The 54,129-nt window shown below is 65.8% G+C and carries 47 protein-coding genes and 1 tRNA gene; 25 read left to right on the forward strand and 23 right to left on the reverse strand.

Going from position 1 to position 54,129, the window contains the following annotated elements; genetic code table 11:
- The first annotated feature begins 566 nt into the window (after positions 1-566).
- The 8 genes from FQK05_RS24770 to FQK05_RS24805 all read left to right on the forward strand — a co-directional run bounded on the left by FQK05_RS24770 (position 567) and on the right by FQK05_RS24805 (position 9,746).
- Positions 567-1,355 carry a cyclase family protein gene (locus tag FQK05_RS24770; RefSeq protein ID WP_158972082.1) on the forward strand — a complete coding sequence of 263 codons (789 nt, stop codon included), beginning with the start codon at positions 567-569 and terminating at the stop codon, positions 1,353-1,355.
- Positions 1,356-1,368: 13 nt separating this feature from the next.
- Positions 1,369-2,937, forward strand: a complete 1,569-nt coding sequence (locus FQK05_RS24775) for a phytoene desaturase family protein (RefSeq protein ID WP_158972084.1) — start codon at positions 1,369-1,371, stop codon at positions 2,935-2,937.
- 34 nt (positions 2,938-2,971) lie between these two features.
- Positions 2,972-4,513, forward strand: coding sequence for a phytoene desaturase family protein (locus FQK05_RS24780; RefSeq protein ID WP_158972086.1), 1,542 nt, complete (start codon positions 2,972-2,974; stop codon positions 4,511-4,513).
- Between the two features lie 91 nt (positions 4,514-4,604).
- Complete coding sequence (locus FQK05_RS24785; RefSeq protein ID WP_158972088.1) at positions 4,605-6,134, forward strand: ABC transporter substrate-binding protein; 1,530 nt, start codon at positions 4,605-4,607, stop codon at positions 6,132-6,134.
- 64 nt (positions 6,135-6,198) lie between these two features.
- Positions 6,199-7,206, forward strand: coding sequence for an ABC transporter permease (locus FQK05_RS24790; RefSeq protein WP_158972090.1), 1,008 nt, complete (start codon positions 6,199-6,201; stop codon positions 7,204-7,206).
- A complete protein-coding gene (locus FQK05_RS24795; RefSeq protein WP_158972092.1) occupies positions 7,199-8,062 on the forward strand; it encodes an ABC transporter permease in 864 nt (287 codons plus the stop codon). Before FQK05_RS24790 ends, FQK05_RS24795 begins: the two co-directional genes overlap by 8 nt.
- Positions 8,059-8,928 carry an ABC transporter ATP-binding protein gene (locus FQK05_RS24800; RefSeq protein ID WP_158972094.1) on the forward strand — a complete coding sequence of 290 codons (870 nt, stop codon included), beginning with the start codon at positions 8,059-8,061 and terminating at the stop codon, positions 8,926-8,928. Before FQK05_RS24795 ends, FQK05_RS24800 begins: the two co-directional genes overlap by 4 nt.
- Positions 8,925-9,746, forward strand: coding sequence for an ABC transporter ATP-binding protein (locus FQK05_RS24805; RefSeq protein WP_199252768.1), 822 nt, complete (start codon positions 8,925-8,927; stop codon positions 9,744-9,746). The genes FQK05_RS24800 and FQK05_RS24805 overlap by 4 nt, the downstream gene beginning before the upstream one ends.
- 10 nt (positions 9,747-9,756) lie before the next feature.
- On the opposite strand, the gene FQK05_RS24810 is transcribed toward FQK05_RS24805, so the two are convergent.
- From FQK05_RS24810 to FQK05_RS24840, 7 genes are all read right to left on the reverse strand, one after another.
- Positions 9,757-10,704 (reverse strand): alpha/beta hydrolase, encoded by a 948-nt coding sequence (locus FQK05_RS24810; protein ID WP_158972096.1) that lies wholly within the window; start codon positions 10,702-10,704, stop codon positions 9,757-9,759.
- Between the two features lie 110 nt (positions 10,705-10,814).
- The gene (locus tag FQK05_RS24815) at positions 10,815-11,672 is read right to left on the reverse strand and encodes an alpha/beta fold hydrolase (RefSeq protein ID WP_158972098.1); all 858 of its coding nucleotides are present in this window, start codon (positions 11,670-11,672) and stop codon (positions 10,815-10,817) included.
- Positions 11,669-12,736, reverse strand: a complete 1,068-nt coding sequence (locus tag FQK05_RS24820) for a branched-chain amino acid ABC transporter permease (RefSeq protein ID WP_158972100.1) — start codon at positions 12,734-12,736, stop codon at positions 11,669-11,671. The genes FQK05_RS24815 and FQK05_RS24820 overlap by 4 nt, the downstream gene beginning before the upstream one ends.
- 12 nt (positions 12,737-12,748) lie before the next feature.
- Positions 12,749-13,741, reverse strand: coding sequence for a branched-chain amino acid ABC transporter permease (locus FQK05_RS24825; RefSeq protein ID WP_158972102.1), 993 nt, complete (start codon positions 13,739-13,741; stop codon positions 12,749-12,751).
- Between the two features lie 10 nt (positions 13,742-13,751).
- Positions 13,752-14,456, reverse strand: coding sequence for an ABC transporter ATP-binding protein (locus FQK05_RS24830; protein ID WP_158972104.1), 705 nt, complete (start codon positions 14,454-14,456; stop codon positions 13,752-13,754).
- Positions 14,453-15,217 carry an ABC transporter ATP-binding protein gene (locus tag FQK05_RS24835; protein ID WP_158972106.1) on the reverse strand — a complete coding sequence of 255 codons (765 nt, stop codon included), beginning with the start codon at positions 15,215-15,217 and terminating at the stop codon, positions 14,453-14,455. Before FQK05_RS24835 ends, FQK05_RS24830 begins: the two co-directional genes overlap by 4 nt.
- Before the next feature lie 128 nt (positions 15,218-15,345).
- Complete coding sequence (locus FQK05_RS24840; protein ID WP_158972108.1) at positions 15,346-16,557, reverse strand: substrate-binding domain-containing protein; 1,212 nt, start codon at positions 16,555-16,557, stop codon at positions 15,346-15,348.
- A 103-nt stretch (positions 16,558-16,660) separates the two neighbouring features.
- Between FQK05_RS24840 and FQK05_RS24845 the strand changes: the two genes are divergently transcribed.
- On the forward strand, positions 16,661-17,263 hold the full coding sequence (locus FQK05_RS24845) for a helix-turn-helix transcriptional regulator (RefSeq protein WP_158972110.1): 603 nt from the start codon (positions 16,661-16,663) through the stop codon (positions 17,261-17,263).
- A gap of 18 nt (positions 17,264-17,281) precedes the next feature.
- On the opposite strand, the gene FQK05_RS24850 is transcribed toward FQK05_RS24845, so the two are convergent.
- Positions 17,282-17,743 (reverse strand): Lrp/AsnC family transcriptional regulator, encoded by a 462-nt coding sequence (locus FQK05_RS24850; protein WP_158972112.1) that lies wholly within the window; start codon positions 17,741-17,743, stop codon positions 17,282-17,284.
- A 155-nt stretch (positions 17,744-17,898) separates the two neighbouring features.
- Here FQK05_RS24850 and FQK05_RS24855 point away from each other — a divergent pair, with 155 nt between their 5' ends.
- Entirely contained in the window at positions 17,899-18,918 is a 1,020-nt protein-coding gene (locus FQK05_RS24855) for a 1-aminocyclopropane-1-carboxylate deaminase (protein WP_158972114.1), read from the forward strand.
- Positions 18,919-18,990: 72 nt separating this feature from the next.
- On the opposite strand, the gene FQK05_RS24860 is transcribed toward FQK05_RS24855, so the two are convergent.
- Together FQK05_RS24860 and FQK05_RS24865 are read right to left on the reverse strand one after the other, a co-directional pair.
- Positions 18,991-19,065 (reverse strand) — tRNA-Gln (locus FQK05_RS24860).
- A gap of 127 nt (positions 19,066-19,192) precedes the next feature.
- Positions 19,193-19,708, reverse strand: a complete 516-nt coding sequence (locus tag FQK05_RS24865; protein ID WP_407644520.1) for an SH3 domain-containing protein — start codon at positions 19,706-19,708, stop codon at positions 19,193-19,195.
- A gap of 190 nt (positions 19,709-19,898) precedes the next feature.
- Here FQK05_RS24865 and FQK05_RS24870 point away from each other — a divergent pair, with 190 nt between their 5' ends.
- From FQK05_RS24870 to FQK05_RS24895, 6 genes are all read left to right on the forward strand, one after another.
- Positions 19,899-20,885, forward strand: a complete 987-nt coding sequence (locus FQK05_RS24870; protein ID WP_158972118.1) for a 2-hydroxyacid dehydrogenase — start codon at positions 19,899-19,901, stop codon at positions 20,883-20,885.
- A 9-nt stretch (positions 20,886-20,894) separates the two neighbouring features.
- A complete protein-coding gene (thpR, locus tag FQK05_RS24875; RefSeq protein ID WP_158972120.1) occupies positions 20,895-21,437 on the forward strand; it encodes an RNA 2',3'-cyclic phosphodiesterase in 543 nt (180 codons plus the stop codon).
- A gap of 96 nt (positions 21,438-21,533) precedes the next feature.
- The gene (gene ggt, locus FQK05_RS24880; RefSeq protein WP_158972122.1) at positions 21,534-23,333 is read left to right on the forward strand and encodes a gamma-glutamyltransferase; all 1,800 of its coding nucleotides are present in this window, start codon (positions 21,534-21,536) and stop codon (positions 23,331-23,333) included.
- 53 nt (positions 23,334-23,386) lie between these two features.
- On the forward strand, positions 23,387-24,799 hold the full coding sequence (locus tag FQK05_RS24885) for an FAD-binding oxidoreductase (RefSeq protein WP_158972124.1): 1,413 nt from the start codon (positions 23,387-23,389) through the stop codon (positions 24,797-24,799).
- Positions 24,800-25,101: 302 nt separating this feature from the next.
- Positions 25,102-27,603, forward strand: coding sequence for a GcvT family protein (locus tag FQK05_RS24890; protein WP_158972126.1), 2,502 nt, complete (start codon positions 25,102-25,104; stop codon positions 27,601-27,603).
- Positions 27,604-27,773: 170 nt separating this feature from the next.
- Positions 27,774-28,586, forward strand: a complete 813-nt coding sequence (locus FQK05_RS24895; protein ID WP_158972127.1) for a hypothetical protein — start codon at positions 27,774-27,776, stop codon at positions 28,584-28,586.
- Here the strand turns inward: FQK05_RS24895 and FQK05_RS24900 are convergent.
- Both FQK05_RS24900 and FQK05_RS24905 read right to left on the reverse strand, forming a co-directional pair.
- On the reverse strand, positions 28,583-29,257 hold the full coding sequence (locus FQK05_RS24900; protein WP_158972129.1) for a DUF938 domain-containing protein: 675 nt from the start codon (positions 29,255-29,257) through the stop codon (positions 28,583-28,585). The two genes, FQK05_RS24895 and FQK05_RS24900, sit on opposite strands and share 4 nt — an antisense overlap.
- Before the next feature lie 96 nt (positions 29,258-29,353).
- Positions 29,354-29,665, reverse strand: coding sequence for an ArsR/SmtB family transcription factor (locus tag FQK05_RS24905; RefSeq protein WP_233270675.1), 312 nt, complete (start codon positions 29,663-29,665; stop codon positions 29,354-29,356).
- Between the two features lie 48 nt (positions 29,666-29,713).
- Between FQK05_RS24905 and FQK05_RS24910 the strand changes: the two genes are divergently transcribed.
- The gene (locus FQK05_RS24910) at positions 29,714-30,532 is read left to right on the forward strand and encodes an alpha/beta fold hydrolase (protein WP_158972133.1); all 819 of its coding nucleotides are present in this window, start codon (positions 29,714-29,716) and stop codon (positions 30,530-30,532) included.
- Positions 30,533-30,592: 60 nt separating this feature from the next.
- Here FQK05_RS24910 and FQK05_RS24915 read toward each other — a convergent pair whose 3' ends face one another.
- The 7 genes from FQK05_RS24915 to xdhA form a co-directional block, all read right to left on the reverse strand.
- Positions 30,593-31,672 carry a BMP family ABC transporter substrate-binding protein gene (locus FQK05_RS24915; RefSeq protein WP_158972135.1) on the reverse strand — a complete coding sequence of 360 codons (1,080 nt, stop codon included), beginning with the start codon at positions 31,670-31,672 and terminating at the stop codon, positions 30,593-30,595.
- A gap of 72 nt (positions 31,673-31,744) precedes the next feature.
- Complete coding sequence (locus FQK05_RS24920; RefSeq protein WP_158972137.1) at positions 31,745-32,674, reverse strand: ABC transporter permease; 930 nt, start codon at positions 32,672-32,674, stop codon at positions 31,745-31,747.
- Between the two features lie 2 nt (positions 32,675-32,676).
- Positions 32,677-33,756, reverse strand: a complete 1,080-nt coding sequence (locus FQK05_RS24925; RefSeq protein WP_158972138.1) for an ABC transporter permease — start codon at positions 33,754-33,756, stop codon at positions 32,677-32,679.
- On the reverse strand, positions 33,753-35,291 hold the full coding sequence (locus FQK05_RS24930) for an ABC transporter ATP-binding protein (protein WP_158972139.1): 1,539 nt from the start codon (positions 35,289-35,291) through the stop codon (positions 33,753-33,755). Before FQK05_RS24930 ends, FQK05_RS24925 begins: the two co-directional genes overlap by 4 nt.
- Entirely contained in the window at positions 35,288-36,238 is a 951-nt protein-coding gene (xdhC, locus tag FQK05_RS24935; RefSeq protein WP_158972140.1) for a xanthine dehydrogenase accessory protein XdhC, read from the reverse strand. The genes FQK05_RS24930 and xdhC overlap by 4 nt, the downstream gene beginning before the upstream one ends.
- Positions 36,231-38,522 (reverse strand): xanthine dehydrogenase molybdopterin binding subunit, encoded by a 2,292-nt coding sequence (gene xdhB / locus FQK05_RS24940; protein ID WP_158972142.1) that lies wholly within the window; start codon positions 38,520-38,522, stop codon positions 36,231-36,233. Before xdhB ends, xdhC begins: the two co-directional genes overlap by 8 nt.
- Positions 38,519-39,880 (reverse strand): xanthine dehydrogenase small subunit, encoded by a 1,362-nt coding sequence (gene xdhA, locus FQK05_RS24945; RefSeq protein ID WP_158972143.1) that lies wholly within the window; start codon positions 39,878-39,880, stop codon positions 38,519-38,521. The genes xdhB and xdhA overlap by 4 nt, the downstream gene beginning before the upstream one ends.
- A 103-nt stretch (positions 39,881-39,983) precedes the next feature.
- Between xdhA and FQK05_RS24950 the strand changes: the two genes are divergently transcribed.
- Positions 39,984-40,145: a hypothetical protein gene (locus FQK05_RS24950; protein ID WP_158972145.1), complete on the forward strand. Its 162-nt coding sequence runs from the start codon at positions 39,984-39,986 to the stop codon at positions 40,143-40,145.
- A 54-nt stretch (positions 40,146-40,199) separates the two neighbouring features.
- On the opposite strand, the gene FQK05_RS24955 is transcribed toward FQK05_RS24950, so the two are convergent.
- Genes FQK05_RS24955 through FQK05_RS24965 form a run of 3 tightly spaced genes read right to left on the reverse strand, consistent with a single transcriptional unit; the run spans position 40,200 to position 41,462 of the window.
- Entirely contained in the window at positions 40,200-40,652 is a 453-nt protein-coding gene (locus FQK05_RS24955; RefSeq protein ID WP_158972147.1) for an SRPBCC family protein, read from the reverse strand.
- Positions 40,652-41,122 carry an SRPBCC family protein gene (locus tag FQK05_RS24960; RefSeq protein WP_158972149.1) on the reverse strand — a complete coding sequence of 157 codons (471 nt, stop codon included), beginning with the start codon at positions 41,120-41,122 and terminating at the stop codon, positions 40,652-40,654. The genes FQK05_RS24955 and FQK05_RS24960 overlap by 1 nt, the downstream gene beginning before the upstream one ends.
- On the reverse strand, positions 41,109-41,462 hold the full coding sequence (locus FQK05_RS24965; protein WP_158972151.1) for an ArsR/SmtB family transcription factor: 354 nt from the start codon (positions 41,460-41,462) through the stop codon (positions 41,109-41,111). Before FQK05_RS24965 ends, FQK05_RS24960 begins: the two co-directional genes overlap by 14 nt.
- 329 nt (positions 41,463-41,791) lie before the next feature.
- Here FQK05_RS24965 and dnaE point away from each other — a divergent pair, with 329 nt between their 5' ends.
- From dnaE to hisG, 4 genes are all read left to right on the forward strand, one after another.
- Positions 41,792-45,304, forward strand: a complete 3,513-nt coding sequence (gene dnaE / locus FQK05_RS24970; RefSeq protein WP_158972153.1) for a DNA polymerase III subunit alpha — start codon at positions 41,792-41,794, stop codon at positions 45,302-45,304.
- A 312-nt stretch (positions 45,305-45,616) separates the two neighbouring features.
- Complete coding sequence (hisS, locus tag FQK05_RS24975) at positions 45,617-47,125, forward strand: histidine--tRNA ligase (protein ID WP_158972155.1); 1,509 nt, start codon at positions 45,617-45,619, stop codon at positions 47,123-47,125.
- On the forward strand, positions 47,125-48,213 hold the full coding sequence (locus tag FQK05_RS24980) for an ATP phosphoribosyltransferase regulatory subunit (protein ID WP_158972157.1): 1,089 nt from the start codon (positions 47,125-47,127) through the stop codon (positions 48,211-48,213). The genes hisS and FQK05_RS24980 overlap by 1 nt, the downstream gene beginning before the upstream one ends.
- Positions 48,204-48,902 carry an ATP phosphoribosyltransferase gene (hisG, locus tag FQK05_RS24985; protein WP_158972159.1) on the forward strand — a complete coding sequence of 233 codons (699 nt, stop codon included), beginning with the start codon at positions 48,204-48,206 and terminating at the stop codon, positions 48,900-48,902. Before FQK05_RS24980 ends, hisG begins: the two co-directional genes overlap by 10 nt.
- A 347-nt stretch (positions 48,903-49,249) precedes the next feature.
- Here the strand turns inward: hisG and FQK05_RS24990 are convergent, their stop codons facing one another.
- Positions 49,250-49,687 carry a DUF1489 family protein gene (locus tag FQK05_RS24990; protein ID WP_158972161.1) on the reverse strand — a complete coding sequence of 146 codons (438 nt, stop codon included), beginning with the start codon at positions 49,685-49,687 and terminating at the stop codon, positions 49,250-49,252.
- Between the two features lie 151 nt (positions 49,688-49,838).
- Between FQK05_RS24990 and FQK05_RS24995 the strand changes: the two genes are divergently transcribed.
- The 3 genes from FQK05_RS24995 to FQK05_RS25005 form a co-directional block, all read left to right on the forward strand.
- Positions 49,839-52,127, forward strand: coding sequence for an adenosylcobalamin-dependent ribonucleoside-diphosphate reductase (locus tag FQK05_RS24995; protein WP_158972163.1), 2,289 nt, complete (start codon positions 49,839-49,841; stop codon positions 52,125-52,127).
- A 319-nt stretch (positions 52,128-52,446) separates the two neighbouring features.
- Complete coding sequence (locus FQK05_RS25000) at positions 52,447-53,544, forward strand: AAA family ATPase (protein ID WP_158972165.1); 1,098 nt, start codon at positions 52,447-52,449, stop codon at positions 53,542-53,544.
- 213 nt (positions 53,545-53,757) lie between these two features.
- On the forward strand, positions 53,758-54,129 hold a 372-nt coding region (locus FQK05_RS25005), incomplete at its 3' end, for a transposase (RefSeq protein ID WP_199252769.1).

Consider the following 54,129-nt stretch of genomic DNA (forward strand, 5'->3'; position numbering starts at 1 on the left):
AGGTCACCGCCAAACCTAACAAATACTCAAAACATCTCTCTGAACAAACACTCCAAGTCATACACCACAACAAGCGCCCCGCAAGGGGCGCTGAACTGCGTTCCAGAACGACAAAAAAGACCACGAAGCCGACCCGGCGCAAGGGTTGAAAACCACCACACCAGGCGTTCGAAACCCGCCCCCCAGAAGCTCTGTGTGACCCGCATCCCAAGACGTCGGCCAACACGCTGTGGGTCAACGATTTCACTTATGTCGCCACCTGGAAGGGCTTCGTGTACGTCGCTTTCGTCATCGACGCCTACTGCGGCTCAATTTTCCTTCACTTGAGCTGAGTCTCCGGCCTGACGCGACAGGCCGGACAACGCGGTTGCAAACTGCCTAATCCCGAGGCGTTGCCGTCGCGGCCACCTGCCCAAAAAGCGGTCATTTTGGCCGAAAACGCTTGCTCGGCCCCGCGGCCGAATGAAATCTTGGCGCAGAAAGCTTTAAGCTTGAAATTTTCGTATCTATGCATTTGCATGTGATCCGAGACGGCAAAAATGTCCTGTTGGCAGGGAGAGAAGATAATGACACCCACCGAAACGCTTGCAACGCTGGCCACCGGGCTTCTGGATGGCACGGTCAAGATTGTCGACTGTACGGCGCCGCTGGGCCCGGACACGCCGCTGCTGAAACTTCCGCCGGAACTTGCCGACGACACGCCCAAGATCGAGATCCACAAGATCTCGGAATATGGCGACCGCGGGCCGTTCTGGGCCTGGAACTGGCTGAAGCTGGGCGAACATTCCGGCACGCATTATGACGCGCCGCATCACTGGATCACGGGCAAGGATTACCCGGACGGGTCCACCGACACGATCGATCCGCAGAACTTTGTCGCGCCCGCCAACGTGATCGACTGTTCCGCCGAAGCCGCCGAGAACCCGGATTTCCTGCTGACCGCCGATGGCGTGAAGGCCTGGGAAGCCGAACATGGCGAGATCAAGGAAGGCGAATGGGTGCTGATGCGCACCGACTGGGACCAGTACAACGGCAGCGAGGAGGCCTTCCTGAACGCCGACGAGACCGGCCCGCACACCCCCGGACCCTCGGTCGATTGCATCGAATACCTGATGTCCAAGAAGGCACTGGGCTGGGGCACGCAGTGTATCGGCACCGATGCAGGCGCGGCTGGCGGGTTCGAACCGCCTTTCCCGGCGCATAACCTGCTGCACCTGAACAACCGGTACGGCCTGGCGTCGCTGACGAACCTGGACAAGCTGCCGCCGAAGGGCGCGATCCTGATCACGGCACCCCTGAAGATCGTCAAGGGCACCGGCTCGCCCATCCGGGCGCTGGCGCTGGTCGCAGGCTGACGGGCGCGCGACCATGACTTCCTCTGCATATGATGTCGCCATTGTCGGTTCGGGTATCAACGCGCTGACGGCCGGGGCCATGCTGGCCAAGGCCGGCAAGAAAGTTGCCGTGTTCGAACGCGAAGCGGCGGCGGGCGGCTGCATGCGGACGGAAGACCTGGGCGAGGGGGTCGTGATCGATCCCCTGGCCACCACCTTCGTGCTCTGGGTGACCGGGGCCGGACATGGCGCGCTGGCAGGGGATCTGGCGCGCCATGGGGTGGAATTCTGTGCCACCGACACGCCGACGGGTGTGCTGCTGCCCGACGGGCGGGCGCTGGTCTACAAGATGGACCGCGCGGCCAATGTCGCGGCCTTCGATGCCGAAGCGGCGGGTGACGGTGCGCAACTGGCCGCGGACCTGGACGGTTTCGGCGCCAAGGCGAACCTGATGTTCGGCCTGATGGGCGGCGATCCATGGTCCCGCGGCACGGCGAAACTTCTGGCCAAGGAAGGCTGGTCCCGCGGCACCCGCGGCCTGGCGCAGGCCATGGGCGAGGCGCTGACATCGATGCGCGCCTGGCTGGAGACGTCCTTCAACGGCGAATTGCCCCGCGCGCTCTGGGCGCCGTGGTGCCTGCATGCCGGGCTGGGACCGGAGGCTGCATTTTCCGGCCAGATGGGGCAGGTGATCGGCTTCGCGCTGGAAGTGGCAGGGGCGCCGATCGTCAAGGGCGGCGCGGCAAACATGGTCCGCGGTCTGACCGCAATCATCGAGGACGCGGGGGGCACCGTCCGCGTCAATGCCGAGGTCGCGAAGGTTTCCACCAACGGCAAGAGGGCCACCGGGCTGGTGCTGGCCGATGGCGAAACCGTGACGGCGCCGACCGTCCTGGCCTCGGTCACGCCGAACCAGCTTTACGGCTCGCTGGTGCCGGACCACGGCAAGAAGGACGACCTGCGCAAGTACCGCTATGGCAAGGGCGATTTCCAGATGCACTATGTGCTGGACGGCTCCGTCAACTGGAAAACGCCGGGGCTGGAAAAGGTCCAGCTGCTGCATCTGACCCCGGGTCTGGACGGTGTGTCGAAAGCCGGGAACGAGGCCGAGCGCGGCCTGCTGCCCGAGGTGCCGACGATCTGTGTGGGCCAGCCGCTGGCCGCCGATCCGTCCCGCGCGCCCCAAGGCAAGTCGATCCTGTGGCTGCAACTTCCCGAGGCGCCGCGCCACGTGAAGGGCGACGCCGCCGGTCTGATCGACGTGCCCGCGGACGGGCAGTGGACCGAAGCCCTGCGCGAAGCCTATGCCGACCGGATCGAGGCGATCCTGGCCAACCATATCGAGGACTTCCGGTCCCGCGTGGCGGTGCGCAAGGCGATTTCGCCTGCGGATCTGGAAACGATGAACGTGAACCTTGTGGGGGGCGATCCTTATGGCGGGGCCTGCACAATCGACCAGTTTTTCCTGTGGCGGCCCTTCGCCGGCAGCACGCGGCACGAAACGGGGATCAAGGGGCTCTATCACATTGGCGCGTCGACCCATCCGGGGCCGGGGCTGTCGGGCGGGTCGGGCTTTCTGACCGCAAAGGAACTGGGCGCGTAACGGCCGAAAACCCGATCCGCAGCGGAGAGAGATCATGAGCGACACGGTCACCATCATCGGAGCGGGGATCAACGGCCTGGTGGCCGCGGCCGATCTGGCCGCGCGCGGCCGCAAGGTGCAGGTCTTCGAACGCGGTCCCGCACCGGGCGGGGCCGTCCGGACCGAGGAACTGACCCTGCCGGGCTTTCGCCACGACGTGGCGGCGATGAACCTGTCGATGTTCGCCGGTTCCGGTTTTATGGCCAAACACGGGGCCGAGATGGCGCAGCACGGGCTGGAGTTCGTGCCCATCGACCGCCCCTTCGCCCAGGCGCTGGAACCGGGTGACTATCTTGGCGTGACCAAGGACCTGGACGAGACGCTGGCGACCTTCCATTCCGAGGCCGACAAGGAAGCCTGGAAGGCGCTGATGGCAGGCTTCCCGTCACGTGTCGGTGCCGTGGGTGGCCTGCTGGGCACGCCGATGAAGCGCGGTCCCTTGCTGAAATTCCTGTGGAAACAGTGGCGGGCCCTGGGCGCGGCCGGGCTGGTGGACACGGCGCAGTTTTTGCTGACCTCGCCCCGCACCTGGCTGACGGAAACCTTCGAGGATCCCCGGATCCATGCGGCCCTGTCGAGTTGGGGCATGCACCTGGACTTTGCCCCCGACATCGCGGGCGGCGCGATCTTTCCCTACCTGGAAGCCATGGGCGGCCATTTCATGGGGATGGTCATCGGTAAGGGCGGCGCGGCCACGGTGACCGACGCGCTGGTCAGGATGATCGAGGCGCATGGCGGTACCGTCACCTGCGATGCCGAAGTGACGGCGATCCGGCATTCCGCGGGCAAGGTCACCGGGGTGACCCTGAACGGGGAGACCGTGCCTTCGGGAACCGTGCTGGCGGGTCTTGCGCCGGTCCACATGGCGCGGCTGACGGGGGCCACGGGGAATGCGGGCTTTGACGTCGGCCTGAAGGATTACCAATATGCGCCCGGCACGATGATGATCCACCTGGCGCTGGACGCGCCGGTGCCGTGGATCGCGAAGCAGATGAACGATTTCGCCTATGTCCACGTCGGCAGGTCCATCGACGGCGCCGCCAAGGTCTATGCCGAAGCCATGGCCGGTCTTCTGCCGGAAGCCCCGCTGCTGGTTGTGGGCCAGCCCACGCGCTTTGACCCGTCCCGGGCGCCCGAGGGCAAGCATACGCTGTGGGTCCAGGTCCGCATGGTGCCGGGCCGGATTCGTGGGGACGCCGCGCGCCAGATCACGGCGACAGACTGGGATGGCGCCAGGACGGCGATGGCCGACCGTGCGCTGGACCTGATCGAAGAACAGGCGCCGGGCTTCAGGGCCACCATCCTTGGCCGGCACGATGTCTCTCCGCTGGACCTGGAGGCCGGGAACCCGAACCTTGTCGGCGGCGACCAGGTCTGCGGATCGCACCACATGCGGCAGAACTTCCTTTATCGCCCCGTGCGCGGCTTTGCCGACGGAACGACGCCCATCTCCGGGCTCCACATGATCGGCGCTGCCGTGTGGCCTGGGGCCGGCACCGGCGCCGGTTCCGGCTTCTTCAAGGCGCAGGAGCTTTGATGCGCCGCCCGCGCGCCCGGGGCCCGCGGAACGCCCAAGACCTCGACCCCGCAAACGGGGCGACCCCAACCAGACCAACAGGAGACAGCAGATGACACCCCTATTTTCCAGACGCGGATTTCTAGGTGCGGCTGCCGCGCTGACCGCCGTCCTGTACGGCGCGGGCGATGTGGCGGCCCAAAGCGGCGACCTGACCATCGCCTACAACATCCCCGTGCAAAGCTGGGACCCGACCACCGGCCCCGCCGCCGTGAACCCGGTGCTTCAGTCGGTCTATCTGGCGGTCTTCGACCGCTTCATCGGCCAGGCGCCGGATCTCAGCTTCATTCCCGGCATCCTGACGGAGTGGAGCTTCTCGGACGACAAGTCGACCGTGTCGATGACCGTCCGCGACGATGCGGTCTGGCACAACGGTACGCCCGTGACGCCCGAAGACGTCGTCTGGTCGCTGCAACGCGCGGCGAACCCGGAAACCGGCAACCCGATGCAGTTCGTCTGGGGCAAGATCGACAACTACAAGATCGACGGCAATGTCATCACCGCCGACGTCAAGGAGTTCGAACCGGCCTTCTTCAAGTGGATGGCCTTCCTGACAGGTTTCGTCCTGCCCAAGGACTATTATGAAGAGGTCGGCGCCGAAGGCTTCGAAAAAGCCCCCATCGGCAGCGGCCCCTACATGGTCGACGCCTTCGAACCCGGCGCCTTCGTCCGTCTGAAGGCCTTCCCCGACTACTGGGGCGGCGCGCCGGAATACGAGACTGTCACCATCAAGTTCGTGACCGATCCGGCCAGCCGGGTGGCGGAAGTGGAATCCGGCAATTCCGACATCACGGTCAACATCCCCTACGAGGAATACGACCGCCTGATCGCCAAGGACGGCCTGACCGGCGAGGCGGTTCCGATCACCGATATCGGCATGATCTTCCTGAACGACGTCGACGTGATGCTGGACAAGAACGTCCGCCTGGCCGCCCATTATGCCATCGACAAGCAGCTGATCATCGACCGACTGCTGCGCGGCTATGGCGTGCCGCTGGCGACGCTGGAAGCGCCCGGTTATGCCGCCTTCGACGAGTCGATCACCTTCCCCTACGACCCGGAAAAGGCCAAGGAACTGCTGGCGGCGTCGGGCTATTCCGTTGACAATCCGGTGAAGTTCACGATCCAGACCACCCGCGGTTTCAAGCCCAAGGATTACGAGATGATCCAGGCCATCGTGGGCATGTGGCGCAAGGTGGGTATCGACGCCACCATCGAGGTCTACGACATCGCCAAGCACTATGAGCTGCGCGCGACCGATCAGCTGGCGCCGGCGGCGTTCTACAACTGGGGCAACTCCATCGGCGACCCGTCGACGGCCACCGGGTTTTCGATGTTCGGCCCGTCACCCCACTCGGTCTGGGATTCGCAGGACCTGATCGACAAGATCGGCCCGCTGTTTTCCGAAGCGGACGAGGAAAAGCGCATCCAGGGGTACAAGGACGTGTCGGCCTATATCGCCGAAAACGGCTATGTGATCCCGCTGCTGCAATACGTCATGCCCATCGTCCATTCGGACAAGGTGAAGGTCACGCCCTACACCTCGGGCGACCTGCTGCCGCAGGCGATGACCGCGCAGTGATCTGACGACCGTCCCGGGCTGCCGCGTCGCGGCCCGGGACCCTTTCCGAAGAAACCCTCCCCCTATGTTTGCCCGAACCCTCCTCTTTCGCCTCTCGACCGCGCTGGTCACGCTTTTCGGTGTGGCGGTGGTGGTCTTCGTGCTGGTCCGCGTGGCCCCGGGCAATCCGATTGCCATGATGCTGCCCCCCGGTGCGACCGAGGAAGACATCGCCCGCCTGACCGCCCTTTACGGCTTTGACAAAAGCCTGCCGGAACAGTTCGTGATCTGGCTGGGCGGCGTGTTGCAGGGGGATTTCGGCACCTCGATCACGCTGCGCCAGCCTGTGGACCAACTGGTCCTGTCGCGCCTGCCGGCCACGCTGGAACTGTCGGTCATGGCGCTGTTCATCGCCCTTGCGCTGGGCGGGGCCGTGGCCGTCATCGGTGCCCGCCGCCGGGGTACAGGGACCGAGCTGGGGTTGGACCTGGGCAGTGCCGCCGTCCTGTCGATCCCGGATTTCCTGTGGGGGCTGCTGTTCGTCCTTCTGTTCGGGGTGCTGTGGCCGGTCCTGTCGATTTCCGGCCGTATCGATCCGCGGATCGAGTTCGAATTCGCCACCCGTTTCTATGTCGTCGAGGGCATCCTGCGGGGCCGCTTCGACGTGGTCGGCAGTACGCTGGCCCACATGCTGATGCCCGCCATGGCGCTGGCGCTGCCGCTGGCTGCCATGATCGCGCAGGTCCTGAAGCAGAACCTGAAAGAAGTACTGCGGCTGGACTATACCAACCTGTCCCGTGTCCACGGCTTTTCCGAAACCGCGGTGATCCTGCGGGACGCGCTGCAGAACGCGGCGCTGCCGACGCTGACGCTGGTGGGGGTGCAGTTCACCTTCCTGATCGGCGGCACGGTGATCGTGGAACGGTTGTTCGCCTACGAAGGTCTGGGCAACATGGCCATCGACGCGGTGATCAACCGGGACCTGCCGCTGATCCAGGGGATCGTGCTGGTCTTTGCCGTCCTCTTCATCGCGATCAACCTGGCGGTGGACCTGTCCTATGCCCTGCTGAACCCGAGGCTTCGCAATGGCTGATACCACCCTTACCGCGCCGCGCAGCCGCAATCGCGGCCTGAACCTGCGGTTCTGGTTACCGCTGTTCTGGGTCGTGCTGCTGATCTTGGCGGCGGTCTTCGCGCCTTGGGTCGCGCCCAGGGATCCGCTGGCGCAGGACCTGTTCCTGGAACGCCTGCCGCCTTTCTTCATGAAAGGGACGGAACCCGGCTACTGGCTGGGCACCGACAGCCTGGGCCGTGACGTGCTGTCCCGGATGATCTACGGTGCGCGGATCGCGCTGATCGTCAGCTTTACCGCCGCCACGCTGACCTGTATCTTCGGGTCCGTCCTTGGCCTGGTCGCCGGCTATTTCGGCGGCTGGTGGGACACCGTGATTTCCCGCCTGGTCGACATCTGGATGTCCTTCCCGCCGGTCCTCTTCGCCGTTCTGCTGGTCGCCGTCATGGGCACCGGCCTGTGGTCCGTGATCGCTGCCATCGTGCTGATCGACTGGACCCGCTTTGCCCGCGTCATCCGGGCCGAAACGCTGGTGCAGGCGCGGATGGATTATGTCGACAGCGCCCGCATCGGGGGCGCGCGGCGGATCTCGACCCTGGTGTCGGAAATCCTGCCCAACGTGCTGCCGTCGATCATCGCGCTTCTGACCCTGGAAATGGGCATCGCCGTGATTGTCGAGGCCATCCTGAGCTTTGTGAACCTGTCGATCTCTTCCGACGATCCGACCTGGGGCAGCATGATCGCCGAAGGTCGCGGCGCCATCTACTTTGCCTGGTGGGTGCTGCTGTTCCCGCTGATCGCGCTCTTCCTGACCGTTCTCAGCTTCTCGCAACTGGGCGAGGGGATGAAGCAACGCTTCGATCCGGTGCTGCAATGACCGACCGTCCGACCCTTGATATCCTGCAGCTGACCGTCACCCTGCGCGGCGGCAGGAAGCTGCTGCGCGACGTGTCCCTGAAGGTGCAGCCGGGCGAGGTCCGCGCGCTGGTGGGCGAAAGCGGCGCCGGCAAGTCGATGATCGGCAAGGCGGTGCTGGGCATCCTGCCCCCCAACATCAAGCCGACCGAGGGAGAGATCCTTCTGGATACCCATCACCTGAACGCGATGACCCCGGTCACTAGGCGCAGGACCGTGTCGAAGATCGCGTCGCTGATCCCGCAGGATCCGCTGACGGCGCTGAACCCGGTAAGGAAGATAGGTCCCCAGATCGTCGATCCGCTGATCCACATCCACGGTTGGTCCCGTGACAAGGCGCGGGAGCGGGCGCGCGAACTGCTGGACCGGGTCCAGATCCGGAACACTGATCGCGTCCTGCAAAGCTATCCGCACGAACTGTCGGGCGGCATGCGCCAGCGGGTACTGATCGCGTCGGCCTTCGCGCCGTCGCCCCGGCTGATCGTGGCGGACGAACCGACCACGGCGCTGGACGTCACCGTGCAGAAACAGATCCTGCGCCTGATCCGCGAGCTTCAGCAGGAAACCGGGACCGCCGTCCTGTTCGTGACCCATGACATGGGCGTCGTGGCCAAGATCAGCCAGCGCGTGTCGGTCCTGTTCGCCGGCCGGGTGATGGAGGACGCCGCGACCGAGGATGTCTTCCGCAATCCACAGCACCCCTATACCGAGGCGCTGATCGCGGCGACGCCCAGCTACAGCGACCTGAACCGCAGCTTCTCGCCCGTGCCGCCGGCGCTGATCGCCGACCTGCACGCGAAGATCGCGGCAGAGGAGGCAGCGTCATGAGCGTGGATGTCCTGACCAGACCGTTGTTTTCCGTCCGCGGCCTGTGCCTGTCCTTCCCGGACCAGTCAAGGAAACCGCTGTTCGGGGCGGCGCCGCGGATCGAGGTGCTGAAGGGCCTGGACCTGGACATCCCCGAAGGCCGGATCACCGGCATCGTCGGCGAAAGCGGATCGGGCAAGTCGACCCTGGGCCGGGTGCTGGTGCGTCTGCTGACGCCGGATGCCGGGCAGGTCCTGCTGGACGGCAAGGACATCGCCCATCTGGACGAGGACGCACTGCGCCCGCTGCGCCGCGACCTGCAGATGATCTTTCAGGATCCCATGTCATCGCTGAACCCCCGTCACAACGTCGCGCGGATCATCACCACGCCGATGAAGCGCTACGGGCTGGGCGGCAGCCATGCCGATGCGCTGGCCGCGCTGGAGCGCGTGGGCTTGGGTGCGGCCTTCGCCGAACGCTATCCGCACGAATTGTCCGGCGGCCAGCGCCAGCGGGTCGGCATCGCGAGGGCCATCGCGCTGAAGCCGCGCTTCATCCTGGCGGACGAGATCGTGTCGGGGCTCGACGTGTCCAGCCAGGCGCAGGTGCTGTCGCTGCTGAAGGACCTTGCCCGCGACATGGGCCTGACGGTCGCCTTCATCAGTCATGACCTCAGCGTCATCCGCCATCTGTGCGACGACGTGATCGTGCTGAACCTGGGAGAGATCCTGGAATCCGGATCGGTCGAACAGGTCTTCGACAATCCTCAGTCCGAGGTGACGAAGACCCTTCTGGATGCGATTCCCCTGCCAGAGCTGGACCCCGACTGGTTCGACTAGGGCCCTGGCCCTAGGTCTCGGCCATGGTCGCGGCCAGCCATTTGCCGGTCTCGTCGATCGCTGTCAGTGCCTCGGGGATCAGGCCGCCCATGGTCACGAAGCCGTGGAACATGCCGGGCCAATGGCGGCGCGTGACCGGCACGCCCGCCGCACTCAGCGCATCGGCAAAGGCGTTCCCTTCATCCCGCAGCACGTCGAAGCCGCAGGTCATGACATAGGCCGGCGGCAGGTTGTCGAGGCTCTCGGCCAGCAGGGGAGAGGCGCGCCAGTCCAGTTCCTCGGCCAGGTCGTTCAGGTAGTTGTCGTGGAACCAGCGCATCACGCCATGGGTCAGCATGATGTCGGTCTTTGCCTCGCTGTGGGACGGATGGCCCATCCGCAGGTCGGTCGCCGGATAGATCAGCGCCTGCGCGCGGATCGGCACGGCCCCGGTTGCCCGCATGGTCAGTGCCACGACCGCCGACAACTGCCCGCCGGCACTGTCGCCCGCCAGTGCGACACGGTCGGGGTCGATGCCCAGTTCAGCCGCATTTGCATGGACCCATGTCGTCGCGTCGACGCAGTCGACAGCGGCGGCCGGGAACCGGTGTTCCGGGGCCAGGCGATAGTCGATGGAAATGACCGTCATGCCTGAGGCATCCGCCAGCAGGCGGCACACCGCGTCATGGCTTTCCAGGTCGCCGATCACCCAGCCGCCGCCGTGGAAGAACATCACCGCCGGCGACGGGTCCGATGTACCGACGGGGCGATACAGGCGGGCCGGGATCTGGGCTTCCGACCCCTGGATCGACAGGTCCAGCACCTCAGCCAGCTCCGGCAGGGGCGGTTTGATCCGCGTGCCGCGTTCGACATAAAGCCGTCGCGCCTCGGCCGGGGGCAGCGTGTCGAAGGTGGGCAGGTTGGCGGCGGCTACAGCCTCCAGCACGGCCTGCGCGCTGGGGTCCAGGGTATCGGTCATCCGGGATGGGTCCTTCGCATTTCGTCGGCGCCATGTTCCTGCAAAGCAGCGCCGGCGGAAAGAGGATTTGCCATGTCTCGGCCGACCCGGGCCGCCAGTCAGTCAGTCAGTCAGTCAGTCGGGGAGGCGGTCAGGTCGCGCAGCAGGCCGCGCACCAGCGCGATGTCGGACGGCATCGACAGGTTCGGCGCATGGCCGCAGTCGAATTCCGTCACGCCGGGTTTCGGCCCGCGCTGTTGCATGAACTGGGCGATGTCCGGCGTCAGGATGTCCGATGCCGTACCGCGCAACACATGGGTCGGCGTCGGGATGCGTGCGAAGCGGTCCCAGCTGGTCAGTTCCCGTCGCGAGGCCACGAACTGGATCGTGATCCTTGGGTCATAGTGCAGCGTCAGCCGCCCGTCCGACATCCGCCGGACCGAGGTCCGGGCCATCCGCCGCCAGAACCTGTCCCCGGCCGGACCGAAGGGGCGATAGACGGCGCGCAGCCAGGCCTCGGCCTCTGCCACCCGGGCAAAGACGGGCGCGTCGCCGACATAGCTGACGATCCGTTGAATCGCGGCATCCGGGACCTCGGGTCCGATGTCGTTCAGGATCAGGCTGGTCAGCCGGTCGGCATGGGGGCCGGAGGCCAGCCGCATCCCGATCAGCCCGCCAAGCGAGGTCCCCAGCCAGGCCACCCGGTCGAAACCGTAGTGGTCCAGCAGATCGGCGGCGATCCCGGCATAGTATTCGATCGAATATTCGGCCTCCGGGTTCTGTGACCAGCTGGACAGGCCGCGGCCGATCGTGTCGGGGCAGATCACGAAGTATTCGTCGGTCAGCGCTTCGGCCAGTTCGTCGAAGTCCCGGCCGGTGCGCGCCAGCCCGTGCCACATGACCAGCGGCGGGCGGGACCGGTCGCCCCATTCTGTCACGTGGATTTCGTGATCCATGACAGGGACAAGGTTGAAGCTGGGCGCGGTCAACGGCGCGCCCCCGCCTGCATGGCGGTGCCGGCGATGCCCTTGGGGAAAAAATAGACCAGCAGGATGAAGATGATCCCCAGCCAGAACAGCCAGCGGTCCGCGGCCAGCAGTTCAGGCAGGACCGGCACGCCGGACAGCGCCTCGGACGCGGCGCCCATCAGGTCGCGCAGGTAGTACTGGGCCAGGACCAGCAGCACCGCGCCGATCACCGCGCCCCACATCGTGCCCATGCCGCCGATCACGACCATCAGCAGGATGTCGATCATGATGTCGAAGGACAGGGACGTGTCGGGCCCGGTATACTTCAGCCAGACGGCATAGACCGTGCCGACCAGCGACGCGATGGTCGCCGACAGGCAGAAGATGAAGGTCCGGTAAGCCACGACGCGATAGCCGATGGCCTCGGCCCGTGCCTCGTTCTCGCGGATGGCTTCCAGCACGGTGCCCAGCGGCGAGCGGACGAAGCGCAGCATCAGCAGGAACAGCACGAGGCAGGACAGGTACACGAAGTAATAGGCCGCGACCTTGCCGTTCAGCGAAACGCCGAAGAGCTTGACCACCTTGCCGTTCCCGTCGACCAGAAGCTTGGTCGCCGGCTTGAAGAGGTCGGGCGCCTTGTAGGTGATCCCGTCCTCGCCCCCCGTCAACTGCGACAGCTGCGAGACGAGGACCAGCACGACCGATGCGGCCGCGAGCGTGATCATGGCAAAGAAGATCGCCTTCACCCGCAGGGACAGAAGGCCGATGGCCGTGGCCATGATCAGCGACACGACGACACCGCCGACCGCGCCCAGGGCGACAGGCCACCAGCCCGGCCCCATGTCCTTCAGGAAGATCGCCGCGCCATAGGCGCCGAAGCCGAAGAACATGGTGTGGGCAAAGCTGACGATGCCGGTATAGCCGATCAGCAGGTCATAGCTGGCGACCAGCACGATGAAGATGCAGATCCGCGCCGCGACCTCGACCGAGCGGACGTTCTGGAACAGGAAGGGCGCGAACAGCAGGACGGCGGCGATGGCCAGTACGACCAGCTTGACGACAAGGGTTCCGGTGGTCTGTTTCATGGTCCCGTTCCCTTATTTCACGGCCGGCCGCAGGCCGTTGGGGCGCCACATCAGGATGGCCACCATCAGGATCATATTCGACGCCAGTGCCATCTTGGGCGCCAGAAACCCCAGATAGTTCGACATCAGCCCTACCAGGATTGCCCCCAGAAGCGTGCCCTGGATCGATCCGAGCCCGCCGATGATGACGACGATGAAGACGATGATCATCATCTCGGCGCCCAGATGCGGCGTGATCAGCGTGGCATAGCCCGCCCACATCGCACCGCCGAGCGCAGCGAGGGCCGACCCCAGCATGAACACCCCGATGAACAGCCGGTCGACCCGGAAGCCCAGCGATTCCACCATCTCGCGATCCTCCACCCCTGCGCGGACCAGCAGGCCCATCCGGGTGCGGTTCAGCATGAAGTAGAGCCCCACATAGGCCAGGGCGCCCAGGATGAAGGCGAAGCCGCGGTAGATCTCGATCGAGACGTCGCCGATGATCCATGACCCTTCCAGAAAATGCGGCCGCAGCACGGTGAAGGGCGTGCCGCCCCACAGCGCCAGAAGCAGTTGTTCGGCGACGATCATGGCGCCCATGGTGATCAGGATCTGGCGCAGGTGGTCGCGGTAGACGGGGCGGATGATCACGGTTTCAAAGAACCAGCCGGCGACAAGGCCGAAGACGATCGCAGCCAGGTAGGCCAAAATAAGGGCGGCCGCGTTCATCGCGATGCTGTCGGACGCGAGCCAGCCCGACAGGCCCGCCAGTACGGTCGCCGCCACGAAGGCGCCGAAGCTGACAAAGGCCGAATGGCCGAAGTTCAGCACGTCCATCAGCCCGAAGACCAGGCTGAGGCCCGAGGCCATCAGGAACACCATCATCCCCATGGCCAGCCCCGCCACGGTCAGCGTCACCCAACTGGACGGCGCCCCGATCAGGACGAAGGCCACCAGTGCAAGCGCCACCGGAAGCAGGTTCACCCCGCCCAGCCGCTCGAATGTCTTGTTCAGCGCATCCATCGTCCGTTCCTTACATCGAGAGGCCAAGCAGGCGATCCTGCAGGCCCTGGTCCGCCGCGAAATCCGCCATGCTGCCCGCATGGACGACGCGGCCGTCGTCGATCACCGCCATGTCGCGCCCAAGGCTTTTGGCGAAGCGGAAGTTCTGTTCCACCAGAAGGATCGTGCTGTCCTTCGCGATGTCCCGGAACGCCTCGGCCATCGCATCGACGATGGACGGGGCCAGGCCCTTGGTCGGTTCGTCGATCAGGATCAGCTGGCGCGGTTCGATGATCGCGCGGGCGACCGACAGCATCTGCTTTTGCCCGCCCGATAGCGACCAGGCCTGCTTTTCCCGGAACTTCTCCAGCGCCGGGAACAGGGAATGGACCCATTTCAGCCGGGTCTGATCGATCTTGCCGTTGGCGGTGGCCAGCACCAGGTTTTCGTCCACAGTCAGCGTTCCGAAGATGCCCATGTTTTCCGGAACATAGGCCACGCCCATGCGCGCGATGTCCGATGTGTGCATCCCGGTGATGTCCTGCCCGCGAAAGGTGATCGATCCGGGCGAGGGCCTCCACAGGTGCATGATCGAGCGTAGCGTCGTCGTCTTGCCCGCGCCGTTCCGGCCCAGCAGGACAAAGACCCCGCCTTCGGCCACGTCGAAGCTGACGTCGTGCAGCACCGCGTACTGGCCGATATTGGTTTTTACATTCTTCAGCGACAGAAGGGTCATTCCATGCCCTCCGACGTACCGAGGTAGACGTCGCGGACGATCTGGCTGGACATCACCTCGGCCGGGTTGCCGTCGGCCAGCAGTTCGCCGTTGTGCAGCACGATGATCCGGTCGGCCAGCGCGCGGACCACGTCCATCTTGTGTTCGACCAGAAGGACGGTCTTGGTCGGATCCGCCTTGATCTGGTGGATCAGCTCCAGCACGTCGGGCGCGTGGTCCAGCGACATGCCGGCTGTGGGTTCGTCGAACATGTAAATATCGGGCTCCATCGCCATCAGAAGGGCGACCTCCAGCTTGCGCTGGTCACCGTGGGGAAGGTTCGCCGCCTTCTGGTGCGCAAGCGAGGTCAGCCGCGTGGCTTCCAGAAAGTGTTCGGCCTTTTCGGTCAGGCCACGAAAGCGGCTGACCGGGCGCAACATGCGCCAGCCGTCGCCAGACCGGGCCTGCACGGCCAGCCGGATGTTTTCCAGCACCGTCAGCTGGGGGAACAGGTTGGTCAGCTGGAAGGCGCGTCCGATCCCGTGGCCGGCGCGGGCGGACGGCGACATCTGGGTGATGTCCGTGCCATCCTTGGTCACCGTGCCGGAGGTGGCCTTCAGCTGACCCGAGATCAGGTTGAAATAGGTCGTCTTGCCGGCGCCGTTGGGGCCGACAATCACCGTCAGCTCGCCAGGGCGGAAGGCGCAGGACACCTGGTTGACCGCGACATGTCCGCCGAAGCGGATCGTCAGGTCCTGGGTGACAAGCGAAGGACTGGTCATGTCAGGCTGTGTCCGATGTCTTTCAGGGAAAAAGAAGGCGCCGCCCGGGGAGGGAAGGGGAAGCCGGGCGGCGGCCAAGCCTCCCCCGGCGGGCGGGGGAGGGGTGTTCCGGGGACCTTGCGGCCGGATCAGCCGTTGTCGCGGCCGATGGGGATGTTCATCTCGTCCGCGGGGATGATCCGGACCTTTTCCGGGATCGCCCAGTCGACATTGTCATCGACCTTGATCTTGAAGTGCAGCATGTCCTGCAGTGCCTGGTGATCTTCCGGACGGAAGGTCATCTCGCCCTTCGGCGTATCCCAGGACATGCCTTCCATGGTCTCGATCAGCGTTTCGGTGTCATAGTCGGGCGCTTCCTTCAGCGCCTTCACGACGGCCAGGGCTGCCGACATGCCACCCGCGGTGAAGAAGTCGGGCGGGGTGCCGAAGCGTTCCATGTGCTCTTTCACCAACCATTCGTTGATCGGGTTGTCGAAGCCTTCGTAGTAGTAATAGACGGCGCCTTCCATGCCCGGGAACCGCTTGTAGGTCGGCAGAACCGGCAGGATGTGCCCGCCCATCGAGATCTCGATGCCGTAACGGCTGGGGTCCATCGCCTGGATCTTGCCCGGTGCGTCGCCGCCGCCGGCGATGTAGATCAGGATGACCTTGCGGCCTTCCTTGTCCTTCAGCGCGTTGAACATGCGTTCGGCCACTGCGGTGAAATCGGTGGTACCCTGGGGCACGTATTCTTCGGTCACGACGGTCGCGCCGGTGCCGTCCAGGGCCGACTTGAACGCGCTGATGCCATCACGGCCGAAGGCATAGTCTTCGGCCAGCGTGGCCACGACCAGGTTTTCGTCCGGCTGCAGCGCCAGCGCCTGGGCCTGCATGTCCATGGACGAGTTCCGCGAGGTCTTGAAGACGTAACGGTTGCTGTCCGGCCCGGTCAGGCTGTCGGCCACGGCGGGTTCGACGATCAGGATCTTCTCGTATTCCTCGGCGATGGGCAGCATCCCCACGGTCACGCCGGAGGAGGTGGCGCCCACGGCCAGCAGCACGTCGTCGTCGCCATAGGCTTCGGCCAGGGCGGCACGGGCGACGTCGGGCTTGAACTGGGTGTCCTTGATGATCAGCTCGATCGGGCGGCCATTGATTTCGCCGGTCCCGTCGGTGCCGTATTCGATCCCCATCTCGAACCCGGTCTGCGCCTGCTTCGAGAACGCCTCGAAGCTGGACCCGCTGAGACCGTGGATCAGGGCGATCTTGATCGGCTCGTCCGCGCTGGCACCGGTCGCGACTGACGCGGCTGCCATGAAGCCAAAGGCGGTGGTTGCGACAAGTCGCTTCACGATATTCATGATATCCTCCCATTTCAGCAGGGCGCGCGCCGTTGCACCCGGTGACCGGGCTGCCCTACCTTGCGCCTAAGGATCACCTTTCAAGGACCACAGGGGCAAGATCGTGGAAATACGTATCGACGAGGCCTACCGCACGGGCGAGTTCGCAGAGCTTGCGTATGCCTATGCACCGGTGGGTCTGGTCATCACCGAGAACCGCGTGATTCGCGATTGCAATCAGGCCTTTGCCGAGATGTTCGGCTATGCCCGCGAGGACCTGCGCGACCAGGTTTTCGCCATGCTCTACCCGTCCGACGAGGAGTTCGTTAACATCCGCGACCGCGGCGTGGCGCAACTGCGCGAGACGAACACCTACTGGGACGAACGCATCATGGCGCGGAAATCGGGACAGCTGTTCTGGTGCCGGGTGCGGGGCCATTCCTTCACCCCCGACGCCCCCCTTATGCGCGCGGTCTGGAGCTTTGCCGACCTGTCGGAAACCCGCCCCTATATCCCGTTGACCCGTCGCGAGCGCGAGATCATTTCCTACCTGTCGAACGGTTTGACCAGCAAGGAGATCGCGAAGGAGCTGGAGATTTCCCACCGCACGGTGGAGGTTTACCGCGCCAAGCTTCTGAAGAAGTTCGGGGTGAACAACACCGGCGGCCTGTTCCATTCGCTGGGCGGCATCGGCAGCGATCACGTCGTCTCGCGAAGCGGGGAATGATCCGGTCGGAATGGCCGGTCAGAATGGCAGCGGCGCGTTTTCCTTGATCGATTTCAGCACGAAGAAGGTCCGGATCTGCCGTACCCCGGGCAGGGCGATCAGCTTGCGGCTGTGCAGCGTGTTGAAGCTGTTCATGTCGCGCACCCGGATCTTCAGCAGGTAATCGAATTCCCCCGCGACCAGCAGGCAGTCCAGCACCTCGGGGATGCCTTCGGCCGCCGTTTCCAGCGCGGCAAAGCTGTCGGGCGTCGACCGGTCCAGCACCACGCCCACCATGACCAGCGCGCCAAGGCCCACGGCATCCGGCACGACCTCGGCCCGGACAGCGGGGATGAAGCCTTCGGCGAACAGGCGCTGCGTGCGGCGATGACAGGTGGCCGGGCTGACATTCACCCTGTCTGCCAGTTCGGCATTCGTCAGCCGCCCGTCACGGTGCAGGGCCCGCAGGATGGCACGGTCGATTCGGTCGATTCCGGGCATGGAAGGATCTTCCAATTTTCCCCATTCCAATTTTCAATTCAGTCATAAGTTGGAGAAATTATGGCGAAAAATAGGAAGTTTTCGCCCGCACTTTGATAGCACCTTTCATCCTCCCATCGCTAGATTCTCCGACAGTGAAACTTCGGAGGCCCTCCATGTCCCTGCTTGAGAAATTCGAACGCTACCCGCTGACATTCGGACCCACCCCCATCGAACATCTGCCCCGCCTGACCGAGGCGCTGGGCGGCAAGGTCCAGATCTATGCCAAGCGCGACGACTGCAATTCCGGCCTGGCGATGGGCGGGAACAAGCTGCGCAAGCTGGAATACATCGTGCCGGATGCCATCGCGTCCGGGGCCGATACGTTGGTGTCCATCGGCGGGGTGCAGTCGAACCACACCCGCATGGTGGCGGCGACGGCGGCCAAGCTGGGCATGAAATGTGTCGTCATCCAGGAAAAATGGGTGCCCCACTACGACGCGGTCTACGACCGCGTGGGCAATATCCAGATGACCCGCCTGATGGGCGCCGATTCCCGGCTGGTCGAGGACGGGTTCGACATCGGCATCCGCGAAAGCTGGCAGAATGCCATCCGCTCGGTCGAGGAGGCGGGCGGCAAGCCCTATCCGATCCCGGCGGGCGCCTCGGTCCACAAATACGGCGGCCTGGGCTATGTCGGCTTTGCCGAGGAAGTGGCCGAACAGGAAAAGGCGCTGGGCTTCCAGTTCGATTACATCGTCGTCTGCGTGGTCACCGGATCGACCCAGGGCGGCATGATCGTGGGCTTTGCGGCGCAGGACCGCGCCCATCGTGTGATCGGCATCGACGCATCGGGCACCCTGGACCAGACCCGCGCGCAGGTCCGCCAGATCGTCGACGACACGGCCGAACTGGTGGGGCTGGGCCGTCCGGTCCGCGAGGACGAAATCGTGATCAACCCGGACTATGCCTATCCCGCCTATGGCGTGCCGTCGGAGGAAACCAACGACGCCATCCGCCTGGCTGCCCGGACCGAGGCGATGATCACCGACCCGGTCTATGAAGGCAAATCCATGCAGGGCCTGATCGACCTGACGCAGAAGGGTTTCTTCCCGGAAGGCGCGCGGGTGCTTTACGCCCACCTGGGCGGCGCACCGGCGCTGAACGGCTATAGCTACCATTACAAGGACGGCTGAGGGTCGAAAAACGAAGGCCGCCTGCGTTTCCGCGGGCGGCCTTTCGGTTTCTTCCGGTCACCCGAAAGAAACTGGCTGGGGAGGCAGGATTCGAACCTGCAACCTGCGGTACCAAAAACCGTTGCGCTACCGTTGCGCCACTCCCCAGCAGTGCCGCGCTAGTTACTGTGGTTTTCCGGGGCTTTCAAGAGCGTTATCCAAAAACTTTGCGCCGATCGCCTGGAACGGTTCCGATACCGCCAAGCCACTGTTTTGAAGGGGCCGTACCGGCGCCTCAGTCGCGGATTTCATCCGGTGCCACGCCCCACAGATTGGATTTCTTTGCCCATCCGTTGTAGCCGCCGGCCGAGACCTCGCACCAGTCGGCCGTGCATTCGCCCAGGCGGGCGATCACGCCGATTTCGAAGGTGGCCACGGCACGGGCGTCGGGGTCGGGACGGTTCAGGACCGGCATCATATCGGTCTGGGTCAGGACGGTGCGCACGCCGGACAGAAGCGCATAGTGCATCCAGCCGCCCACGCCTTCGTAATCCTGAACCTTGCGCCAGTGTTCGTATTCGGCGGTGACCTGAAGCGGCATGTCCCGGCGCTTGAACACCCAGTCGATGCGGTGGGTCGTCGACGGGCCGCGGCGGACATTGCCTTCGCTGGTCTTCATCGACACGAAACGGGGCAGGGGCAGGTTGGTGACCGGCCCGCGCGTGATTTCTGCCAGGGCGGAGGCCGGCGCCAGCACCGGTGCCGCCACGAACGCCAGACCCGCCACCAAGGCGGCGCGGCGCGAGGTCACACCATTTTCCGTCACAGTTCGCCTGTCTGTTTTGTTACCAGTCTGCTCGCGGGGGCGGGGTGCTTCCGGTCCGTGTCCGAACTGTCCCCGGCTGGGGGCCATCCGGGCGGCCGAGTATTCTTGTATCCGGTCCCGTCATGGGCCACGATGCCACGGCGACGGCGGGCAGGAAAAGAAGGGAGGCACCGGCGTGCCAAGAGAAAGATTGAGTGTTGTCGTCACGCGACGGTTGCCAGAGCCTGTCGAACGGCGTCTGGACGAACTTTTCGACGTGACCCTGCGCACTGACGATGCGCCCATGACGCGCGAGGAGTTGGTGGCGGCGGTCAAGGCGGCCGACGTGCTGGTGCCGACGGTGACCGACGTGATCGACGCGGGGCTGCTGGCCCAGGCGGGCGAACAACTGCGGCTGATCGCCAACTACGGCGCGGGCGTCGATCATGTCGACGTGGCCACGGCGCGGCAGCGGGGGATCCTGGTGTCGAACACGCCGGGCGTGCTGACCGACGATACCGCCGACATGACCATGGCGCTGATCCTGGCCGTCACCCGGCGGATCCCGGAAGGTCTGGCGGTGATGCAGAAGGGCGAATGGCAGGGCTGGGCGCCCACCGCGCTGCTGGGCGGCCGGATCGCGGGGCGGCGCCTTGGCATCCTGGGCATGGGCCGGATCGGGCAGGCCGTGGCGCGCCGGGCGCAGGCCTTTGGCATGCAGATCCACTATCACAACCGCCGCAAGCTGCATCCCGAGATCGAGGCACAGTACGGCGCGACCTACTGGGAAAGCCTGGACCAAATGGTGGCGCGGATGGACGTGATTTCCATCAATTGCCCGTCGACCCCGTCGACCTTCCACCTGCTGAACGCGCGCCGCATGAAGCTGCTGAAGCCGCAGGCGGTGATCGTGAACACTTCGCGCGGGGAAGTGATCGACGAAAGCGCGCTGGTCCGGGCGCTGCAGAACGGCGACATCGCCGGCGCCGGCTTGGACGTGTTCCGCCGCGACCCCGAGTCGGAAGCGCGCCTGCGCGAACTCGACAATGTCGTGCTGCTGCCGCACATGGGGTCCGCCACCGTCGAGGGCCGGATCGAGATGGGCGAGAAGGTGATCATCAACATCAAGACCTACGAGGACGGCCACCGGCCGCCCGACCAGGTCGTCCCGTCGATGCTGTAAGGCGCGTTCGTGCGGGCCTTCCTGGCCATCGAACCGCCGGTCGAGGTGCTGGATGCGCTTGAACGCATCCAGTCCGACCTGCCGGTGGGGCGCGCCGTCCCGGTCGAGAACCTGCACCTGACGCTGGCCTTTCTGGACGACCAGCCAGAGGACAGGCTGGAAGACCTGCACTATGCGCTGGAAGGCCTGCGCCTGCCGTCGGCCGACGTGTCCTTCGACGGCCTGGGCACCTTCGGCGGAGACCGCCCGCGGATCCTTTTTGCCGCAGTTCGGCCCGCGCCGTCCCTGCTGGACCTGCATCGCCTGATCGCGGCCGAGGTCCGCCGCGCGGGTATCGTGCTGCCCCGAGAAACCTTCCGTCCACATGTCACGCTGGCCCGCCTGCGCCGCGACCTGTCGCAGGAGGCGCTGGTGCGCCTGCAGGATTTCCTCGCGTCGGAACTGCAGACCGACATCCCGCCCTTCACCGCCACGTCCCTGACGCTTTTCGAATCGGATCTGCATCCGGGCGGGGCCCGATACGACGCGCTGTCGTCCTATCCTCTCGTCTGAGTGACTGGAGGGGGCGCCGTCCCCGGGTTAGGCTGTCCGGGACGGGGCGACACCCCGACCGGAAACGCACCCGACCAAAACCGGAAAGGAATGCCCATGCTCTCCCGCCGGATCGGCCGCCGCGCCATTGCCGCCATTGCCTCCCTGTGTGCCACCGCCGCGCTGGCCCAACAGGCGACCGATGCTGTGGCCCCGGAACCCGCGACCGAGGCCGGTTTGGTCAGCGCGGCTTCGGCCCAGGTCGCCGCCGCCCTTCAGGCCAAGGCCGAAGGACGCCCGGTGACGGGGCAGGACTGGATGATTTCCGCCGCGAATCCCCTGGCGGTCGAGGCCGGGGCGGCCGTTCTGGCACAGGGCGGCACGGCCGCGGACGCGCTGGTGACGGTCCAGACGGTGCTGGGGCTGGTAGAGCCGCAAAGCTCCGGCCTGGGTGGCGGTGCCTTCCTGGTCTGGTACGATGCCGCTTCGGGCGAACTGACAACGCTCGACGGTCGGGAAACCGCACCGCAGGCCGCCACGCCCCTCCTGTTCCAGACCGAAGGCGCGCCCATGGGCTTTTTCGAGGCCGTGGTCGGCGGCCGCTCCGTGGGCGTCCCCGGTACGCCTGCGCTGCTGGAAATGGCGCATGACAGATGGGGCCGGCTGGGTTGGTCCGGTCTTTTCGATCCGGCGATCGCGCTGGCCGAAGACGGCTTCGACGTCTCGCCCCGCCTGTCGGCGCTGGTGGTGATGGACCTGCTGCGGCTGAAGACCTATCCCACGACGGCCGCTTATTTCCTGCCGGGGGGCTTTCCCCTTCTGCCCGGCCGGACCTTGCAGAACCCGGACTATGCCGAGGTGCTGCGTACGCTGGCGGCCGAGGGCGCGGCGCCCTTCTATACCGGCCGGATCGCCGAAGACATCGTCGCCACCGTGCAGGGTGCCGTGAACAATCCCGGCCTTCTGACGATGGAGGACATGGCCCTGTACCGCGTCAAGGAACGCCGCCCGGTCTGCGGCGCCTACCGCGTCTATCAGGTCTGCGGGATGGGCCCGCCGTCGTCGGGCGCCATCGCGGTGGGCCAGATCCTGGGCCTGCTGCAGCCCTTCGACATGGCCGCCCTTGGCCCCGACAGCGCCGAGGCCTGGCGCCTGATCGGCGACGCCTCGCGCCTGGCCTTCGCGGATCGCGGCCGCTATGTCGCCGATACCGATTTCGTGCCGGTTCCGGTGAAGGGCCTGCTGGACCCGGCCTATCTGGCCGAACGCGCCCGCCTGCTGGATGGCGATACAGCCCTGGACGTCGCGGCCCCCGGCGACCCGGCCTGGGACCATGCCGGGCTGTTCGGCGACGGGATTTCCCCCGAACAGCCATCGACCAGCCATATCTCCATCGTGGACAGCTATGGCAACGTTGCGTCCATGACGACGACCATCGAGAATCAGTTCGGCTCTCGCCTGATGGTCCGCGGGTTCCTTCTGAACAATGAACTGACCGACTTCTCGTTCCGGTCGGTCGAGGATGGCCGCCCCGTCGCGAACCGCGTCGAACCGGGCAAGCGGCCCCGGTCGTCCATGGCCCCGACCATTGTCCTGCAGGACGGCAAACCGGTCCTGGCCGTCGGGTCGCCCGGGGGCAGCCGGATCATCGGCTATGTCGCGCAGGCCATCGTGGCCTGGGCAGACTGGGGCATGGACGTCCAGCAGGCGGTGTCGATGGGCCACGGCGTGAATCGTTTCGGCACCTTCGATGTCGAGGGCGGCACGGCCATGGAGGCCCTTCAGGCGCCGCTTGAAGCGATGGGTTTCACGGTTGAACCCAGGATGCTGAATTCGGGCCTTCATGCCATCGAGATCGGCGAAGGCCTGGAAGGCGGGGCCGATCCGCGTCGCGAAGGGATTGCACTCGGCCGCTAGGCGCGCTTTGGGTAGGCGCATCTGTCCGGTTCGAATTTCTGCAGGAGGAACCCATGGTCCAGGCAACACGGTTGGAACGCAACGAGGCCGGGATCGCGGCCGCAGTTGGAATCCTGAAGCAGCAGTTCGGAGACCGGTTCCAGACCGGCGCCTCGATCCGCGAACAGCACGCCCACACCACGACCTATATCGAGACGCAGTCTCCCGACGGCGTGGTCTTTCCCGAATCGACCGCCGAGGTGGCCGAGATCGTTCGGATCTGCGCCGCCCACAAGGTGCCGGTAATCGGCTTCGGCATCGGGTCGTCGCTGGAAGGCCACGTGAACGCGCCCGCGGGCGGCATCTCGGTCGACTTCAGCAGGATGGACAAGGTGCTGGCGGTGCATGGCGCCGACCTCGACGTCGTCGTCCAGCCCGGCATCACGCGCGAGGCGCTGAATGTCCACCTGCGCGACAGCGGTCTCTTCTTCCCCATCGACCCGGGGGCCAATGCCACCATCGGCGGCATGGCGGCGACCCGCGCTTCGGGCACGAACGCGGTGCGCTATGGCACGATGAAGGACAACATCCTGTCGCTGGAGGCGGTGATGCCCGACGGCACCGTGATCCGCACGGGCACCCGCGCCCGCAAGTCTTCCGCGGGCTACGACCTGACCCGGCTGCTGATCGGGTCCGAAGGCACGCTGGGCCTGATCACCGAGATCACGTTGCGCCTGCAGGGCATCCCCGAGGCGATCTCCTCGGCCCGCTGTTCCTTCCCGACGGTCGACGCGGCCTGCGAGGCGGTGATCGCCACGATCCAGTACGGTATCCCGGTCGCCCGTATCGAGCTTCTGGATGCGATGAGCGTGCGCGCGGTGAACCTCTATGCCGGGCTGGGTCTGCCGGAAACGCCGATGCTGCTTTTGGAATTCCACGGGTCCGCGGCGGGCGTGGCGGAACAGACCGAGAGCTTCCGCGAAATCGCAGCAGACTTCGGCAGCACGGACTATGTTGCCACCGCCTCGCCGGAAGAGCGCAACAAGGTCTGGAAGGCGCGCCACGACATGTATTACGCCTCGCTGCAGCTGCGCCCCGGCTGCAAGGGCCTGTCGACGGATATCTGCGTTCCGATCTCGAACCTTGCCACCTGTGTGAACCGCGCCACCGAAAAGGCGGCCGAAATGGGCCTGATGGCGCCGGTGGTGGGCCATGTCGGCGACGGCAACTTCCACATGCTGGTCCTGATGGACATGGACGACCCGGCCGAGATCGCGAAGGCCGACGAATATGTCGGCTGGCTGAACGAGATGGCGATCGAGATGGACGGCACCTGTACCGGCGAACACGGCATCGGCCAGGGCAAGCGGCCCTACCTGATGAAGGAACTGGGCCAGGCAGTGGACGTGATGGCCGCGATCAAGCACGCGATCGACCCGGATGGCATCATGAACCCGGGCAAGATCGTGCCGGACATGTCCATCTGAAGCCTGCGCCAGGCGGCACGGTCGATGGGGGCTCTGCCCCCGCCGCACCTGCGGCGCGACTCCCCCGAGGTATTTGAAGACCAAAGAAGCCGGGAGAGCGTTCCCGGCTTCTTCTTTTCACAAATACTCCCGCCGGAGGCATCCGGCATGAGCAGCGTTTCCCGACGCCCGGAAGATGTCGAAACGACGGCGGCGGCGAACGGACAGGTCGGTTTTGTCGTGCATTCGGTCGGCCTGCCTCTGTGCCGGATCCCGCGCCCGCATTATGAAGGCGCAATGCGCGCGTCTGCGGAGTTGCGGTGATGAAAACCCACGTGAAGGCCCTTGTCGTCGGCGGCGGCGCCGTCGGAACCTCCATCGCCTATCACCTGGCCCGGGCGGGCTGGGCGGACGTGATGCTGCTTGAAAGGGACGAACTGACGTCCGGTTCGACCTGGCATGCGGCCGGGCTGCTGCCGCTGTTCAACATGTCCTATGCCACGACCCATATCCACAAGTACTCCGTCGACTTCTACAAGTCGCTCGAGGCCGAGACAGGCCTGAACGCCGGCTTCTCCGTGGTGGGCAATCTTCGCATGGCGCAGACTCAGGCGCGCATGGACGAATACATGCTCTATGCCTCGACCGCCGAGACCTGTGGTGTTCCTTACGAATGGCTAAGTGCTGCCGACATAAAGGATCGCTGGCCGCTGGTCCGGACCGAGGATCTGAAGGGCGCGATCTTCCATCCCACCGACGGCTACATCAACCCGGCGGATGTCACGATGGCCATGGCCAAGGGCGCACGGCAGAGGGGCGTCACGATCGAGCGCAAGTGGCAGGTCGACGGCTATGAATGGACGGGCCGCGCCTGGAAGGTGACCGTGACCAAGATGGTCGAACGGGGCGGGAACCTCGTGCCGTCGGACGAACAGACTGTGATCGAGGCAGAGCATGTCGTCACCGCCACGGGCAACCACGCGCAGCGGACGGCGAAACTCCTGGGGATCAAGATCCCGGCCATCCCGGTCGAGCACCAGTACATCGTGACCGAGCCCGACCCGGCCCTGGTCGAGTACCGCAAGACCCATGGCGAACACCCGGTCCTGCGGGATGCCGATGCCAAGTGGTACGTGCGCGAGGAGCGCGGCGGCTGGATCCTGGGCCCCTACGAGGAAAACGCGCCGGCGCGGTTCCTCTATGACGTGCCGGAAAGCTTCCGCGCCGATCTCTTTCCGCTGGATCTGGAACGGATCGAGGAAGAGTACATGTCGATGATCCACCGGATCCCGACATCGGAAACCGTGGGCCTGAAGGACGATTTCAACGGTCCGATCTGCTATACCCCCGACGGCAACCCGCTGGTGGGGCCGGCGCCGGGTCTCAGGAACATGTGGCTGGCGGAAGGGTTCTCGTTCGGGATCACCGCCGCGGGCGGCACGGGATATTTCCTGGCGCAGATGATGGTCGAGGGCGAGGCCGAGATCGACATGGCGTCGCTGGATCCCAAGCGCTACGGGTCCTGGATGACGACCGAATACGCGGCGCGGAAGAACGAGGAATGCTATTCCCACGTCTTCATCCTGCACCATCCGGACGAGGAGCGCGAGGCCTGCCGGCCGCTGCGCACCGCGCCGGCCTATGAACGCCAGAAGGCGCTGGGCGCGCAGTTCGGGCAGGTGAACGGGTTCGAGCGGCCGAACTATTACGGTCCGCTGGATGCGCCCGACAGCTTCGATCACGACGCGCGGTCGTTCCGCCGCGGTGGCTGGTGGAAATATGCCGTGGAAGAGGCCAGGGCGATCCGCGAAGGCGTGGGCCTGGTCGATGCATCCGCCTTTGCCAAGCACGAGGTGAAGGGGCCGGGCGCCACGGCATTCCTGGACTGGTTCACCTGCAACAAGTTGCCGAAGATCGGACGGATCAACCTGACCTATGCCCTGACCGAGGCAGGGACGACCCGGACCGAATACACCATCGTGCGGCGTGGCGAGAACGACTATTACCTCGTCTCGGCCGGGGCTTGGGCGGCCTATGACGCGGATTACCTGCAGAAGTCGGCCGAGGATTTCATGGCGGCGGGTGGCGAGTTCGTCGTCCTCCACGACGTGACCACGCAGTGGGGCGTCTTTGCCGTGGCCGGGCCCAGATCGCGGGACCTGCTGAAGAAACTGGTGCGCGATGCGGATCCGGAAGCGGTCCTGTCGAACAAGCGCTTCCCCTGGCTGACCATGCGCAATATCGAGCTGGAGATGTGCCCGGTGATGGCGATCCGGGTGGCCTATACCGGCGAGCTGGGCTGGGAACTGCATCACCCGATAGAGATGCAGACCTACCTCTGGGACCGTCTGATGGCGGCGGGGGTCGAGTTCGGGCTGAAGCCGGTCGGCGCGCGGGCGCAGAACTGGCTGCGGCAGGAGAAGAGTTATCGCGCCTTCGGGAACGAACTGGGCCGCGATGCGACCCCGCTGGAGGCCGACCTGCCGCGTTTCGTCGACCTGTCGAAGGACTTCCGCGGTAAGGCGGCGATGGAGGCCAAGGGCATCCGGTCGAAATGCGTGACCGTCCTGATCGACGGGCCGGCGGATGCCGATCCCTGGGGGCGCGAGGCGCTGTATCTGGACGGCGTGAAGGTCGGTCGCCTGACCTCGGGCGGGTATTCTGTGCATTTCGGCAAGTCGGTGGGCATGGGCTATGTCTCGCCCGAACTGGCGGTGCCGGGGACGAAGCTGGAAGTGAAGATGCTGAACCAGCTGTGGCCAGTCGAGGTCGTCGAAGACAGCCCCTATGATCCGTCCAACGCGGCGATCCGCATCGACGGGTAAGGCTGCCGTCAAGGCCGGGTGCACGCCAAGCCTGTTTCGAAACAGGCTTGGCCCCGCAGGAAGGCCCTTTCAAAGGGCCTTCGTCCGCCGCCGGGGTGCGGCGGAAGGTTTGACCGGCGGCGCACGCCGCCTATGGTGACGGCATCAATCCCAGCGGGCAGGAGCCCCCGATGCCGACCCCGACCCAAGCGCGACGCCGTCCCGCGATCCTGTTCCTGCTGGTGCTGGCCTTCGTGGCGGCGCTGGGCATGATTTCCTACCGAAGCAATCCGCTGACCCGCGAGGCCGAGGGCTATGCCACCGCCGTCGCCGCGACCAGCGCCACGGTCTATGTCACCCTGCGGTCCATCAACGCCTTCCTGTCCACCGCGCAGGAGGTCGAGGTCAGCGGCGGCGCGGTCTTCGTCTCGGGGTCCGCCAAGCCGCTGAAGGCGCTGGAGCCCATTGATGATACGGTCGAACGCGTCTCGTCCATGGTCTTTGCGCTGATGGTCGCGACCGGGGTCGTGGCCGTGGGCATCGGGCCGGTCAGCGCCGTGGGCTGGGGCATGATCCTGCTGTCGCTGGTCATCGACCTGATCCGGCGGGGCATCGGGCGGCTGTCGGAAAAGACCGCGATGGAACGGCAGCTGCTGCGCTATGGCCTGCTGTTCGGGCTGGGGGTGCCGCTGGCCTTTGTCCTGGCTTCGCAGATGGCGGACTGGATGACGGCGGATGTCTGGGCCGCAAACGACGCCATCGTGCGCGAGATCACGGCCGAGGTCGACCTGGCCGATGTCGAGGACGGGACCGGCCTTCTGGGCAATCTGAAGTCGGCCATGGGAGAGGTCGAACGCTACCAGGCGCTGGCCGGAAACCTTTACGACCGGGCCGATGACCTGCTGCAGTCCTACGTGATGATCCTGGCGGTCTTCGTCTTCAAGCTGCTGTTGTTGCCGGCGCTGCTGCTGGGCGGGCTGATCGCCTTTTCGCGCCGGTTCTAGATCCCGATTTCCAGGGCCGGGCGTTCGGTCACGAAGGCCAGGTTGTTGGCGGGCATCTCGACCGTTTCCAGAAGCGCCAGCCCGCTGGCGGCGAGCCAGTCGGCGATCTGAAGGTCGTCCTTGTACCCGGTTTCCGGGTCGCGCGTCTGAAGCGTGGCGTGAAAGGACCGGTCGCCGTCGCTGGTCAGGACGCCGCTCCGCATGAAGGGGCCATAGATCAGAAAGCGTCCGCCGGGGGCCAGGGCCTGCGCGGCCTCGGTCACCAGCGTCTCGACCTCGAAGGTGCTGACGAGGTGCAAAAGGTTGGCCACCATGATGAAATCCCGGGGCGCCTGGGTCGCGCCCCATCCGGGGCTGAGCGCGTCGAGCGACAGGGCAGGGGCGATGTTGGGAATGCCGGCTTCGGCAATGCGGGCATTGACGCTGCGGATCCGGTCGGGCTGTACCTCTGTCGGTTGCCACAGCAGGCCGGGCAGGCGGGCGGCGAAGGCCACGCTGTGCTGACCGGTGCCGGCCGCCAGTTCCAGTGCGCGGCCCCGGTGCGGGGCGATGCGGACCAGAAGGTCGCCGATGGGACCGGCATTGCGTTCGGCCGACGGCGCGAACAGCTTGTCGCCCCCGGCGTCTTCGGCGGCGCTGGCAATATAGGCGGGATAATCGCGTATCGGCATGGAAGGGTCCGGGCGCTGGTGACGTGGCCACAAGGTGCCACGTTCCCGGGGGATTGGACAGGGCGATGAGGGGGGGTGCATGCCTACCGTGCGCATTCAGGCCAGCGACAGTTCCCTGGACAGCCAGTTGAAGTAGTCGCGGATCGCGTCGTCGTCGCGCTGGCAATAGGACCATTTCATGTGCCGCCGCACCCGGATGAAGCCCGCCTGCCGCAGGATGTCCAGGTGACGGCTGGCGGTCGGCTGGGCGACGCCCAGTGCCTCGGCGATCAGGGTCATGCAGACGCCGAACTCTGCGGCGTCGGCAGACCATTGGTGGCCGAAATGCGCCGCGGGCTCTGCCAGCAGGCGCAGGATCGTCACGCGGGGTTCACTGGCCAGGGCTTTCATCTGGGTTGAGCGGTCCATGCCATCAATCATATAGTCACTTAGCGAAATAACAATATGTGAGTCGCCATGCTGGATCTGCCCCATACCGCCGCGATCGAAGGGAACGCCGTCCGCTGGGGGCGGATCGGGCAGGGGCCGCCGCTGGTGGCCATCCACGGCACGCCCTTTTCCGCGCAGGTCTGGCGGCGGATCGTGCCGCTGATCGCGGACCGGCGGACGGTCTACTACTTCGACCTGGTGGGCTATGGCCTGTCCGAGATGCGTGAGGGGCAGGATGTTTCCCTTGCCGTCCAGAACCGGGTTCTGGCGGGGCTGTTCGCGGAATGGGGGCTGACCCGCCCGGACGTGCTGGCCCACGATTTCGGCGGGGCCACGGCGCTGCGGGGCCATTACCTGAACGGGTTGCGCTATGCATCGCTGACGATCTTCGACGCGGTGGCGCTGGCGCCCTGGGGATCGCCCTTCGTCCAGCATGTGCGCGCGCATCAGGCGGCCTTTGCGGGCATGCCCGACTACATGCACCGCGCGCTGCTGCGGGCCTATCTTCAGACCGCCGCCCATGCGTCCCTGACCGAGGCGGCGCTGGAGATCTACAGCGCGCCCTGGCTGGGCCCGGTGGGGCAGCCGGCCTTCTATCGCCAGATCGCGCAGATGGACCAGCGGTACACGGACGAGGTCGAAGGGCTCTGCGGCCCGATGGATTGCCCCGTCACCGTCCTGTGGGGGGCCGAAGACGAATGGATCCCGTTCGAAAAGGGGCAGGCGCTGGCGGATCGAATCGCGGGCGGCACGATCATCCCGGTGCCCGGTGCCGGCCACCTGGTTCAGGAGGACCGGCCCGAAGCCATCGTCGCCGCGGTGCTGAAGCAGATCGCCGGCGCCTGAGGAAACAAGAAAGGCCCCGCGCCGGGCGGGGCCTTCTGACTGCCAGACTGTTCAGACCGATCAGTTCGGGATCGAGCCGGTGATGCCCTGGACATAGAAGTTCATGCCGGCCAGCGTACCGTCGTCGGCCACTTCGCCTTCGGCCAGCCAGGGGCTGCCGTCCTGCTTGTTCAGCGGGCCGGTGAAGGGGTGATAGGCACCCGAGGCGATATCGTCCTTCATTTTCATGGCTTCGGCCTTCACGTCGTCCGGAACCGGACCCGTGATCTCGCCGATGCCGACCATGCCGGCGCCGATGCCGTCCCAGGTGTTGTCGCTTTCCCATGTGCCGTCGATCACGGCCTGCACACGCTTGATGTAATAGGGCGCCCATTCGTCGATGATCGACGAGATGCGCGGCTCCGGCGCGTATTCATACATGTCGGCCGCCTGACCGAAGCCCAGGCCGCCCTTTTCCTTCAGCACGGCCAGCGGCGCGGTCGAATCGGTGTGGGCCAGTACGACGTCGACACCCTGGTCCAGCAGCGCCTGGGTGGCGTCGGCCTCTTTCGCCGGGTCGAACCAGGTGCTGATCCAGATGACCGAGATCTCGACATCCGGGTTCACCTTCTGGGCGTGGATGAACGAGGAGTTGATGCCGCGGATCACCTCGGGGATCGGGAAGGACCCGATATAGCCGATCTTGTTCGACTTGGTCATGTGGCCGGCCAGGAAGCCTTCGATCGCGCGGCCTTCATAGAAGCGGGCGGAATAGACGCCCACATTCGGCGCGGTCTTGTAGCCGGTCGCGTGCTCGAATTTCACCTTCGGGAACTTCTTGGCCACGTCGATGGTGGGTTCCATGTAGCCGAACGAGGTGGTGAAGATCAGGTCGGCGCCGCCAAGCGCCATCTGCGTCAGCACGCGTTCCGCGTCGGCGCCTTCGGGAACCGAGGCCTGTTCGACCACTTCGACCGCATCGCCGAAATGTGCCTTCATCGCCATGGCGGCTTCGTGGTGGTGTTGGCTCCAGCCGCCGTCGTTCACGGGGCCGACATAGACGAAGCCGATCTTGGGCTTGTCCTGTGCCAGGGCGGGGCCGACCGCCAGGCCAAGGCCCAGCGCGGTGGTGACGCCGGCAAGAAGGGTTCTGCGTTTCATGAAGGTAACTCCCTTAGAGTAATGACCGGAACCCGCGACAGAAGATCGGATCCCGAAGGTTGGGGCCGGCCGTCAGCGCCCGGCATGGAACAGCCGACCCAGCGAGGCAGGGGCCGCACCGGCGCCCGACGACCGGGCCGAAATGACGACAAGCACAAGAATGGTGATCACGTAAGGCGACATCGACAGCAGCTGCACCGGGACGGCGACGCCCGCGGCCTGAAAGTTCAGTTGCAGCACTGTGATACCACCGAAAAGATAGGCGCCGATCAAGGCCCGCCATGGCTTCCATGACGCGAAGACAACGATGGCCAGAGCGATCCAGCCGGCCCCGGCGGTCATCCCGTCCGTCCATTGTGGCACGCGCACAAGGCTGAGATAGGCGCCCCCCAGCCCGGCACAGGCGCCGCCGAAGGCGATGGCCAGGATCCGGATCGTGATGACCTTGTAGCCCAGCGCATGGGCGGCATCGTGGTTTTCGCCCACCGCCCGCAGGATCAGGCCCGCGCGGGTGTATTTCAGCAGCGCCCAGACCCCGGCCACCAGGGCCAGGCTGACATAGACCATCATGTCGTGCTGCAGGAACGCCCGCCCGAAGAACGGGATGTCGGAAATGCCGGGGATGTCCAGCCGGTAGGCCCGCGGCGGTTTCTGGCCGCCATAGCTTTGCCCGATCAGGGACGACAGTCCCAGCCCGAACAGCGTCAGCGACAGGCCCGATGCGACCTGGTTGGCCAGCGCCAGCTGGGTCAGCAGCGCAAACAGAAGCGACAGGACAAGGCTGCCCGCGGCTGCACCCACGAAGCCCAGCATGGGCGATCCGGTGTTCACCGCCACGGCAAAGCCGCAGATGGCGCCGGTGATCATCATCCCCTCGACGCCCAGGTTCAGGACGCCGGCGCGTTCGACGACCAGCTCTCCTATTGCGGCCAGAAGGACGGGGGTGGCCGCGACCATCAGCGAAGCGATGAGCAGGGCGGCGTTGAAGGACGAGAAATCCATGGTCAGGCCGTCTCCCGCAGGGTCAGTCGGATCCGGTAGTTGGTCAGTAGGTCGAAGGCCAGCAGGAAAAACAGCAGCATCCCCTGGAAGACCTGGATCGCCGCGGCGGGCAGGCCCAGCTGGTTCTGCGCGATCTCGCCCCCGATATAGGTCAGGGCCAGCAGGAACCCCGCGAGCAGGATCCCGATCGGATTCAGGCGGCCCAGGAAGGCCACGATGATCGCCGTGAAGCCATAGCCAGAGTTGAAGTCGATGGTGATCTGGCCCGCCGGACCCGCGACCTCGAAGAGGCCCGCAAGTCCCGCGAAGAGACCCGAAAGCCCTAGGCTGAACACGGTCAGCCTGCCGGGGTTCACGCCGGCAAAACGGGCAGCGCGGGGGGCGTCGCCGGTCAGGCGGATGTGGAACCCGGTCATGTGCCGGGTCAGCAGGACAAAGGCGAAGACGACGGCCAGCAGCGCCGCGACGGTGCCCCAGTGAATGCCGGCATCTTCCAGGATCCAGCTGGTGGCGGACGGGTATTCGTCAAGGTTGCGGCTGCCGGGAAAACCGTATCCTTCGGGGTTCCGCAGTGGCCCCAGAGCCATCGAGGCCAGAAGCTGTTCCGCCACATAGACCAGCATCAGCGAGACCAGGATCTCGTTCGTGCCGAAGCGGACCTTCAGAAGCGCCGGTATCAGCGCCCAGAGCATCCCGCCAAGCGCGCCCGCGATGACCATCAGCGGAAAGACGTACCAGGCATCCAGCGGGTACAGCGCCAGTCCGACGGCCGCGCCGCAGATGGCGCCCAGGATGTACTGGCCTTCCGCCCCGATGTTCCAGATCCCGGCCTTGAAGCCCAGCGACAGGCCCACGGCGATCAGGACCAGCGGCGCGGCCTTCACCATCAACTGTGGGCGATAGTAGAACGAGAACTCGCTGAACAGCGGGTCCCAGAAGATCGTCTTGATCGCGGCAAAGGGGCTTTCACCAAGGAAGGCGAACAGCAACCCGCCAAAGAACATGGTCGCCAGCACCGCCAGCACCGGCGTCGCATAGGACCACGCCTGCGACGGCTGGCGGCGTTTTTCCAGCTTGATCATGCCAGTACCTTCTCTGCGTCGTCATGGGCCACTTCCATGCCGTGGGCCCCGCCCAGCATCATGCCGATCTGGTCGACGGTCAGCCCTTGGGTGGACCGTGGCGGCGACAGGCGCCCTTCGGTCAGAGCCGCGAAATTGTCGGAGATCTCCATCAGCTCATCCAGGTCCTGGCTGATGCAGATGATCGCGGCGCCTTTCTGCGCCAGGTCCAGCAGCGCCTGCCGGATCGAGGCGGCCGCCGCTGCGTCCACGCCCCATGTCGGCTGGTTCACGACCAGCACTTCGGGGCGTTGCAGCACCTCGCGGCCTATGACGAATTTCTGCAGGTTGCCCCCTGACAGCGACCGGGCCGCGTTTTCGGTGCCGGGCGTGCGGACGTCGAAGGCCTTGATGATCGCCTCGGCAAAGGTGCGGGTCTTGGACCAGCTTAGAAAGCCATTCGAAACAAGCCCTTCGCGGACCGATCCGGTCAGCAGGGCATTTTCCGTCAGGCTCATGTCCGGGGCGGCGGCATGGCCCAGCCGTTCTTCGGGGGCGGTCAGCAGGCCCAGCTTGCGGCGCGCCGTGGGGCCCAGCTTGCCCACCGGCTTGCCCTTCAGCCTGACGGCGCCGGGCGACGACAGGATCTCTCCCGACAGGACGCCCAAGAGTTCGTCCTGCCCGTTGCCGGCCACGCCGCCGACGCCCAGAACCTCGCCGGCGCGGACCCGGATCGACACGTCCTTCAGCGAGGTGCCGAATTCCGACGGCGACTTGGCAGACAGGTTTGCGATTTCCAGCGCGACCTCTCCCAGTTCCGCGCGTTCGCGGGTGGGGATCTGAAGCGTGCCGCCGACCATCATCTCTGCCATTTCGCGGGCGGTAGAGTCACGGGGGATGCAGGCGCCGACGACCTTGCCCAGCCGCAGGATCGTGGCCCGGTCGCACAGCGTGCGGATTTCCTCAAGCTTATGGGAAATATAAAGAATGGCCGTCCCTTCGGCCGAAAGTTTCTGCAGCGTCTGGAACAGGATGTCGACCTCCTGCGGGGTCAGGACGGATGTCGGTTCGTCCATGATCAGAAGTTTCGGGTCCTGCAGAAGGCAGCGGATGATTTCGACCCTTTGCCGTTCGCCCGCCGACAGGTCGCCCACGATGCGGGACGGGTCCAGCGGCAGGCCGTAGGCCTCGGACACCTGGGTGATGCGCTTGGCCAGATCGCGCATGGGGGGCGGGTTTTCCATCCCCAGCGCGATATTCTCTGCCACATTCAGCGCATCGAACAGCGAAAAGTGCTGAAAGACCATGGCGATACCGTCGCCCCGCGCGGCCCGCGGTTCGGGTGGGGCGTAAGGCGCGCCGCGTAGGGTCATGGTGCCGCTGTCGGGCTTGACCAGCCCGTAGATCATCTTGACCAGGGTCGACTTGCCGGCGCCGTTTTCGCCCAGAAGGGCGTGCACCTCGCCCTCGCCGATCTCGAACGAGACCTCGGAATTGGCGACAACGCCAGGGTAAGCCTTTGTCAGACTGTCTATTTTCAGAAGCGTCTGGGTCATGCCTGGCGGTGCTCCCTTCCGGGGTTCGTGTCGGCGCGGGCGGTGGCCCGGCGCAGGATCTGGGCCGACACGCCCACGGCGATGGCCTGCGGATGCTTGCCCAGGGACGGATCGCCGATGGGACAGGTGATGCGGGAAATGGCGTCGGGCCCGTGGCCCAGAGCGGCCAGTCGGGACCGGAAGCGCGCCCATTTCGTGGCCGACCCTATCAATCCCAAGCTGTTGAATCCACGCCTTAAAAGCGTATCGCACAGGGCCAGGTCGATGGCGTGAGAATAGGTCAGGACAAGATGATGGGCGTCCGTCGGCGCATGGGCCGCCAGAAGCGCAGGATCGGCGGCGGGAACGGTGGTCACGCCTTCCGGGACATCTGACGGGAAGCGGTCGGCGCCGGTATCCACCCAGGTGATCGCGAAATCCGGCAGGGGGGACAGGACCGACACCAGCGCCCGGCCCACGTGTCCAGCGCCCCAGATCCAGAGCGACCTGCGCGCCTCGGCTGCGGGTTCGATCATCCACCCGTCGATCAGGGCGGGCTGTGGCATCTCTTGCCGGCTGCGGGCGCGGGCCAGCACGCGACGGACAGGGAACGGCGTTTCGTTCGTTTTGTACAACGCAGGGCGGGCGATCACTCCGTTTTGTACAAAGGGTATTGAGTCCGCATCGTACCACTCCGTCAGAAGCGACACCGACCCGCCGCAGCACTGTCCCAGGTCGGGTCCCAGCGCGTGGCGTGTGAACAGCGGTCCGTCGCCGCCCCGGCGCGCCCGGTCGGCCGCATCGTATTCCAGCGCGCCGCCGCCGATGGTGCCGGACTGCCCGTCCACCCAGACCAGCATCGATGCGCCGACCTCTCGCGGGGCAGAGCCGCGCACCTCGGCCACCACGACCCGGGCCACGGAGCCATGCGCCCGGATGGCGCGGGTCAGGGCGGTCAGGTCAAACATCGGCGACCCTTCTGACCGCGTGCCAGATCCGTTCGGCGGTCGCGGGCGCATCCAGCGACGGATAGTCGGTGCCGCAGGACGCAACCGCGTCGCCAAGGGCAAGGAAGGCCGAGATGCCCAGCATGAAGGGCGGCTCTCCCACCGCTTTCGACCGATAGATCGTGTCCTCGCGGTTGGGCGCGTCCCACAGGGCCACGTTGAAGACCGGTGGCCGGTCGGAACAGGCGGGGATCTTGTAGGTCGACGGCGCGTGCGTTCGAAGCGCGCCCCTGGCGTCCCAGACGAGTTCTTCGGTCGTCAGCCAGCCCGCGCCCTGCACATAGGCGCCTTCGACCTGTCCGATATCCAGTGCCGGGTTCAGCGAGGTGCCGGCATCGTGCAGGATGTCGGTCCGCAGGATCCGGTTTTCGCCCGTCAGCACGTCCACCGCCACCTCGGTCACTGCGGCGCCATAGGCGAAGTAATAGAACGGCCGGCCCTGGCCCTTCACCCGGTCCCATTCGATCTTGGGTGTCTTGTAGAACCCGGTCGACGACAGCGGCACCCGGCCGTGGTAGCAAAGCGCCGCGGCCTCGGCGAAGCTGTAGGTCGCGGCGCCGACGGTCACCGTGTCATCGGCGAAGACGACCGTCGCCGGGTCGGCCTGATGGGTTTCGGCAAGATAGCCGGCCATCCGGTCACGGATCGTGTCGCAGGCCACCTTGACCGCCATGCCGTTCAGGTCGCTGCCCGATGACGCGGCGGTGGCAGAGGTGTTGGGCACCTTGCCGGTGTCGGTGGCGGTGATCCTGACATGGTCCATCGCGATGCCGAACCGGCTGGCCGCAACCTGCGCCACTTTCTGGTTCAGGCCCTGTCCCATTTCCGTCCCGCCATGGTTCAACTGGACCGAACCGTCCTGATAGACATGAACCAGCGCACCCGCCTGATTCAGGTGGGTCAGCGTGAAGGAGATGCCGAACTTCACCGGCGCAAAGGCGATGCCCTTTTTCACGAAGCGGTTCTGCGCGTTCCATTCGGCCACCGCCTGTTTTCTGGCGGAGTAGTCCGACGTCTCCAGCAGCGCGTCGGTCATCTCGTGCAGGATGAAATCCTCGACCTCCTGCCCATAGGGCGTGGTGCGGTCGGGGACGGCTGTGTCCGCGGGGGCGTAGTAGTTGCGCTTGCGCACCTCCACCGGGTCCATCTGCAGCGCGTGGGCGATGTGGTCCATCACCCGTTCCATCCCGATCATGCCCTGCGGCCCGCCGAAACCGCGATAGGCGGTTGCGCTTTGGGTATTGGTCTTCAGCCGGTGGCTTTCGATCCGGGCATTGGGCAGCAGATAGGCGTTGTCGGCATGCAGCATCGCCCGGTCGGCCACCGGCAGGGACAGGTCCATCGACCAGCCGCAGCGGATCATCTGCACGAATTCGATGCCCTGGATCCGGCCGTCGTCGTCGAAGCCGACTGTATAGTCGATCCGGGCATCGTGGCGCTTGCCCGTGATGGTCATGTCGTCGTCGCGGTCATAGCGCATCTTGCAGGGCCGGCCGGTGGCCAGCGCCACCACGGCGCACGAAACCGCCAGCGCGTTACCCTGGCTTTCCTTGCCGCCAAAGCCGCCGCCCATCCGCCGCGATTCCACGCGGACCGCATGCATTGGCTTGCCGATGGCCTCGGCCACCTTGTGCTGGATTTCCGTCGGGTGCTGGGTGGACGAGATTACCGTCACGTCGCCGTTTTCCGCGGGAAGCGCCAGCGCGGCCTGGCCTTCAAGGTAGAAATGTTCCTGCCCGCCCATCTCCAGCACGCCGCTGAGGGTGCGGGCGGCTTTGGCGATGGCGGCGGGGGCGTCGCCCTTGGACCAGATCACCGGGCCGTCTTCGAACCGGCTGCCGGCCTCCATCGCCTGGTCGATGGTCAGGATCGGGGTTTCTTCTTCGTAGGTGATGTCGCCCAGCCGCGCGGCCTTGCGCGCCGCCAGGTGGCTGGTCGCGGCGACAAGGAACAAGGCCTGACCCAGGTAATGGACGGTGCCGTCAGACAAGAGCGGCTCGTCATGGGCCGATGGGGAGACGTCGTTGGCAAAGGGCAGGTCGTCCGCCGTCAGGACGGCGACGACACCGGGGGCGGCGCGGACCCTGGCCAGGTCCATCGCGGTGATCCGGCCCTTCGCGATGGTCGACAGGCCGAATGCCAGGTGCAGCGTATCCGCCGGCATCGGCTGGTCGTCCACGTAACGCGCCTTGCCCGAGACATGGAGCGGCGCCGCATCGTGGGGCAGGGGCCTTGCAACGCTCATGATGCGATCCCCAGCACGTTGGTTTCAAGGCCGGTATCCTCGGCCCAGGCGCGCATCAGCATGGCCTGCGCGGTGCCGAGGCGATACGCGGCCGAGGCGCGCATGTCCGACAGTGGCCGGAAGTCTTCGGCCATGGCAGCCTGTGCCGCGGCGATGCCGGCTTCGGTCCATGGTGCGCCGATCAGCGCCGCCTCTGCCTCTGTGGCCCGTTTGGGCGTGCCGGCCATGCCGCCGAAGGCAATCCTTGCCGCCGTGACGGTGCCGTCCTCGACAAGGATGTTGAATGCACCGCAGACGGCAGAGATATCCTGATCGAACCGCTTCGACAGCTTGTAGACCTTCAATGGCCCGGCCTGTTTCGGGATGGTCACGCCCTCGACGAACTCCCCGGGCGCGCGGTCCTGCTTCCCATAGTCGATGAAGAAGTCCTGAACGGGCAGGCTGCGCCGGACGTCGCCCTTCCGCAGGTGCAGCGTGGCCCCAAGCGCGATCAGCGCCGGCGGGTTGTCCCCGATGGGCGACCCGTTGGCGATGTTCCCGCCGATCGTCGCCGCGCCCCGCACCTGGTAGGAGCCATAGCGCCGGATCATCTCGGCATAGGAAGGATAAAGCGGCGCGATGGCTGCCCGCACCCGGTTCATGTCGACCATGGCGCCAAAGCGGATGTCGGTGCCGGTCTCTTCGATGTTCTTCAGGTCGGCGCAGCCATCCAGAAAGATCACCTTGTCCACCTGGCGGAGCTGCTTTGTCACCCAAAGCCCGACATCGGTCGCGCCCGCCACCAGCACCGCGTCCGGGTCGGCCAGGTACGCCGCTGCAAGCGCATCGGCCGATCCCGGGCGGTGGGGGGCATGGTCCCCACGCGCGTCCACGCGGTCGTTCATCCAATCTGGCACCGGATCCTGCGCCGCGGCTTCTGCCGCGCGGATGATCGGCGCGTATCCCGTGCACCGGCACAGGTTACCCGCCAGCCGGTCATCGGTCGCGGCGTCGCCATCGGCATGGGCTACGGCCATCGACACCGCGATCCCGGGCGTGCAAAAGCCGCACTGGCTGCCGTGATGGTCCACCAGCGCCTGCTGGACAGGATGCACCTCGCCCTGCGGGCCGGACAGCCCTTCGACCGTGCGGACGGCCTTTCCTTCAAGCTGCGGCAGGAACAGGATGCAGGCGTTCAGCGCCTTGCGGCCCGTGGCATCCGTCACCATCACGGTGCAGGCGCCGCAATCGCCTTCGTTGCAGCCTTCCTTGGTGCCCTTCAGCCCGCGGCGTTCGCGCAGCCAGTCCAGCAGGGTCTCTGTCGGCGCCGCGTCGGCGACGGTCACGCGCTCTCCGTTCAGAAGAAACGAGATCTCCATCCTTCATGTGCCCCAGACCCGCCGCCATCCCCGTTGAACCGCGTGTTCCCCCGATGCGACGTGGAAGGGGGCGGCTGCTTTTTGCTTTTGAAAGCGTAAAGTTATGGCAACCCTGCTGGCAAGCCTGCGCCGCGCCGGCGGAGCGGCGCGGCTGCAACGACAATTTCCCGGTTTTGTCCGCTTGGTCAAAAAAGAGAAGAAATTGCAATACGTTGCTGCGCCGGCCGCGGCCGGCCGTGAAGCAGTTTCAAGTTCAGGCAGATAATCGAGCGCCTGTTTTTCGGGCAAATGCCGCTTCCGGTGGCGGCTGCGGGGGCTGCTACAGGGTCGCAGCGAGCCGTCCCAGCTGATCGGCCACAGTGCCCCAGCCGCTGGAAAAGCCCATCTCCTCGTGGCGGGCGGCGGTTTCGGCATCGGCATGGCGCGCCAGCACCCGGTATTCGCAGCCACCGTCCTTTGCCGTGAAGGTGATGTCGGCGGTGAAAAAGGGTTTGGGGGACGGCCGGAACCCTTCCGTCAGCGTGTCCGTGAAGACGAAGCGCCGGCCCGGATCGACCAGCAGCACGCAGCCTTCGGTCGGGATATCGCCATAGGTCTCGAACCGCATCATCGTGTAGAAGCGCCCGCCGGGAACCAGGTCGATCGTGGCCACGACCGTCTCGCCCGGTTCGGGGGCGAAGAAGCGTTTCAGCAACTCGGGTTCCGTCCAGCAGCGAAAGACGTTGAGGGGCGGGGCCGGCAGTTGCCGCACAAGTATGAGGTCATGGGGCATCAGGCGCTTTCCTTCCAAAGAACGGTCTCAAGGGCGTTCAGCCGGTGCTCCCACCCGCCGCGCCGCATGTCGGTCCCGTCCGAGCCTTCTAGGAAAGTGCCCTGTTCTGTATAGGTCAGCCGGGTGCCGCTGCCTTCGGCCGCCATGTCGACCGTGGCCAGCGACGCGGAATGGATCCGCCCGTTCATCGCCATCGTGTAGGCATAAAGGATGCGCGTGTCCGGCGTGATCCCCAGGTAATGGGTGACGTTCTCGTGCAGGCCCTTGCCGGGACCTTCGGTCAGTTCGAAGGACCCGGATTCCTGTCCCCCGACCCGAAAGTCGAGCGCGTAGCGCCGCTCGTGCCACTGCGGACCGTCGCTGTCGACGAACCAGCGGCGCTTCAGCACCGGATCGGCCCAGGCCCGGAACACGGTCGCGGGCCGCGCGGCCAGCTGCCGGGTGATGGTGAAACACTCATGTGTGGTCATTCGCGGACCCTCCCTCCGTGCCGGCCTCCATCTCTCGCACCAGCGCATCCAGCCGGTCGAGCCGCCCGTCCCAGAGCTGCCTCTGCCGCTGCAGCCAGCCCTCGGCTTCGGCCAACGGTGCGGCCTCCAGGTGCACGGTGCGCACGCGGCCCTTCTTTTCGGACCGGACCAGGCCTGCCGCCTCCAGCACCTTCAGGTGCCGCAGGAAGGTCGGCAGCGCGATATCGTGTGGCGCATGCAATTCGCTGACCGGCGCCGGGCCGCCGGCCAGCCGCTCGATCACCGCGCGGCGGGTGGGGTCGGACATGGCGCCGAAGAAGCTGTCGAGATGGTTAGTCATGTGGCTAGGTAATGGGTGCGGACCGAATCGTCAATACTATTAGCCACATTGCTAACCAAATGAGGCGCGCGCCTGGTCCTTCGGTGGCGCCGAGGTAAACCCCGCCCTATGCAGGTTTCCGGGCGCCCAAGCCTGTATGCGCGTTGCCGATTGCCCGTTGCCGGGCAATGCCTCCGGCGGGAGTATTTTTGAAAAGAAGAAGCCGGGGACGTGGCTTTTGGCTTCTTTGGTCCACAAATACCTCAGGGGTGTGGGGACAGCGTCCCCACCGGTCCGTCCGGCAACGGCTGGCCCTTCACCACAAGCCGGGCACAGCATATGGTGAGCGCATGACCGAGAGCCCCCGATTCATCCACCTGCGCCTGCACACCGAATACTCCCTGCTGGAAGGCGCCGTGCGGCTGAAGAAGCTGCCCGCGCTCTGCCAGGCGGCAGAGATGCCGGCGGTGGCGCTGACCGATACCAACAACCTGTTCGCGGCCCTGGAGTTTTCGGTCACGCTGGCCGGTGCCGGGATCCAGCCGATCCTGGGGATGCAGGTCGACCTGGCCTATATGCCGGTCCAGCCGGGCGAGAAGCCGAAGGATCCGGCGCCCATCGTCCTGCTGGCGCAGTCCGAGGCGGGTTATCTGAATCTGATGAAGCTGAATACCTGCCTTTATGTCGGCAAGGGCGGGCAGCTGCCGCAGGTCACGCTGGAGGAACTGGACGCGCATTCCGAGGGACTGATCTGCCTCAGTGGCGGTCCCGACGGTCCCGTCGGGCGGCTTTTGCAGGGCGGGCAGCGGCCGGCGGCCGAGGCGTTGATGGCGCGGCTGCACGGGATCTTCGCCGACCGGCTCTATGTCGAGTTGCAGCGCCATCCCGGATCGAACGGTCCGGCCGAGGTCGAGAAGCTGACCGAGCGCGGCCATGTCGAGATGGCCTATGCCATGGACATCCCGCTGGTCGCGACGAACGACGTCTATTTCCCGTCCGCCAAGATGTACGAGGCACATGACGCGCTGATCTGCATTGCCGAGGGCGCCTATGTCGACCAGCAGCAGCCGCGCCGCAAGCTGACACCGCAGCACCATTTCACTTCGCAGAAGGACATGGTGGCGCTGTTTGCCGACCTGCCCGAAGCCTTGGAAAACACGGTCGAGATCGCCCGCCGCTGTGCCTTCATGGCCTACAGGCGCGACCCGATCCTGCCGCGCTTTGCCGAGGACGAGGTCGACGAACTGCGCCGCCAGGCCAAAGAGGGCTTGAAGGCGCGCCTGGCGGTTATTCCGCACGCGACCTCGGTCGACGAATACGAGGCGCGGCTGGAGTTCGAGCTGGGCATCATCGAGGGCATGGGCTTTCCCGGCTACTTCCTGATCGTGGCCGACTTCATCAAGTGGGCGAAGGATCACAACATTCCCGTCGGTCCGGGCCGGGGCTCGGGCGCGGGCAGCCTTGTCGCCTACGCACTGACGATCACCGACCTCGACCCGCTGCGCTATTCGCTGCTGTTCGAACGGTTCCTGAACCCGGAACGGGTTTCGATGCCCGACTTCGACATCGACTTCTGCATGGATCGCCGCGAAGAGGTGATCGAATACGTGCAGGGCAAGTATGGCGCCGACAGGGTGGCACAGATCATCACCTTCGGTGCGCTTCTGTCCAAGGCTGCCGTGCGCGACATCGGCCGCGTGTTGCAGATGCCCTATGGCCAGGTCGACCGGCTGTCCAAGATGATCCCGGTCGAGGGCGTGAAGCCGGTGTCGATCGAGAAGGCCCTGGCCGACGAACCCCGCCTGCGCGAGGAAGCCCGCGCCGAGGAGGTCGTGAACCGCCTTCTGACCTATGGCCAGCAGGTCGAGGGGCTGTTGCGCAATGCCTCGACCCACGCCGCCGGTGTCGTGATCGGCGACCGGGCGCTGGACGAGCTTGTGCCGCTTTACCAGGATCCGCGATCCAACATGCCGGCAACCCAGTTCAACATGAAATGGGTGGAACAGGCCGGGCTGGTGAAGTTCGACTTCCTGGGTCTGAAGACCCTGACCGTTATCCAGAACGCGATCGACCAGATTCATGCCTCGGGCCGGCATCTGCATGTCGCGGCCGACGGGCGCCAGCTTTACGAACCGCCCGAGGGCGCGGTGGACGAGATCAACGCGATCCCGCTGGATGACGAGGCGACTTATGCGCTTTACGCCGCGGCCAAGACCGTGGCGGTGTTCCAGGTGGAAAGCTCGGGCATGATGGATGCGCTGAAGCGCATGAAGCCCACCTGTATCGAGGACATCGTGGCCCTTGTCGCGCTCTATCGTCCGGGCCCGATGGAGAACATCCCGAAGTACTGCGAAGTGAAGAACGGGCTGTCGGACCGCGACCGGCTGCACCCGACCATCGACCATATCCTGGACGAGACGCAGGGCATCATCGTCTACCAGGAACAGGTGATGCAGATCGCGCAGGAGATGGCGGGCTATACGCTGGGCGGTGCCGACCTTCTGCGCCGCGCCATGGGCAAGAAGATCCAGGAGGCGATGGACGCCGAGCGGCCCAAGTTCATCAAGGGCGCCAAGGAAAACGGCGTCGACGACAAGAAGGCGCTGGAGGTCTGGAACCTTCTCGACAAGTTCGCCAACTACGGTTTCAACAAATCCCACGCCGCGGCCTATGCCGTGGTCAGCTACCAGACCGCGTGGCTAAAGACGAACCACCCGGTCGAGTTCATGGCCGGCGTGATGAACTGCGATATCCACCTGACCGACAAGCTGGCGATCTATTTCGAAGAAGCGCGGAAGGGGCTGCAGCTGCCCTGGGTGCCGCCTTGCGTGAACCGGTCCGAGGCGACTTTCACGGTGCGCGACGGCGCGCTGGTCTATGGGCTGGGCGCGCTGAAGAACGTCGGGGTCGAGGCGATGCGCCTTGTGACCGAAGGCCGGCGCGCGGAAGGTGTCGACAAGCCCTTCGTCACGCTTTTCGATGTTGCGCGCCGGGTCGACCTGAAGCGGATCGGCAAGCGGCCGCTGGAGATGCTGGCCCGGTCGGGCGCCTTCGACCAGCTGGATCCGAACCGGCGCCGGGTCATGGAAAGCCTGGATGCGCTGGTCAGCTATTCGGCCGCGATCCAGGACCAGAAGGAATCGAAACAGGTCTCGCTGTTTGGCGAGGCGGGCGAGGATCTGCCGGAACCGCGGCTGGCGGGCGTGCCCGACTGGCTGCCGGCGGAACGGCTGGGGGAAGAGTTCAAGGCGGTGGGCTTCTACCTGTCGGGCCATCCGCTGGACGACGACATGGCGGTGCTGAAGCGCCGGGGCATCATGACCCTGGACGAGGTGACGGAACGCGCGGCCCGTGGGCCCCACGTGGCCAAGCTGGCGGGCATCGTCGCCGGCCGGCAGGAGCGCAAGTCCGCGCGCGGCAACCGCTTTGCCTTCTGCCAGATGTCGGACCCAACGGGCGCCTACGAGGTGACACTCTTCTCCGAGGCGCTGGAAGCCGGGCGCGAACACCTGGAAACCGGATCCCGCGTGGTGGTCCAGGTCGAGGCGACACTGGAAGCCGACCAGTTGAAGCTGCTTGGCCGCACGGTGACCCCGATCGAGGCCGCAGTGGCCCAGGGCGGCGTTTCGGGCCTGAAGGTATGGATCGAGGATCCGCGCGCCATCGCCACGGTCGCGCGCGTCCTGGAAGAGGCGAAGGCGGCCGCCAAGGCCGCCACCCGCGCACCGGTGCAGCTCTGCCTGTGCGATCCCGGCCTGCCGGGAGAGGTCGACATGGAACTGGGCACGGACTTCGTCGTCTCGTCCCAGATCCGCCAGGCTCTGAAAAGCCTGGAGGGCGTGACCATGGTGGACGAGATCTGAACCGGGGGTGTCGGCGGGGTAAACCCCGCTCTACGTGGGTTTGCGGGCGCCACTGACGTGTCGGGCTTGCCGATTGCCCGTTGCCGGGCAATGCCTCCGGCGGGAGTATTTTTGAAAAGAAGAAGCCGGGCGTGCGCTCCTGACTTCTTTGGTCTTCAAATACCTCGGGGGAGCCCGAAGGGCGCGGGGGCAGAGCCCCCTCGGCCGCCCGATCCGGGGAATGCGGCCCGGAATGCAGGCGCCGGGCTTGCCCCGAAAGGGGCACTGGGCTAGACCCCGCCGCGACTGCGGCCCGCTTCAGGACATTCCCCCATGGCCAAGCCCAAGAAGACCCCCCGCCCGAAGGCCGAGACGCCCAAAGGGTTCCGTGACTATTTCGGCGCCGAGGTGACCCGGCGTTCCGAAATGCTGCGCACGATTGCCGGGGTCTATCATCGATACGGCTTCGACGCGCTGGAAAGCTCGGCCGTCGAGACGGTCGAGGCGCTGGGCAAGTTCCTGCCCGATGTCGACCGCCCGAACGAGGGCGTCTTTGCCTGGCAGGAAGAGGATGGCGACTGGCTCGCCTTGCGCTATGACATGACGGCGCCGCTGGCGCGGGTCTATGCGCAGCATCGCAATGACCTGCCGACGCCTTATCGCCGCTACACGATGGGTCCGGTCTGGCGGAACGAGAAGCCGGGGCCGGGGCGGTTCCGGCAGTTCTACCAGTGCGATGCGGACACGGTCGGCACCGCCTCGATGGCGGCCGATGCCGAGATCTGCGCGATGCTGTCGGACACGCTGGAAGAGGTGGGGATCGACCGCGGCGACTACATCGTCCGCGTCAACAACCGAAAGGTTTTGAACGGCGTCATGGAAGTGGCGGGCGTGCTGGATCCGTCGGATCCGGATGCGCATTTCGCCGAGCGCGGCATCGTACTGCGCGCCATCGACAAGCTGGACCGGCTGGGCGAGGACGGCGTGCGCGCGCTGCTGGGCGAGGGCCGCAAGGACGAGAGCGGCGATTTCACCAAGGGCGCGGGCCTGTCGCCCGAGCAGGCCGATATCGTCATGGGCTTTGTCAGCGCCGGCCGCGCGACCGGGGCCGAGACGGTGGCCGTGCTGCATGACCTGGTGAAGGGTTCAGAGACCGGAACCACCGGGGTCAACGAACTGGAACAGATTGCCGAACTGCTGGATGCGGGCGGTTACGGCTCTGATCGTGCCGTGATCGACCCGTCGGTCGTACGGGGGCTGGGCTATTATACCGGGCCGGTCTACGAGGCCGAGCTGACCTTCGAGATCCTGGACGAGAAGGGCCGTCCGCGGCAGTTCGGGTCGGTCTCGGGCGGCGGGCGCTATGACGACTTGGTCAAACGGTTCACCGGACAGGAAGTGCCGGCGACGGGCATCTCCATCGGAGTCGACCGGTTGTTGGCGGCGCTGACGGCGAAGGGGCGGTTCAAGGACGAGTCTGCGGGGCCGGTCGTCGTCACCGTGATGGATCGCGACCGGATGGCGGATTACCAGGCCATGGTGGCGGAGCTGCGGAATGCGGGCATCCGGGCCGAGGTCTATCTGGGCAACCCCAAGAACTTCGGCAATCAGCTGAAATATGCGGACAAGCGGGGCAGCCCGGTGGCCGTGATCCAGGGCTCGGCCGAGAAGGACGCGGGCGTCATCCAGATCAAGGACCTGATCCTTGGCGCCCAGATCGCGGCGGAAGCGACGCTGGAGGAATGGAAGGAACGGCCCAGCCAGTACGAGGTGGCGCGTTCCGATCTGGTGGCGACCGTCCGGCGCATTCTGAACGACCAGAACGACCGGGGGCAGGGCTGATGGACGCGCGTGCGGCCACGCTGGCGCGGGCGGCCCGGCTGAAGGCGATGTTCGAGGCCGCGGGCGCGAAACCGGTCGATCCGGCCGTGCTGCAACCGGCCCACCTTCTGCTGGAACTGTATGGCGAGGACATCCGGGCCCGGGCCTATGTCACGTCGGACGCGGTCCGGGGCGAGCTGATGCTGCGGCCGGACTTCACGGTGCCGGTGGTGCAGATGCACATGGCGGGTGGGGCCGACCCGGCCCGCTATACCTATGCCGGAGAGGTCTTCCGACGGCAGGAGGTGGACCCGTCCCGCGCCAGCGAATTCGTTCAGGTGGGATACGAGGTCTTCGACCGCGAGAACCCGGCGGCTGCGGATGCCGAGGTCTTTGCCCTGATTTCGCACGGGGTGTCGGACCTGAAGGGCCTGCGTGCAGCGACCGGCGATATCGGGATCCTGATGGCGGCCGTCGACGGGCTGGAGACGAGCCCCGCGCGAAAGGCCGCCTTGATGCGGCATATCTGGCGACCGCGGCGGTTCCGGGGACTGCTGGAACGCTATTCCGGCCGGTCGCCGGTGCCCCCGGCGCGGGCCGCGCTGCTGGCTGGGGCCGCCGCCGACGACGCGCCCGCGATCGGGCTGCGCAGCCGCGAGGAAGTCGAGGCGCGGATCGAGACGCTGCGTGCCGACGCCGCCACGCCGCCCCTGTCGGGGTTGACGCTGTCGGCGCTGGGCGCGCTGCTGGCGGTGCGCGAGACAATGCCCTTCGCGCTGGAACGGTTGCGGGACATCGCCATCGACCTGCCGGCGATCACCCCGGCGCTGGACCGGCTGGAGGCGCGGATCGCGGCCCTGCGGGCGCGGGGCGTGAATGTCGACAAGCTGGATTTCGAGGCCTCCTATGGCCGGACCTCGATGGAATATTACGACGGCTTCGTCTTCGGCTTCTATGCCGAGGGACGGCCGGATCTGCCGGCGGTCGCCAGCGGCGGGCGTTACGATGCGCTGACCCGGATCCTGGGGCAGGGGGCCGAGATCCCGGCCGTGGGCGGCATTATCCGGCCGGGACTGATGGTCGATCTGGGAGCGGCTCGATGGGCGTGAAACTGGGCGTGCCCTCGAAGGGCCGGCTGATGGAAAAGACCTTCGACTGGTTCGAAAAACGCGGCATCCGCATGGTGCGCACAGAATCGGAACGGGAGTATGCCGGCGCCGTTGAAGGTATCGACGGCATCGACCTGGTGCTGCTGTCGGCGGGAGAGATCCCGCGCGAACTGGCCGCCGGCCGCATCCATATGGGCGTCACCGGCACGGATCTCGTGCACGAGAAGCTGCCGCTTTGGGAACAGCAGGTCGAAGAGGTCGTGCCGATGGGCTTCGGCCATGCCGACCTTGTACTGGCAGTGCCGCGGTTCTGGCGCGATGTCGACACCGTCGACGACCTCGACGCGGCCGCGGCGGCGTTCCGGCGTGTGCATGGGGAACGGTTGCGGATCGCGACCAAGTACCACCGGCTGGTCCGGGAATACCTGACCGATGGGGGCGTGGCCGACTATGCACTGATCGACAGCCAGGGCGCGACCGAGGGCACGGTGAAGAACGAGACGGCCGAAGCCATTGCCGACATCACCTCGACCGGCGAGACGCTGAAGGCGAACCACCTGAAGATCCTGTCGGACGGGCCGATCCTGAAGTCGCAGGCGACCCTGTGGCGCAGCCGCACGGCGCCCTGTACCCCCACGGAGCGGGCGACGCTGCAGCAATGCCTTGATCAGGTGCTGGAGCCGGTCTGACAGGGCGGCCTGGGGGCGGAGCCGCTTGTCCCAAGGCGCATGAGGTCGCCGAACTAACCGGGCGGGTCGCGTCCAAAGCGCTCCCCATCGCCAGGTCGCGGTCGGGACGGGGGCGATGACTTGCCGCAACAGCCGCGCCCGATGACCTGGCCAAGGCCATTGCACAGAACCGACTGGGGTGTTCGCGGGCGTTGCCGGACCGCGATCCGGTCGGCCGGCGGCACCTTTTCGCCGCCTCGCCTCGAAGGCGCCGCGCCGCGAACTGCCCCCTTCTTCTCTTCACAAATACCTCCAGGGGTCCGGGGACAGCGTCCCCGGCCGGCATGCCACAAGCCAGCCCCCGAAACTCAGAGAACGCCGATATCCGCCAGCGCGCGGTCCAGGTCCGGTGGCAGCACGTCGCCGCGATCGGCCCTGCGGCCGGCTGGCAGGTCGCGGGGCGCATCCTCGGCCGCAAGGTAGCGCCAGCCCTGGAACGGGCGGCGCTGGGCGGGGGTGGTCAGTACGATCTCGGGCTCCATCACCAGCGCGCAGCGGCGGGTGCCGTCCTCGGCCGTGACCTCGTCCAGCCGGACGATCCGCTGGCGGCACTGGATCACGCCCTTGATCACCCAGTAAAGCGATCCGCCGTCCAGCAGATCGGCCTCGCGCTTGGGCCACATGCGGGTGACGTGGCGGGGCAGGCCGTCGGGCCAGACGCCCTCGTTCCTGCGGATCTTCTGCCAAAGCGCCAGATCCTCGATGTCGTCCGCGCCGACGCAGAGCTTGACCAGATGTACCGTCATGTCACCCCGTTGGATCGATTCTCATCCTGCCCACAACAGCATATTGCGGTCACATACCAAAAATCTTCAAGGGGTAGCGTCCGGCGTTGATGGTTCGGGCCATCTGAGGTAGTCTGGGCCTCCTCATATCATTTCACTGGGAATCGTTTCCATGACCCGTTTTGCCGCCCCGATCGCCGAGCAGATCTGGGACATGAAGTATCGTTTCAAGGCTGCCGACGGCACGCCGAACGACCTGACTGTCGAAGATACATGGCGCCGAATCGCACGCGATCTGGCGCGCGCGGAAAAGGATCCCGCCGCCTGGGAAGACCGCTTCTACGAGGCACTGGAGGATTTCCGATTCCTGCCCGCCGGCCGCATCACGGCCGGCGCCGGCACCGCCCGCCGCGTCACGCTGTTCAACTGCTTCGTCATGGGGACGATCCCCGATTCCATGGCCGGAATCTTCGACATGCTGAAAGAGGCCGCGCTGACCATGCAGCAGGGCGGCGGCATCGGATACGACTTCTCGACCATCCGGCCCAAGGGCGCGGACGTGAAGGGTGTGGCGGCAGACGCTTCGGGCCCGCTGTCCTTCATGGATGTCTGGGACGCGATGTGCCGGACGATCATGTCCGCAGGGTCGCGCCGCGGCGCGATGATGGCGACGATGCGCTGCGACCACCCGGACATCGAACAGTTCATCTCGGCCAAGTCGGATTCCGCCCGGCTGCGGATGTTCAACCTGTCGGTGCTGGTGACCGACGCCTTCATGGAAGCGGTGGAAAAGGACGAAAGCTGGGACCTGCAGTTCGACGGCACCGTCTATCACACGGTCGAGGCGCGGGACCTGTGGAACCGCATCATGAAGGCGACCTATGACTATGCCGAACCGGGCGTGATCTTCATCGACCGGATCAACAAGCAGAACAACCTGAACTATTGCGAGACCATCGCAGCCACCAATCCCTGCGGTGAACAGCCCCTGCCGCCCTATGGCGCCTGCCTTCTGGGCTCCATCAACCTGGCGCGGCTGGTGACCGATCCCTTCGGGCCCAAGGCCGCAGTGGACGAGAAGGCCCTGGCCGACCTGGTCACGACTGCCGTCCGGATGATGGACAATGTCGTCGACATCTCGAAGTTCCCGCTGGACGCCCAGGCGGCCGAGGCGCAGGCCAAGCGGCGGATCGGGCTGGGCGTGACCGGCCTGGCCGACGCGCTGCTGATGACCGGGCTGGAATACGGCACGGACGAGGCCGCGGCCCAGACCGAGGCCTGGCTGAAGGCCATCGCCCGCGCGTCCTACCTGGCATCGGTGGAGCTGGCGAAGGAGAAGGGGGCGTTCCCGCTCTTCGATGCGGAACCCTACCTGGCCTCCGGCACCATGATGCAGATGGACGACGACGTCCGCGACGCGATCCGCGAACACGGGATCCGCAACGCGCTTCTGACCTCGATCGCGCCGACCGGGACGATCAGCCTTTACGCCGGCAACGTGTCGTCGGGGATCGAACCGGTCTTCGCCTATGCCTATACCCGCAAGGTGCTGCTGCCGGATGGCAGCCGGACCGAGGAAGAGGTGGTCGACTACGCCGTCCAGATGTGGCGCGACCGGATGGGCGACGCGCCCTTCCCGGACTATTTCGTGAACGCCCAGACGCTGAGCCCCAAGGCCCACGTCAAGATGCAGGCGGCGGCGCAGAAATGGATCGATTCCTCGATCTCCAAGACGATCAACTGCCCCGAGGACATCAGCTTCGACGAATTCAAGGACGTCTACCTTGAAGCGTGGAAGACCGGCTGCAAGGGCTGCACCACCTATCGCCCGAACGACGTGACCGGATCGGTCCTGGCGGTCAGCGAGACCAAGGCCCAGGAAGAAACGCCGGAACCCGCGATGCAGGCCGCCGCGGCAGGGGGCGAGGTCGTCTACATGGCCGATCCGCTGGACCGTCCGCAGGGGCTGGAGGGCCGTACCTACAAGCTGAAATGGCCGGACAGCCCGCACGCGATCTATCTGACGGTGAACGACATCGTCATCAACGGCCATCGTCGTCCGTTCGAGGTCTTCATCAACTCGAAGAACATGGAGCACTTCGCCTGGACCGTGGCGCTGACGCGCATGATCTCGGCCGTGTTCCGGCGGGGCGGCGACGTCAGTTTCGTGGTGGAGGAACTGAAGGCGGTTTTCGACCCGCGCGGCGGGGCCTGGATGGATGGCAAGTACATCCCGTCGATCCTGGCGGCCATCGGCGGCGCGATCGAGACGCACCTGATCTCGACCGGGTTCATCGCAGGCGAGGGGCGGGGCCTGACCTCGGACCCGGCGGCCAATATTGGCACCGAGACGCCGAAGACCCCGGCCAAGGGCGCTTGCCCCAGCTGCGGCGAGTTCGACATGCGCATGCTGGAAGGCTGCATGACCTGTGCCAACTGCGGCTTTTCGAAGTGCGCGTAAGGCATCGCCGGGGCAGAAGCCAGATGTAGGACCCACTAAATCTTGTCCATTTCCGGGGTAATTTGACCATTCCGGCACAGGATTAATGACCATCGGCTGCACTGCAGTCGGTGGTTTCTTTTTATTTCAATGACTTGTGTGACTGGCGGATTTGCGGCCTGTGATGCGCCGCGGCGGCGCTGCGCTCTGGTGGGCGCCGTTGACGGCCAGCGGCGCTTTAGGCATCCCTCAGTGCAAATCCGGCCGGGTTCTTTCCAACATCCCCCTCCAGCAGAGCCTCTGCCCGAGGGTATGGCGCAACGCGCCAGAAAGGACCCCCATGACAAAGATCAAGTTCATCGATGCCCGCTTCGCCGATCCCGACGAGGACGAGTTCGCCCTCAAGCGCCGCTTCGAGTGGCACCTGCGCAAGCTCCGTGCGCTCCGAGACGGGGTGTCTCCGAAGGTGCCGGGAGACTTTGAAGATGAGTTGCGCTGGAACGAGGACCTCATCGCGGTGCATCTCTCGGAGAAGGATCGGACCAGGATCCTGCGCCGCGCGCGTCGGGTGATGCGGGCGCGTGCCAAGGTCTCGGGGCTCAGCCATCTCAGCTCGGATGACCGGCGCGCGCTCGAGGCGTTCCGGGGCGGGGCCGATCTGGTCGGCATCGCGAGTGAACACCGCGCCGATGAGATCGCCGCGGCCATTCATGCCGAGATGCCCTGGATGGCGGCGGCCACTGACTTCCTCTGGAAAGCGATGCGCCGCTCGGTGCGGGTGGGAGAGCCCGGATTCCGTCTGCCACCCGTGCTGCTCGACGGCCCGCCGGGGATTGGCAAGAGCGTGTGGTCACGTGAGCTCGGGCGCCATCTCGGGGTGCCGCGTTGTGGCATCGAGGGAACCGCAGAGCAGGACTCGTTCGTCGTCAACGGCTCGCAACGCGGCTGGGGCTCGGCCTTCCCTGGACGGCCCTTGCAAACCATTGTGCAGAGCCTCTGCGCAAACCCGATCGTGGTGATCGACGAGATCGAGAAGGCCGGAACACCGACCTCGACCAAGGGGCAGGCCTACGGCTTGGCCGAGGGGCTGTTGCCGCTGCTGGAACGCTCGTCTGCCGTGGCTTGGAAGTGCCCCTACTACCAGGTCGGTTTCGACATGTCCTGGATTAGCTGGATCCTGACCTCGAACAGCCTGAGCACGCTTCCGGCCCCGTTCCTGAGCCGCTTGGACATCCTGCGCCTCGCCGGCCCCAATAAGGGGGATCTCATCTCCTTCGCGGAGCGCGAGGGCGCGCGACGGGGGCTGTCTGAAGCTGCCTTGGGCGCCATCTGTGAGGTGATCGACCAGGTTGCTGAGGCGCATGAGCTCAATCTGCGCCACGTGTCCAGGATGCTGTCGAGGGCGGAGGCCATGGCAAGCAGCCCACTGTCGCATTGAGTGGTTGATGCGAGCGCCCCTTCGGTCGGCCAAGACCAAAGTAGTCGCTTGGGCTGATGGCCGCAGCTGGCGGAGGGCAGCCCGAGCGGCATTCCTGCAAGGCGCAACTGGAGGCCAAGCGCCGACACGAAGGGCGTATTTCGTTGACAAACTCTCGCTTGATCGAAGGGCCGTCGGCTGATTCAATTCCCGTACAGGGTGGGAGGATCGGCGATGATGGGACCGCGGCAGGAGGCGCAACCGGCGCTGTTCTATGAGTTCTCGCTCGAGGATCATGTCCCGCTGAACCATCTGCTTCGCTGCATCGACCGGTTCGTGGACCTGTCCGGCCTCCGCGCCTACCTTGCTGATTTCTACAGCCATACCGGGCGCCCGTCGGTCGACCCCGAACTGCTGATCCGGATGCTTCTGGTCGGGTATTGCTTCGGCATACGGTCGGAGCGGCGGCTGTGTGAAGAGGTTCATCTGAACCTGGCTTATCGGTGGTTTTGCCGGCTGGACCTCAGCGACCAGGTGCCGGATCACTCGACCTTTTCCAAGAACCGGCACGGTCGGTTCCGTGACAGCGAACTGCTACGCCACCTG

The organism is Chachezhania sediminis (genome assembly GCF_009765275.1).
In the GTDB taxonomy this organism is placed as follows: domain Bacteria; phylum Pseudomonadota; class Alphaproteobacteria; order Rhodobacterales; family Rhodobacteraceae; genus Chachezhania; species Chachezhania sediminis.

Coding starts and splice junctions, on each gene's coding strand:
- FQK05_RS24770 (WP_158972082.1), top strand. CDS start 567: ATGACACCCACCGAAACGCTTGCAACGCTGGCCACCGGGCTTCTGGAT.
- FQK05_RS24775 (WP_158972084.1), top strand. CDS start 1,369: ATGACTTCCTCTGCATATGATGTCGCCATTGTCGGTTCGGGTATCAAC.
- FQK05_RS24780 (WP_158972086.1), top strand. CDS start 2,972: ATGAGCGACACGGTCACCATCATCGGAGCGGGGATCAACGGCCTGGTG.
- FQK05_RS24785 (WP_158972088.1), top strand. CDS start 4,605: ATGACACCCCTATTTTCCAGACGCGGATTTCTAGGTGCGGCTGCCGCG.
- FQK05_RS24790 (WP_158972090.1), top strand. CDS start 6,199: ATGTTTGCCCGAACCCTCCTCTTTCGCCTCTCGACCGCGCTGGTCACG.
- FQK05_RS24795 (WP_158972092.1), top strand. CDS start 7,199: ATGGCTGATACCACCCTTACCGCGCCGCGCAGCCGCAATCGCGGCCTG.
- FQK05_RS24800 (WP_158972094.1), top strand. CDS start 8,059: ATGACCGACCGTCCGACCCTTGATATCCTGCAGCTGACCGTCACCCTG.
- FQK05_RS24805 (WP_199252768.1), top strand. CDS start 8,925: ATGAGCGTGGATGTCCTGACCAGACCGTTGTTTTCCGTCCGCGGCCTG.
- FQK05_RS24810 (WP_158972096.1), bottom strand. CDS start 10,704: ATGACCGATACCCTGGACCCCAGCGCGCAGGCCGTGCTGGAGGCTGTA.
- FQK05_RS24820 (WP_158972100.1), bottom strand. CDS start 12,736: ATGAAACAGACCACCGGAACCCTTGTCGTCAAGCTGGTCGTACTGGCC.
- FQK05_RS24825 (WP_158972102.1), bottom strand. CDS start 13,741: ATGGATGCGCTGAACAAGACATTCGAGCGGCTGGGCGGGGTGAACCTG.
- FQK05_RS24830 (WP_158972104.1), bottom strand. CDS start 14,456: ATGACCCTTCTGTCGCTGAAGAATGTAAAAACCAATATCGGCCAGTAC.
- FQK05_RS24835 (WP_158972106.1), bottom strand. CDS start 15,217: ATGACCAGTCCTTCGCTTGTCACCCAGGACCTGACGATCCGCTTCGGC.
- FQK05_RS24840 (WP_158972108.1), bottom strand. CDS start 16,557: ATGAATATCGTGAAGCGACTTGTCGCAACCACCGCCTTTGGCTTCATG.
- FQK05_RS24850 (WP_158972112.1), bottom strand. CDS start 17,743: ATGCCCGGAATCGACCGAATCGACCGTGCCATCCTGCGGGCCCTGCAC.
- FQK05_RS24855 (WP_158972114.1), top strand. CDS start 17,899: ATGTCCCTGCTTGAGAAATTCGAACGCTACCCGCTGACATTCGGACCC.
- ggt (WP_158972122.1), top strand. CDS start 21,534: ATGCTCTCCCGCCGGATCGGCCGCCGCGCCATTGCCGCCATTGCCTCC.
- FQK05_RS24885 (WP_158972124.1), top strand. CDS start 23,387: ATGGTCCAGGCAACACGGTTGGAACGCAACGAGGCCGGGATCGCGGCC.
- FQK05_RS24890 (WP_158972126.1), top strand. CDS start 25,102: ATGAAAACCCACGTGAAGGCCCTTGTCGTCGGCGGCGGCGCCGTCGGA.
- FQK05_RS24895 (WP_158972127.1), top strand. CDS start 27,774: ATGCCGACCCCGACCCAAGCGCGACGCCGTCCCGCGATCCTGTTCCTG.
- FQK05_RS24900 (WP_158972129.1), bottom strand. CDS start 29,257: ATGCCGATACGCGATTATCCCGCCTATATTGCCAGCGCCGCCGAAGAC.
- FQK05_RS24905 (WP_233270675.1), bottom strand. CDS start 29,665: ATGGACCGCTCAACCCAGATGAAAGCCCTGGCCAGTGAACCCCGCGTG.
- FQK05_RS24910 (WP_158972133.1), top strand. CDS start 29,714: ATGCTGGATCTGCCCCATACCGCCGCGATCGAAGGGAACGCCGTCCGC.
- FQK05_RS24915 (WP_158972135.1), bottom strand. CDS start 31,672: ATGAAACGCAGAACCCTTCTTGCCGGCGTCACCACCGCGCTGGGCCTT.
- FQK05_RS24920 (WP_158972137.1), bottom strand. CDS start 32,674: ATGGATTTCTCGTCCTTCAACGCCGCCCTGCTCATCGCTTCGCTGATG.
- FQK05_RS24925 (WP_158972138.1), bottom strand. CDS start 33,756: ATGATCAAGCTGGAAAAACGCCGCCAGCCGTCGCAGGCGTGGTCCTAT.
- FQK05_RS24930 (WP_158972139.1), bottom strand. CDS start 35,291: ATGACCCAGACGCTTCTGAAAATAGACAGTCTGACAAAGGCTTACCCT.
- xdhC (WP_158972140.1), bottom strand. CDS start 36,238: ATGTTTGACCTGACCGCCCTGACCCGCGCCATCCGGGCGCATGGCTCC.
- xdhB (WP_158972142.1), bottom strand. CDS start 38,522: ATGAGCGTTGCAAGGCCCCTGCCCCACGATGCGGCGCCGCTCCATGTC.
- xdhA (WP_158972143.1), bottom strand. CDS start 39,880: ATGGAGATCTCGTTTCTTCTGAACGGAGAGCGCGTGACCGTCGCCGAC.
- FQK05_RS24950 (WP_158972145.1), top strand. CDS start 39,984: ATGGCAACCCTGCTGGCAAGCCTGCGCCGCGCCGGCGGAGCGGCGCGG.
- FQK05_RS24955 (WP_158972147.1), bottom strand. CDS start 40,652: ATGCCCCATGACCTCATACTTGTGCGGCAACTGCCGGCCCCGCCCCTC.
- FQK05_RS24960 (WP_158972149.1), bottom strand. CDS start 41,122: ATGACCACACATGAGTGTTTCACCATCACCCGGCAGCTGGCCGCGCGG.
- FQK05_RS24965 (WP_158972151.1), bottom strand. CDS start 41,462: ATGACTAACCATCTCGACAGCTTCTTCGGCGCCATGTCCGACCCCACC.
- dnaE (WP_158972153.1), top strand. CDS start 41,792: ATGACCGAGAGCCCCCGATTCATCCACCTGCGCCTGCACACCGAATAC.
- hisS (WP_158972155.1), top strand. CDS start 45,617: ATGGCCAAGCCCAAGAAGACCCCCCGCCCGAAGGCCGAGACGCCCAAA.
- FQK05_RS24980 (WP_158972157.1), top strand. CDS start 47,125: ATGGACGCGCGTGCGGCCACGCTGGCGCGGGCGGCCCGGCTGAAGGCG.
- hisG (WP_158972159.1), top strand. CDS start 48,204: ATGGGCGTGAAACTGGGCGTGCCCTCGAAGGGCCGGCTGATGGAAAAG.
- FQK05_RS24990 (WP_158972161.1), bottom strand. CDS start 49,687: ATGACGGTACATCTGGTCAAGCTCTGCGTCGGCGCGGACGACATCGAG.
- FQK05_RS24995 (WP_158972163.1), top strand. CDS start 49,839: ATGACCCGTTTTGCCGCCCCGATCGCCGAGCAGATCTGGGACATGAAG.
- FQK05_RS25000 (WP_158972165.1), top strand. CDS start 52,447: ATGACAAAGATCAAGTTCATCGATGCCCGCTTCGCCGATCCCGACGAG.